At 67.1% G+C, this 56,949-nt stretch carries 56 protein-coding genes, 1 tRNA gene and 2 pseudogenes (2 of these 59 only partly in view); 26 read left to right on the plus strand and 33 right to left on the minus strand.

Annotated elements, in window-relative coordinates:
- The 4 genes from BN1186_RS08095 to BN1186_RS08110 all read right to left on the minus strand — a co-directional run.
- Positions 1-1,464, minus strand: partial view of an Ig-like domain-containing protein gene (locus BN1186_RS08095; RefSeq protein WP_040283568.1) — the beginning only. The gene continues 4,824 nt to the left of window position 1, outside the view; only the first 1,464 of its 6,288 coding nucleotides appear in the window; its start codon is at positions 1,462-1,464; the stop codon falls past the left edge of the window.
- 20 nt (positions 1,465-1,484) lie between these two features.
- Positions 1,485-3,023, minus strand: a complete 1,539-nt coding sequence (locus BN1186_RS08100) for an FHA domain-containing protein (RefSeq protein WP_052459947.1) — start codon at positions 3,021-3,023, stop codon at positions 1,485-1,487.
- Positions 3,024-3,079: 56 nt separating this feature from the next.
- Positions 3,080-4,183 (minus strand): MalY/PatB family protein, encoded by a 1,104-nt coding sequence (locus tag BN1186_RS08105; RefSeq protein WP_040283569.1) that lies wholly within the window; start codon positions 4,181-4,183, stop codon positions 3,080-3,082.
- Between the two features lie 367 nt (positions 4,184-4,550).
- A complete protein-coding gene (locus BN1186_RS08110) occupies positions 4,551-5,744 on the minus strand; it encodes a hypothetical protein (protein WP_040283570.1) in 1,194 nt (397 codons plus the stop codon).
- A 380-nt stretch (positions 5,745-6,124) separates the two neighbouring features.
- Between BN1186_RS08110 and ileS the strand changes: the two genes are divergently transcribed.
- The 4 genes from ileS (at position 6,125) to BN1186_RS08130 (ending at position 12,587) form a co-directional block, all read left to right on the plus strand.
- Complete coding sequence (gene ileS / locus BN1186_RS08115) at positions 6,125-9,277, plus strand: isoleucine--tRNA ligase (protein WP_040283571.1); 3,153 nt, start codon at positions 6,125-6,127, stop codon at positions 9,275-9,277.
- A 183-nt stretch (positions 9,278-9,460) separates the two neighbouring features.
- Entirely contained in the window at positions 9,461-10,747 is a 1,287-nt protein-coding gene (locus BN1186_RS08120) for a quaternary amine ABC transporter ATP-binding protein (protein ID WP_040283572.1), read from the plus strand.
- Complete coding sequence (locus BN1186_RS08125; RefSeq protein ID WP_040283573.1) at positions 10,744-11,661, plus strand: ABC transporter permease; 918 nt, start codon at positions 10,744-10,746, stop codon at positions 11,659-11,661. The genes BN1186_RS08120 and BN1186_RS08125 overlap by 4 nt, the downstream gene beginning before the upstream one ends.
- Positions 11,662-11,681: 20 nt before the next feature.
- The gene (locus BN1186_RS08130) at positions 11,682-12,587 is read left to right on the plus strand and encodes a glycine betaine ABC transporter substrate-binding protein (protein WP_218975435.1); all 906 of its coding nucleotides are present in this window, start codon (positions 11,682-11,684) and stop codon (positions 12,585-12,587) included.
- Between the two features lie 136 nt (positions 12,588-12,723).
- Here the strand turns inward: BN1186_RS08130 and BN1186_RS08135 are convergent, their stop codons facing one another.
- Together BN1186_RS08135 and BN1186_RS08140 are read right to left on the minus strand one after the other, a co-directional pair.
- Positions 12,724-13,719: a Gfo/Idh/MocA family protein gene (locus tag BN1186_RS08135; protein ID WP_040283574.1), complete on the minus strand. Its 996-nt coding sequence runs from the start codon at positions 13,717-13,719 to the stop codon at positions 12,724-12,726.
- Positions 13,720-13,763: 44 nt separating this feature from the next.
- Positions 13,764-14,942, minus strand: a complete 1,179-nt coding sequence (locus BN1186_RS08140) for a DUF480 domain-containing protein (protein ID WP_218975436.1) — start codon at positions 14,940-14,942, stop codon at positions 13,764-13,766.
- Between the two features lie 199 nt (positions 14,943-15,141).
- Here BN1186_RS08140 and BN1186_RS08145 point away from each other — a divergent pair, with 199 nt between their 5' ends.
- Positions 15,142-16,416, plus strand: coding sequence for an aspartate kinase (locus BN1186_RS08145; RefSeq protein ID WP_040283575.1), 1,275 nt, complete (start codon positions 15,142-15,144; stop codon positions 16,414-16,416).
- Positions 16,417-16,426: 10 nt separating this feature from the next.
- Positions 16,427-17,830 (plus strand): N-acetylglucosamine/diacetylchitobiose ABC transporter substrate-binding protein, encoded by a 1,404-nt coding sequence (gene ngcE / locus BN1186_RS08150; RefSeq protein ID WP_040283576.1) that lies wholly within the window; start codon positions 16,427-16,429, stop codon positions 17,828-17,830.
- Between the two features lie 146 nt (positions 17,831-17,976).
- On the opposite strand, the gene BN1186_RS08155 is transcribed toward ngcE, so the two are convergent.
- Positions 17,977-19,626, minus strand: a complete 1,650-nt coding sequence (locus BN1186_RS08155) for a helicase HerA-like domain-containing protein (RefSeq protein ID WP_040283577.1) — start codon at positions 19,624-19,626, stop codon at positions 17,977-17,979.
- A gap of 101 nt (positions 19,627-19,727) precedes the next feature.
- Between BN1186_RS08155 and BN1186_RS08160 the strand changes: the two genes are divergently transcribed.
- Positions 19,728-20,021: a type II toxin-antitoxin system VapB family antitoxin gene (locus BN1186_RS08160; RefSeq protein WP_040283578.1), complete on the plus strand. Its 294-nt coding sequence runs from the start codon at positions 19,728-19,730 to the stop codon at positions 20,019-20,021.
- 38 nt (positions 20,022-20,059) lie between these two features.
- Positions 20,060-20,593, plus strand: coding sequence for a LytR C-terminal domain-containing protein (locus BN1186_RS08165; protein WP_040283579.1), 534 nt, complete (start codon positions 20,060-20,062; stop codon positions 20,591-20,593).
- A gap of 47 nt (positions 20,594-20,640) precedes the next feature.
- On the opposite strand, the gene BN1186_RS08170 is transcribed toward BN1186_RS08165, so the two are convergent.
- Positions 20,641-20,728 (minus strand) — tRNA-Ser (locus tag BN1186_RS08170).
- 153 nt (positions 20,729-20,881) lie between these two features.
- On the opposite strand from BN1186_RS08170, the gene BN1186_RS08175 reads away from it, so the two are divergent.
- Positions 20,882-22,024 (plus strand): MFS transporter, encoded by a 1,143-nt coding sequence (locus tag BN1186_RS08175; protein ID WP_139650967.1) that lies wholly within the window; start codon positions 20,882-20,884, stop codon positions 22,022-22,024.
- A 108-nt stretch (positions 22,025-22,132) separates the two neighbouring features.
- Here BN1186_RS08175 and tadA read toward each other — a convergent pair whose 3' ends face one another.
- Together tadA and BN1186_RS08185 are read right to left on the minus strand one after the other, a co-directional pair.
- Positions 22,133-22,564 (minus strand): tRNA adenosine(34) deaminase TadA, encoded by a 432-nt coding sequence (gene tadA, locus BN1186_RS08180; RefSeq protein ID WP_040283581.1) that lies wholly within the window; start codon positions 22,562-22,564, stop codon positions 22,133-22,135.
- A 29-nt stretch (positions 22,565-22,593) separates the two neighbouring features.
- The gene (locus tag BN1186_RS08185) at positions 22,594-23,172 is read right to left on the minus strand and encodes a tRNA adenosine deaminase-associated protein (RefSeq protein ID WP_040283582.1); all 579 of its coding nucleotides are present in this window, start codon (positions 23,170-23,172) and stop codon (positions 22,594-22,596) included.
- A 120-nt stretch (positions 23,173-23,292) separates the two neighbouring features.
- On the opposite strand from BN1186_RS08185, the gene upp reads away from it, so the two are divergent.
- The 4 genes from upp to BN1186_RS08205 all read left to right on the plus strand — a co-directional run bounded on the left by upp (position 23,293) and on the right by BN1186_RS08205 (position 27,654).
- Complete coding sequence (gene upp, locus BN1186_RS08190; RefSeq protein WP_040283583.1) at positions 23,293-23,934, plus strand: uracil phosphoribosyltransferase; 642 nt, start codon at positions 23,293-23,295, stop codon at positions 23,932-23,934.
- Positions 23,935-23,983: 49 nt separating this feature from the next.
- Complete coding sequence (locus BN1186_RS08195; RefSeq protein ID WP_040283584.1) at positions 23,984-24,748, plus strand: YwiC-like family protein; 765 nt, start codon at positions 23,984-23,986, stop codon at positions 24,746-24,748.
- 84 nt (positions 24,749-24,832) lie between these two features.
- Positions 24,833-26,614: an alpha-amylase family glycosyl hydrolase gene (locus BN1186_RS08200; RefSeq protein WP_246043275.1), complete on the plus strand. Its 1,782-nt coding sequence runs from the start codon at positions 24,833-24,835 to the stop codon at positions 26,612-26,614.
- 50 nt (positions 26,615-26,664) lie between these two features.
- Complete coding sequence (locus tag BN1186_RS08205; protein ID WP_040283586.1) at positions 26,665-27,654, plus strand: hypothetical protein; 990 nt, start codon at positions 26,665-26,667, stop codon at positions 27,652-27,654.
- Here BN1186_RS08205 and BN1186_RS08210 read toward each other — a convergent pair.
- The 3 genes from BN1186_RS08210 to BN1186_RS08220 all read right to left on the minus strand — a co-directional run bounded on the left by BN1186_RS08210 (position 27,647) and on the right by BN1186_RS08220 (position 29,941).
- The gene (locus BN1186_RS08210) at positions 27,647-28,204 is read right to left on the minus strand and encodes a riboflavin biosynthesis intermediates N-glycosidase (RefSeq protein ID WP_040283587.1); all 558 of its coding nucleotides are present in this window, start codon (positions 28,202-28,204) and stop codon (positions 27,647-27,649) included. The two genes, BN1186_RS08205 and BN1186_RS08210, sit on opposite strands and share 8 nt — an antisense overlap.
- Positions 28,205-28,288: 84 nt before the next feature.
- Positions 28,289-29,185, minus strand: a complete 897-nt coding sequence (locus BN1186_RS08215) for a 1,4-dihydroxy-2-naphthoyl-CoA synthase (RefSeq protein ID WP_040283588.1) — start codon at positions 29,183-29,185, stop codon at positions 28,289-28,291.
- A 24-nt stretch (positions 29,186-29,209) separates the two neighbouring features.
- Positions 29,210-29,941, minus strand: a complete 732-nt coding sequence (locus BN1186_RS08220; RefSeq protein ID WP_040283589.1) for a glycerophosphodiester phosphodiesterase — start codon at positions 29,939-29,941, stop codon at positions 29,210-29,212.
- A gap of 286 nt (positions 29,942-30,227) precedes the next feature.
- On the opposite strand from BN1186_RS08220, the gene BN1186_RS08225 reads away from it, so the two are divergent.
- A complete protein-coding gene (locus BN1186_RS08225; protein WP_052459951.1) occupies positions 30,228-30,518 on the plus strand; it encodes a dihydrofolate reductase family protein in 291 nt (96 codons plus the stop codon).
- On the opposite strand, the gene BN1186_RS08230 is transcribed toward BN1186_RS08225, so the two are convergent.
- From BN1186_RS08230 to BN1186_RS08240, 3 genes are all read right to left on the minus strand, one after another.
- Entirely contained in the window at positions 30,490-30,816 is a 327-nt protein-coding gene (locus BN1186_RS08230) for a type II toxin-antitoxin system PemK/MazF family toxin (RefSeq protein ID WP_040283590.1), read from the minus strand. The two genes, BN1186_RS08225 and BN1186_RS08230, sit on opposite strands and share 29 nt — an antisense overlap.
- Positions 30,813-31,019, minus strand: a complete 207-nt coding sequence (locus BN1186_RS08235) for an antitoxin MazE family protein (protein ID WP_040283591.1) — start codon at positions 31,017-31,019, stop codon at positions 30,813-30,815. The genes BN1186_RS08230 and BN1186_RS08235 overlap by 4 nt, the downstream gene beginning before the upstream one ends.
- A gap of 217 nt (positions 31,020-31,236) precedes the next feature.
- Positions 31,237-31,461, minus strand: a complete 225-nt coding sequence (locus tag BN1186_RS08240) for a hypothetical protein (protein ID WP_040283592.1) — start codon at positions 31,459-31,461, stop codon at positions 31,237-31,239.
- Positions 31,462-31,554: 93 nt separating this feature from the next.
- On the opposite strand from BN1186_RS08240, the gene BN1186_RS08245 reads away from it, so the two are divergent.
- Positions 31,555-31,923 carry a Rossmann-fold NAD(P)-binding domain-containing protein gene (locus BN1186_RS08245; protein ID WP_246043276.1) on the plus strand — a complete coding sequence of 123 codons (369 nt, stop codon included), beginning with the start codon at positions 31,555-31,557 and terminating at the stop codon, positions 31,921-31,923.
- Between the two features lie 210 nt (positions 31,924-32,133).
- Here BN1186_RS08245 and BN1186_RS08250 read toward each other — a convergent pair whose 3' ends face one another.
- Positions 32,134-32,415 (minus strand): HigA family addiction module antitoxin, encoded by a 282-nt coding sequence (locus tag BN1186_RS08250; RefSeq protein ID WP_198928310.1) that lies wholly within the window; start codon positions 32,413-32,415, stop codon positions 32,134-32,136.
- A 22-nt stretch (positions 32,416-32,437) separates the two neighbouring features.
- A complete protein-coding gene (locus BN1186_RS08255) occupies positions 32,438-32,716 on the minus strand; it encodes a type II toxin-antitoxin system RelE/ParE family toxin (RefSeq protein WP_040283594.1) in 279 nt (92 codons plus the stop codon).
- A 150-nt stretch (positions 32,717-32,866) separates the two neighbouring features.
- Here BN1186_RS08255 and BN1186_RS08260 point away from each other — a divergent pair, with 150 nt between their 5' ends.
- The 6 genes from BN1186_RS08260 to BN1186_RS08285 all read left to right on the plus strand — a co-directional run bounded on the left by BN1186_RS08260 (position 32,867) and on the right by BN1186_RS08285 (position 37,303).
- Positions 32,867-33,301 carry a CPBP family glutamic-type intramembrane protease gene (locus BN1186_RS08260; protein ID WP_040283595.1) on the plus strand — a complete coding sequence of 145 codons (435 nt, stop codon included), beginning with the start codon at positions 32,867-32,869 and terminating at the stop codon, positions 33,299-33,301.
- Positions 33,302-33,476: 175 nt separating this feature from the next.
- Positions 33,477-33,674: a serine hydrolase gene (locus BN1186_RS08265; RefSeq protein ID WP_180349042.1), complete on the plus strand. Its 198-nt coding sequence runs from the start codon at positions 33,477-33,479 to the stop codon at positions 33,672-33,674.
- 23 nt (positions 33,675-33,697) lie between these two features.
- Positions 33,698-34,603, plus strand: a complete 906-nt coding sequence (locus tag BN1186_RS08270; RefSeq protein WP_040283948.1) for a DUF2268 domain-containing putative Zn-dependent protease — start codon at positions 33,698-33,700, stop codon at positions 34,601-34,603.
- A gap of 13 nt (positions 34,604-34,616) precedes the next feature.
- Positions 34,617-35,384 carry a MerR family transcriptional regulator gene (locus BN1186_RS08275; RefSeq protein WP_052459952.1) on the plus strand — a complete coding sequence of 256 codons (768 nt, stop codon included), beginning with the start codon at positions 34,617-34,619 and terminating at the stop codon, positions 35,382-35,384.
- A gap of 51 nt (positions 35,385-35,435) precedes the next feature.
- A complete protein-coding gene (locus tag BN1186_RS08280; RefSeq protein WP_040283597.1) occupies positions 35,436-36,422 on the plus strand; it encodes an IS481 family transposase in 987 nt (328 codons plus the stop codon).
- Complete coding sequence (locus tag BN1186_RS08285) at positions 36,392-37,303, plus strand: serine hydrolase domain-containing protein (RefSeq protein ID WP_246043295.1); 912 nt, start codon at positions 36,392-36,394, stop codon at positions 37,301-37,303. Before BN1186_RS08280 ends, BN1186_RS08285 begins: the two co-directional genes overlap by 31 nt.
- On the opposite strand, the gene BN1186_RS08290 is transcribed toward BN1186_RS08285, so the two are convergent.
- The 11 genes and pseudogenes from BN1186_RS08290 to BN1186_RS16030 form a co-directional block, all read right to left on the minus strand.
- Positions 37,287-37,688 carry a type II toxin-antitoxin system VapC family toxin gene (locus BN1186_RS08290; protein WP_040283598.1) on the minus strand — a complete coding sequence of 134 codons (402 nt, stop codon included), beginning with the start codon at positions 37,686-37,688 and terminating at the stop codon, positions 37,287-37,289. The genes BN1186_RS08285 and BN1186_RS08290 overlap by 17 nt on opposite strands.
- On the minus strand, positions 37,675-37,905 hold the full coding sequence (locus tag BN1186_RS08295) for a FitA-like ribbon-helix-helix domain-containing protein (RefSeq protein ID WP_040283599.1): 231 nt from the start codon (positions 37,903-37,905) through the stop codon (positions 37,675-37,677). Before BN1186_RS08295 ends, BN1186_RS08290 begins: the two co-directional genes overlap by 14 nt.
- A gap of 203 nt (positions 37,906-38,108) precedes the next feature.
- Positions 38,109-38,258: a DNA helicase UvrD gene (locus BN1186_RS15470; RefSeq protein ID WP_074436974.1), complete on the minus strand. Its 150-nt coding sequence runs from the start codon at positions 38,256-38,258 to the stop codon at positions 38,109-38,111.
- Positions 38,233-38,430, minus strand: coding sequence for a hypothetical protein (locus tag BN1186_RS08300; protein ID WP_052459954.1), 198 nt, complete (start codon positions 38,428-38,430; stop codon positions 38,233-38,235). The genes BN1186_RS15470 and BN1186_RS08300 overlap by 26 nt, the downstream gene beginning before the upstream one ends.
- Complete coding sequence (locus BN1186_RS08305) at positions 38,427-38,813, minus strand: hypothetical protein (RefSeq protein ID WP_052459955.1); 387 nt, start codon at positions 38,811-38,813, stop codon at positions 38,427-38,429. Before BN1186_RS08305 ends, BN1186_RS08300 begins: the two co-directional genes overlap by 4 nt.
- Positions 38,810-40,393 carry a hypothetical protein gene (locus BN1186_RS08310; protein WP_218975437.1) on the minus strand — a complete coding sequence of 528 codons (1,584 nt, stop codon included), beginning with the start codon at positions 40,391-40,393 and terminating at the stop codon, positions 38,810-38,812. The genes BN1186_RS08305 and BN1186_RS08310 overlap by 4 nt, the downstream gene beginning before the upstream one ends.
- Positions 40,390-40,512 carry a hypothetical protein gene (locus BN1186_RS16265; protein ID WP_281278453.1) on the minus strand — a complete coding sequence of 41 codons (123 nt, stop codon included), beginning with the start codon at positions 40,510-40,512 and terminating at the stop codon, positions 40,390-40,392. Before BN1186_RS16265 ends, BN1186_RS08310 begins: the two co-directional genes overlap by 4 nt.
- Positions 40,513-40,537: 25 nt before the next feature.
- Positions 40,538-41,482 (minus strand): Swt1 family HEPN domain-containing protein, encoded by a 945-nt coding sequence (locus tag BN1186_RS08315; RefSeq protein WP_218975438.1) that lies wholly within the window; start codon positions 41,480-41,482, stop codon positions 40,538-40,540.
- Complete coding sequence (locus BN1186_RS08320) at positions 41,482-44,925, minus strand: type ISP restriction/modification enzyme (protein ID WP_040283600.1); 3,444 nt, start codon at positions 44,923-44,925, stop codon at positions 41,482-41,484. The genes BN1186_RS08315 and BN1186_RS08320 overlap by 1 nt, the downstream gene beginning before the upstream one ends.
- A complete protein-coding gene (locus BN1186_RS08325) occupies positions 44,925-48,029 on the minus strand; it encodes a helicase-related protein (RefSeq protein ID WP_040283601.1) in 3,105 nt (1,034 codons plus the stop codon). The genes BN1186_RS08320 and BN1186_RS08325 overlap by 1 nt, the downstream gene beginning before the upstream one ends.
- A gap of 136 nt (positions 48,030-48,165) precedes the next feature.
- Positions 48,166-48,807 (minus strand): annotated as a pseudogene (locus BN1186_RS16030) (DEAD/DEAH box helicase family protein); the annotation flags it as partial.
- A 126-nt stretch (positions 48,808-48,933) separates the two neighbouring features.
- Here BN1186_RS16030 and brig1 point away from each other — a divergent pair.
- From brig1 to BN1186_RS08345, 3 genes are read left to right on the plus strand one after another with little or no spacing between them, the layout of a single operon-like run.
- Positions 48,934-50,079, plus strand: a complete 1,146-nt coding sequence (gene brig1 / locus BN1186_RS08335; protein ID WP_040283602.1) for an anti-phage DNA glycosylase Brig1 — start codon at positions 48,934-48,936, stop codon at positions 50,077-50,079.
- A 12-nt stretch (positions 50,080-50,091) separates the two neighbouring features.
- Positions 50,092-50,370: a hypothetical protein gene (locus tag BN1186_RS08340; RefSeq protein ID WP_040283603.1), complete on the plus strand. Its 279-nt coding sequence runs from the start codon at positions 50,092-50,094 to the stop codon at positions 50,368-50,370.
- Positions 50,371-50,404: 34 nt separating this feature from the next.
- Positions 50,405-51,817, plus strand: coding sequence for an ATP-binding protein (locus BN1186_RS08345; RefSeq protein ID WP_082031191.1), 1,413 nt, complete (start codon positions 50,405-50,407; stop codon positions 51,815-51,817).
- Positions 51,818-51,906: 89 nt separating this feature from the next.
- Here the strand turns inward: BN1186_RS08345 and BN1186_RS08350 are convergent, their stop codons facing one another.
- On the minus strand, positions 51,907-53,274 hold the full coding sequence (locus BN1186_RS08350) for a hypothetical protein (RefSeq protein WP_040283604.1): 1,368 nt from the start codon (positions 53,272-53,274) through the stop codon (positions 51,907-51,909).
- Between the two features lie 497 nt (positions 53,275-53,771).
- Between BN1186_RS08350 and BN1186_RS08355 the strand changes: the two genes are divergently transcribed.
- Together BN1186_RS08355 and BN1186_RS15475 are read left to right on the plus strand one after the other, a co-directional pair.
- Positions 53,772-54,713, plus strand: coding sequence for a hypothetical protein (locus BN1186_RS08355; RefSeq protein ID WP_139650971.1), 942 nt, complete (start codon positions 53,772-53,774; stop codon positions 54,711-54,713).
- Positions 54,714-55,027: 314 nt separating this feature from the next.
- Positions 55,028-55,189: a hypothetical protein gene (locus BN1186_RS15475; RefSeq protein WP_180349045.1), complete on the plus strand. Its 162-nt coding sequence runs from the start codon at positions 55,028-55,030 to the stop codon at positions 55,187-55,189.
- 121 nt (positions 55,190-55,310) lie between these two features.
- Here the strand turns inward: BN1186_RS15475 and BN1186_RS16485 are convergent, their stop codons facing one another.
- From BN1186_RS16485 to BN1186_RS08370, 3 genes and pseudogenes are all read right to left on the minus strand, one after another.
- Positions 55,311-55,523, minus strand: a complete 213-nt coding sequence (locus tag BN1186_RS16485) for an ankyrin repeat domain-containing protein (protein WP_074436975.1) — start codon at positions 55,521-55,523, stop codon at positions 55,311-55,313.
- A 224-nt stretch (positions 55,524-55,747) separates the two neighbouring features.
- Positions 55,748-56,005: pseudogene (locus tag BN1186_RS16490) on the minus strand (DinB family protein); the annotation flags it as partial.
- An 823-nt stretch (positions 56,006-56,828) separates the two neighbouring features.
- Positions 56,829-56,949 carry the final stretch of an exodeoxyribonuclease III gene (locus tag BN1186_RS08370; RefSeq protein ID WP_040283605.1) on the minus strand. It continues 740 nt past the right edge of the window, so 121 of the gene's 861 nt are visible here — the last part of the coding sequence; its start codon lies beyond the right edge, outside the window; its stop codon occupies positions 56,829-56,831.

Below are 56,949 nucleotides of genomic sequence, written 5' to 3' on the forward strand. Positions count from 1 at the left end.
GTGCACGGTGTAGGGCACCTCGATGACGCCGCTGGCGTCCGAGTCGACGGTGATCTGCAGCCCGGCCCCGCCGCGCACCGGCTGCACGGTGGCGCCGTTGAGCTGCATCCCGTCGGCCACGCCGATGGTGAGCACGTCGCCGTCCGGGTCAGTGTCGTTGTCGAGCACGGTCAGGATCGTGGAGAGGCCGGCTCGTGCGCCGAGTTGGTCGTCCTTGGCGACCGGGTCGCGGTTGTCCTTGGTCCGGTCAGGCTGGACGGCGGGGTCGCCCTCCGTGTAGTCGCTCTCCTCGTCGACCACCTGCGGCCGGACGTTCTCCCAGTCCTCCGGCAGGATCACGGTGCCCCGGTCGACGAGCCAGACGGTGCCGTTGGACATGTCGTTGAGGGCGACAGTGGTGCGGTTGGCCTGGAACTCCAACTGCGCGCCGTCGCTACGGAGGTTCTCGCCCAGTTCGGTGATGACGGGCTCCTCGCCCTCGCACCGCTTGACGATGCTGCCCTCGCCGGCCCCCGCGTAGAAGGCGCCGTAGATGCACTCACCCACCTGGATGGGCCGCACGGGGGTCATGTCCATGTAGCCGGACATGGACCGGAAGCCATCGGGCGTGACCGCGCCCAGACCGGCCGGGTTCGCGAACAGGGCGCGGGCGCCGTCCTCGCCGCCCAGCACGTCGGCCACGGGCGGGAGGAGCAGCGCCTGGGACTGACCGCTGATCGTGAACGCTTTCGGCATGCCCTCAACCCAGATCTGGGCGTTGGTGCGGTCCAGCACGACGGCGTTGTCACCGACGGCGGAGATCTCGAAGTTGCGGGCCTCAGCGTCGAAAGAGATCGGGACGGGGGTGGTGACGATGGCCTCACCCTCGAGACGCACCAGGGTGGCGTCGTTGGGGTTGAGGCCGATGGCCTTGCCGCTGGTGGTCAGCGTCACCACGCCGTACTCGCCCACCTCCAGATCAGGCTTGTCGCGGAGGAAGTCGATCTGCAGCATGTCCTCGAGCGAACCGAACCAGGCCCTGCCGTTCTCCTGCTCATAGACCAGCAGGTGGTCCCCCACCTGCTGGACCTCCGCGTTGGGCGGCATCTTGGTGGCGCGCTCCAGGATGTTGCGGCCCGGGGAATAGGGGTGGATGTTCGAGGACTGGGGCAGGAACGCCTGCACGTTCTCCTCGTGCTGGAAGATCCGGAACCGGGAGTCGCCGGTGGTGGTGGCGGCGGACAACTCGTCGATCTGCGCGTTGACCGTGCCCATGAGGTTGAGGTCGCGCTTGCCGACGTAGACCGTGCCCTCGTCGAGGTGCACATCCGCCTGCACGAGCCCCGGGCTGAGATAGGCAGCCACGCCCAGCACCACGGCCAGCAGCACCACCAGCAGCGCCTGCCAGGAGCGGCGGAGGAACCTCGCGAGGATGCGCAGGGGCCGGGACGCCTGCCTGGCTTCCCCTGGTACCGCGTCAGTCATATCCCCAAGCCCCCTTCAGTTCAGCCGCGAGGCGGTTCGATCCTCAGCGAGACCCCGTCACCGAGGTCCAACACCGTGCCGATCCCCACCTGCACCGACGCGCCGTCGCGCAGGGTGAACGGCGGCTCCCCGTTGGGCAGCACCGTGGTGCCGTTGGTGGAGTGCAGATCCGTGACGTGCACGTTCCAGTCCTGCGTGGTGATCAGCAGGTGGTTGCGGGAGATGTCGTTGCTGGGGCTCTCCACCCGCATGAGGTGGCTGCCCGAAGGGCCCTTGGACGCATCGGGCGCGCGGCCGATGATCACGCCGGCCACGACGTCGGCGAAGTCGCCGCGGTTGGTGTGGACGCCGGCGAGCGTGGGGCGGCGGATGAGCCGCGGGTTCGACGAATCCACCGGGTACTGGCAGATGCGGCACGTGCGGCTTCCCGGGGCGTTCGGGTGGTTGTTGGCACAGGGCACCGCGAGCACCTGAGGGTCAGGGCGCTCCTCGCTGGGCGGCGCCGGCTTGTGGGTGGCTGCCAGGCCGGTGGAGAAGATGGTGCCACCGTCGTCCTCCACCTCGCCGAACTCGCGCGGCACGACCACCGGATCCGAGCGGTCCGAACCGGGAGACGACATCGACATGGGCTGGGCCATCGGCTGCGTCACCGGCGGCACCGGGGCCTCCGCCTGGACTGGCGGGACGACGGGCGGCGCGGCAGGCGCTCCGGACAGCGCGGCGGCGAGTTCCTCGGAGCTGGGCCCCATGGCGTCGGGATCCTGCTCGAACTCCTCAGAGGCAGGTGCCTCCTGCATGGGCTCGTCGTCGAACGCCCGCGCAGCCTCGGACTGCCCGGCCGGCTCCTGCTCGGCGGGGGCCTCGTCTTCGGCGGGTCCCTCCTCCACGGGGGCGGGGTCCTCGACGGGAGCGACGTCCTCGACGGGGGCAACCTCCTCCGCCTGCACCGCCTCCTCGAGGGGGGCTTCCTCCGAAGTCGCCTCCACGGGCACATCGGTGGCGGCCGGGGGCGGCGTCACCACCGGCGCGTCCTGAGGCGCGGCCGGCTCTTCGTCTGCGGGGGCCTCCTCGCCTGCGGCCGGGAAGCGCACCAGCGCAGCGGGATCAGTGGTGAGGAACACCGCCGAGACGGTCGCCGCGCCCACCACCAGAGGAAGCTGCAGGGCCTCCTCGGGGTTGAAGTCTTCCAGGGTGACGCCGAGGTTGCGCTCGCGGCCGAGTCCCTCCTCGCGCCAGGTGACGGTGCCCTCGCCGTCGAGCGCGACGCTGCCGTCGTCGGTGTCGATGACCCGCACGCGGCCGCGGGCGATGCCGTGCAGCCCCTCGTCGTCCCAGTGGAACGCGCCGAGATCAGGCAGGGCGTCGAGCCCGACGTCTGCGATCAGCTTCAGCAACGCGTCGAGCGACCCGGCCTGCACCACGCTCAACCACAACTCATTGACCGTGGCGGCGGCGCGCGCCGGAGGTGGCGTCATGACCACCAGCGTGCTGGGACCCGCCAGGGCCAGCCACTGGCCCGGCGTGTAGGTGGCGCGCCACGCAGCCATGGGTTGCGACATCGTCTTACTCCTCAATTCGGCTCAGGCAGAAGATTATGCTGTTCCGGTTCCGGAAACTAGTTGAGAGAGGCGGCCATCCGCCTGATGCCCTCCGCGATGATCTCACGCGAGGAGGCCAGGTTGACCCGCACGAACTGCGTCGCCTCGGGAGCGAAGTCCGCGCCGAAGTTGAACCGGACGCGCCCCACCTCGTGGAAGTGCCTGCCGGGGTGCTCCAGCCCGAGGGGGCTGCAGTCCAGCCAGGCCAGGTAGGTGCCCTCGGACGGGGTGTAGCTGAGCTGCGGGAGCTGCCGTGCGAGTTCCCCGGCGAAGAACACCTTGTTCTCCGCGACCTCGGCCGACGCCTGCTGCAGCCAGTCCCGCGCCTCCAGCATCGCCGTCGAGTGGGAGAGGATGCCGAAGTAGGACGCCGAATCCGGCGCCATGGGGTTGATCTTGCCCCGCAACTCCGCGGGGCCGACGATGAGGGCGGCCTTCAGCGCCGCGAGGTTCCAGCACTTCGACGCCGAGGTGACCGTCACGGCCCGGGCCTCCGGGGTCGCCTTCAGGTAGGGGGTGTGCTTCGCGCCGGCCAGCGGGGCGTGGATCTCGTTGGAGGTCACCACCACGCTGTATTCCTCAGCCAGCCGCGCGACCTCGCGCAGCTCATCGACGGTGTGCACGGCCCCGGTGGGGTTGTGCGGCGAGCACAGCAGATACAGCGAGGGGCGGTGCTCGGCGAACGCGGCCTCCAGCGCCGGCAGGTCGAGTCGCCCGCCGTCGGTCATGGGCACGGCGACGATCTCGCGGTCATGCGAGACGCCGCGGAACGGCGGGTAGACCGGCGGGTTGATAACCACCTTGCCGCCGGGCACGGAGAACGCCTCGACTGCCTCGCGCATGCCCGTGACGACGTCGGCCACGAGCATCGCGTCGGCGGGGTCCAGCGCCCACTCCCACTGCCACTGCGCGAAGTCCGCCAGGGCCTCCTGGTAGCTGGGCAGTTGGGGGTAGCCTGTGTCGCCCTCGCGGAGGGCCCGCTCGAGCCGCTCCCTGACGGGCTCGGCGATGTGCGCGTCCATCTCGGCGACGAACATCGGCAGCACGTCGGGCTCAAAACGCCGCCACTTGATGGTCCCGCGCTGGCGCAGTTCGTCGAGCGGCACGTTGAAGATCGTCATGCTGTCCGAGTCTAGTTCCGCCTGGCGACGGTTGATTCAGGGCGCCTCGCCGCAGGAAGAGCCACTACGAAACTGAGGAGGTCGAAGTGGCACTTGGTGCGGCGTAGTCGCCGCTCGACTTGCCACTACGAGGATCCAGCAGCCGTAGTGTCACTTGCTCCGGCATCCGGCCCGCCAGCCGACGGCGGCCCTAGCCCACCTGGCGCGGATAGCTGCCCTCGCCCAGCGCAGGCACCCACAGGCCCAGCTGTCAGCGGGTGAGCACAGCGGTGATCACTGTTGGCTGGCAACCCACCGGGTTTCGACACCGCTCGTAGAACTCGCGGGCTCAACCAGCGGGGCTTCTGCTCAACCAGCGGGCTTCTGCTCAGCCGGCGGCGCCGACGCCGTGGGCGACCGCGCCGACAATGTCGTGCAGGAACCGCAGGTAGCCGTCAACGTGTTCGCGGCGCACAGGGCCGTCGATCACCACCGCGGCGACCTCCCGCTCCAACCACAACTGGCTGAACTCCAGAGTGTTGGGGGCGGTGAAGAACCGCCAGACGGCGGGCCCCAACAGCCGACGGGCGGCCTCGGCATCTGAGGATGTGACCCGCCAGCGGGCGTCGAACGTGGGGTCGCCCACCTCGATGTCATTGGAGCCGATCAACTCGCTGAGCAGCTCATTCTCGGCGGTCAGCCGCACGGGGTGCATGGTCATGCCCGGCCTGCGCACGCACATCACCTGGCGGACCTTCGTGCCGTCCGGGCCCGAGACCCACTGCCAGCCGAAGCACGGGAGGTCACCGAAGCGGCCGACGAAGCCGTGCGCGAAGCGGCCCGCGGGCACCGGTCCCTGGTTGAAGCGCTCCACGATCTCGCGGGCGTTGGCGTAGTACAGCCAGCCGCGCAGGCCGGCCCATTCCTGCCAGCTCGTGCCGAGCCGTTGCACGGGGCGGGCGGCGACGGCGCGCAGCGCGGGCGTCGCCGCGGCGGGGTACGACGGGAGCGCGCGCTGGTACGGGCGGGGGCGGATGGCGTCGAGCACGCGGGAATCGAAGGCATCCACCATGCCGCGCAGCAGGGCGAGGTAGCGGTCGACGTGCTCGGGGTCGACGCGGCCGCGGGCACTGAGCAGGATCGCGTCGTGCTCGAACCAGATCTCGGAGAAGTCCGCCGACGCGGTGGACAGCACCTGACGCATCGCCTCGGTGAGCACGTCGCGGGCGAACTGGGGGTGGGCTGAGCTGACGCGCCACGCGAGGTCGAACTCCGCCTCGATGGGCAGCCCGGGGCCGCGGGCGGTGAAGTCCGCCACCTCGATGCTGAGCCACGGGAACCGCACGCCGGGCACCCGGATGCCGACGACGTGGAGGTGCCCGGCCGGGTCTGAGCCCGCCGTCGCCCGGAAACCGAAACAGGGCAGCCCAGAGAAGGAGCCGGACCAGCCCAGGGTGATCGCCCGGTGGCCGCCCAGGTGCATGCCGCCGCCCCGGAAGGCGCCGTTCATCGCCTCCCAGGCGGGGAAGAACTGCAGGCCACGCATGGTCGCCCAATGGCGCCAGTGCTCAGCATTCGCCACGGCGGCACCTCCTCACCCGCCCTATGGTGCCACTGGTTGGGCCCACCCGCGTCCCGCCCTCACGCCCGTGAGCAATTGGATGGGGTCACGGCGCGACACGCCGGGAAAAAAGCCCTCCGAAGCCCGTGACCCCATCCAATTGCTCACGGGCGTGAGGGCGGGACGCGGGTGGGGTTGAGTCCGACGGCGGGGCGGGCGCATAATGGCACTGACCGCACGGCGAAGATGGGGCCATCACCCCGGAGCTGCCGGAAGAACGGTGGGCGACCACTCAGTAGAACCGGCTGCGGCATGAATAAAGCGGGGCGCACAGCGCCCAAGGAGGGTGGTACCGCGGGCTACGGCTCGTCCCTTCGACACCGACGACGAAGGAACCACCGATGAGCACCACCCCCGGCTACCGCTCCGTGCCCGCCCAGGTCGACTTCCCTGCGCTCGAGCACGACATCCTGAAGCTCTGGGCCGAGCGCGGCACGTTCGACGAGTCCCTGAGGCAGTCCGAGGGCGGCGAGCCATGGACGTTCTACGAGGGTCCGCCCACCGCCAACGGCATGCCGGGCACGCACCACATCGAGGCCCGCGTGTTCAAGGACATGTTCCCGCGCTTCAAGACCATGCGCGGCTTCCACGTGGAGCGTAAGGCCGGCTGGGACTGCCACGGCCTGCCCGTCGAACTGGCCGTCGAGAAGGAGTTGGGCTTCTCCGGCAAGGCCGACATCGAGGCCTACGGCGTGGAGGCGTTCAACGCCAAGTGCCGCGAATCCGTGCTGCGCCACGTCGACGCGTTCTCCGAGCTGACCGAGCGCATGGGTTACTGGGTCAACATGGACGAGGCGTACGTGACGATGACGCCCGAGTACGTCGAGTCGCTGTGGTGGGCGCTCAAGCAGATCCATTCCAAGGGCCTGCTCGAGGAGGACTACCGCGTGGCCCCCTACTGCCCTCGCTGCGGCACGGCGCTCTCCGACCACGAGCTCGCGCAGGGCTACGAGGAGGTCACGGACCCGTCGATCTACGTGCGCTTCCCCCTGACCTCCGGCCCGCTCGCCGGCGAGGTCGATCTGCTGGTGTGGACGACGACGCCGTGGACGCTCGTGTCGAACACGGCCGTGGCCGTGCATCCCGAGGTGACCTACCGGGTGGCCGTGCCGTCGGAAGAACTGCAGGAGCAGGGCCAGCGCCCGCTCGTCATCGCCGAGCCGCTCGCCGAGCAGGTGTTGGGCGGGGACTGGACGCTCACGGATTCGTTCCAGGGCACCGAGCTGGAGCGGTGGAGCTACCAGCGCCCCCTGGAGCTGGTGGAGTTCCCCACCGAGGCGCACTTCGTGGTGCTGGCCGAGTACGTCACGACGGAGGACGGCTCCGGCCTGGTCCACCAGGCGCCGGCGTTCGGCGAGGACGACATGGCCGTGTGTCGCGCCTACGGGCTGCCGTTCGTCAACCCCGTCACCAAGGAGGGCACCTTCGAGGAGGGGCTGAGCCTGGTGGGCGGCAAGTTCTTCAAGGACGCCGACGAGTTCATCGTCGACGACCTCACCGCGCGCGGTCTCATGTTCCGCAAGCTGGACTACACGCACAGCTACCCCCACTGCTGGCGCTGCCACACCGCGCTGCTCTACTACGCGATGCCGTCGTGGTACATCCGCACAACGCAGATCAAGGACCAGCTGCTCGCGGAGAACGAGGACACCAACTGGTACCCCGAGAGCATCAAGCACGGCCGCTTCGGCGACTGGCTCGACAACAACATCGACTGGGCGCTGTCGCGCACCCGCTACTGGGGCACCCCGCTACCGATCTGGCGCTGCGAGGACGACCACCAGATATGCGTCGGCTCTCGCGCGGAGCTGTCTGAGCTGACCGGCACGGACCAGTCCGAGCTGGATCCGCACCGGCCGTTCGTCGACGACATCACGTTCGCCTGCCCCACCTGCGGCAAGGAGTCGCGCCGGGTGCCCGAGGTGATCGACGCGTGGTTCGACTCCGGCTCCATGCCGTTCGCGCAGTGGGGCTACCCGCATGCCGAGGGCTCCGAAGAGGTGTTCAAGGAGCGCTACCCGGCGGACTTCATCTGCGAGGCGATCGACCAGACCCGCGGCTGGTTCTACTCGCTGATGGCGGTGGGCACGCTCGTGTTCGGCGAGTCCTCGTACAAGAACGTGGTGTGCCTGGGCCACATCCTGGCCGACGACGGCCGCAAGATGAGCAAGCACCTGGGCAACGTGCTCGAACCCATCCCGCTGATGGACCGCCACGGCGCCGACGCCGTGCGCTGGTTCATGGCCTGCTCGGGCTCCCCGTGGTCGGCCCGCCGCGTCGGCGACGTCACCATCGGCGAGACCGTCCGCAAAGTGCTGCTCACCTACTGGAACACCGTGGCCTTCCACACGCTCTACGCCCGCGCCGCAGGGTGGACGCCGACGGGGGACGCGCCCGCCGTCGGGGAGCGTCACGTGCTGGACCGGTGGCTCACCTCCACCACGCAGCAGCTGATCCTGGACACCACAGAGGCGCTGGAGAACTTCGACACCCAGCGCTACGGGCAGGCCCTGGCCGCGTTCATCGACGCGTTGTCCAACTGGCACGTGCGTCGCTCCCGCCGTCGGTTCTGGCACGGCGACCCCAGCGCGCTGTGGACGCTGCACGAGACGCTCGACACGCTCACGCGCCTGCTGGCGCCGATCATGCCGTTCGTCACCGAGCGCGTCTGGCAGGACCTGTTTTACGCCGCCAACCCGGAGGGTCCCAGCTCGGTGCACCTCGCCTCCTGGCCGGTGGCCGATAAGTCCCTACTCGACGAAGAGCTGACCGAGGCGATGCAACTGGCCCAGCGCACCGTCGAGCTCGGGCGCTCCGCGCGTGCCGAGTCCAAGATGAAGGTACGCCAGGTGCTGGGCCGGATGCTGGTGCCGTCGCGGATCTTCGCCAAACTCTCGCCGGAGCTGCAGGATGAGGTCAAGGCCGAACTGAACGTCGAGTCCATCGAGTCGTTCGATTCGGCCGGCGACCTCGTGGACTTCTCCGCCAAGGGCAACTTCCGCAGCCTCGGCAAGCGGTTCGCTAAGCGCACACCGCTGGTGGCCAAGGCCATCGCCGAGCTCGACCCGGCCTGGCTCGCCGGGCGACTGCGCGACGCCGGGCGAGCCGTGATGGAGTTCGAGGGCGAGGACGTGGAGCTGACCGCCGACGACATGATCATCACCGAGCGCCCGCGTGAGGGCTGGTCCGTGGTCAACGAGCAGGGCGAGACCGTCGCGCTCGACTTGGAACTCACCCCGGAACTGGTGCTCGCCGGCCTGGCCCGCGAGGTTATCCGGTTCGTCCAGGACGCCCGCAAGAAGGCCAGCCTGGAGATCACCGACCGGATCACGGTCACCGTGGAGGCCGATGGCCAGCTCGGCGACGCCGTCGACGCGCACGCCGAGCTGATCGCAGGCGAGGTCCTCGCCGTCGAGTTCACCCATGGCGCGGTGGTCGAGCCCACCGATGTCGACGAGGAGCTGGGCCTGAAGATCGCACTGAGCAAGGCGTAGCCCCGGGGGGGAACACCAGATTCTTACGGCTTTCTTAGGTCAGCTCCCTCAGATCGTGCTGACTAGGCCGGGAGCCACCTGAGAGATTCTCAGAAACTACGTCGGCAAGGCTGTGCGCTTTGACTCGCTCAACGAACTCCGAGACGGTAGATGGGCCCAAATACCCCCTGCCCGAGGAGCGACTTGAGCGCAATCAGAGCCTCTAGTGTCTACAAGATCTTCGGCCGCCGACCCGAAACAGGCATCCGTCTGTTGCAGCACGGCGCCGACCGGACCGAGCTTCAGGAGCGCGGTCTCACCGCCGCCGTCATCGACGCGAGCTTCGAGGTGGAGCCGGGCGAGATCTTCGTCGTGATGGGCCTTTCGGGCTCCGGCAAGTCCACCCTCATCCGCATGGTCAACGGCCTGCTGCCGCTGACCCACGGTGAGATGTACATCCACGACAAGCCCCTGTCCGGCCTCGGCAAGGCCGGCCTGCGCCAGGTGCGCCGGGAGAACGTCTCCATGGTCTTCCAGCACTTCGCGCTCCTCCCCCACCGCACCGTCGGCGAGAACGCCGCCTACGGCCTCAAGATCAAGGGCCTCAACCGCACCGACCGCGAGGCCAAGGCCAACGAGGCGCTCGAGATGGTGGGCCTCGGCGGCTGGGGTGGCTACCGCCCCGATGAGCTTTCCGGCGGCATGCAGCAGCGCGTCGGCCTGGCCCGTGCGCTGGCCGCCGGCACCGACATCATGCTGATGGACGAGGCGTTCTCCGCGCTCGACCCGCTGATCCGCCGCGACATGCAAGACCAGCTCATCGAGCTGCAGCAGAAACTCGACAAGACCATCCTCTTCATCACCCACGACCTCAACGAGGCCATGCGTCTGGGAGACCGGATCGCCATGATGCGCGACGGCCGCATCGAGCAGATCGGCACCGCTGAGGAGATCCTCAACGACCCGGCGAGCAACTACGTGGCCCGCTTCGTGGCCGACGTGGACCGCACCCGCGTGCTCACCGCTGGCAACATCGCGGAGAAGCCATACGCTGTGCTGGGCGCGGATCAGGGCCCCCGCATGGCGCACAAGATTCTGCGCGAGCACCAGCCCAACTGGCTCCTCGTCGTCGGCCGAGACCGCCGCCCCGCCGGCATGGTGTGGGCCGACGACGTGGCGGCCGCCGTGCGCGACGGCGCCACCGAGCTCCCCTTCTCCAAGGTGCACGAACTGCCGGTGGTGGAGGCTGGCACCCCCATCAACGAGTTGTTCGAACTGTCCGCCCAGCACCTGTCGCCGCTGGTGGTGGTCGACGAGTCCGGGCGCGTCGCCGGCGTGGTGCCGCGCGTGACGCTGCTTGCCGCAGCCACCCCCGTCCCCGGGGACGACCTCGTCCCCGGCGAGGAACTCCGCGCGGAAGCGGCCGCAGTTGAGGAACAGGTCGCCATCGAAGAGCAGGCCGTCGAACAGCAGGCAGGAGCACGCGCATGAACGACTGGATTCCCCGCATCCCGGTAGGCAGCTGGGTCTCCGACGCGGTTGACTGGATCAGCGTCAACCTGCGCTTCCTGCTGGACTTCTTCAAGGCTGCAGGCACCTGGCTCAACGACGTGGTCACCACCGCGCTGCTGGCCCCGCCTCCGCTGGTGATGATCCTCATCTTCGCGGTGCTCGCCTGGCTGGTGCGCTCGTGGCGGCTCGCGATCGGCGTGGTCGCCGCATTCCTGCTGATCCTGAGCATGAACCAATGGACGCAGTCCATGCAGACGCTGTCCCTGGTGCTGATCGCCACCCTCACCGCGATCATCATCGCGGTGCCGCTGGGCATCTGGGCCGCCCGCAACGACACGGTCAGCGCCATCGTCAAGCCGGTGCTCGACCTCATGCAGTCGCTGCCCGCGATGGTGTACCTGGTGCCCGCCATCATCTTCTTCAGCATCGGCGTGGTGCCGGGCCTGTTCTCCACCGTGATCTTCTCGCTGCCGCCCGCGGTGCGGCTCACCGAGCTGGGCATCCGTAGCGTGGACAAGGAGACCGTCGAGGCGGCCCACTCCTTCGGCGCCACGGACTGGGAGATACTGCGCGGGGTGCAGCTCCCCCTGGCGATCCCGTCGATCATGGCCGGCATCAACCAGGTCATCATGCTGGCGCTGTCCATGGCCGTCATCGCGGGCATCGTGGGCTCCGACGGCCTCGGCAAGGAGGTTGTGACCGCGCTGGGTACCGTCAGCATCGCCCGCGGCGCGGAGGCCGGCCTGTCGCTGGTGTTCATCGCGATCTTCCTCGACCGGCTCACCGCCGCTCTGGGCACCCCCGAAAAATTCTCCTCCTCCCTGCTCGCGAAGTGGAAGGCCGCTCGCGAGAAGAAGGCCAAGACACGGGAATCCGCAGAACTCGCTGCGTGATCCCACATCGAAAGGAAACTGTGAAGTCATCAATCCGTAAGTTTGGAATCGCTGCGCTCAGCACCGCCCTCCTGGGACTGGCCGCCTGTGGCGCTGATACCGGAGAGGGCACCGACGGTAACGGCGGTGACAGCGGTCAGGACAAGCACATCACCCTCGGCTTCATCCCGTCGTGGACCGACGGCCGCTCCATGGGCAACCTCCTCAAGGGTCAGCTCGAGGACATGGGCTACACCGTCTCGACGGAGGAGCTCTCCGATCCGGGCCCGCTCTACGTCGCGCTGGCACAGGGTGACGTCGACATCTACCCCTCCGCATGGCCCGAGGTCACGCACTCCGCCTACATGGACGAGTACGAGGACCAGATCGATTCGCTGGGCGCCTACTACGACGGCACGGTGCTCACGTGGGCCGTGCCCGAGTACTCGAAGATGAAGTCGATCGAGGACATCAAGGACCACGCCGACGAACTGGGCAACCGCATCGTCGGCATCGAGCCCGGCGCCGGCCTGACCCGCGTGTCGCAGGACGACGTGATCCCCGGCTACGGCCTGGAGAACTTCGAGCTGGTGACCAGCTCGACCGCCGCCATGCTGGCCGAGCTGCAGACCAAGATCGCCGCCGAGGAGGAGATCGTCGTCACGCTGTGGCGTCCGTTCTGGGCCAACGCCGAGTACCCCGTCCGCGACCTCGAGGACCCGCAGGGTGCCCTGGGCGAGACGGAGTCGCTGCACTTCCTGGCGCGCAAGGGCTTCGCTGAGGAGTACCCGGACATCGCCGAGTGGATCGCCGACGTCAAGCTCGACGACCAGCAGTACGGTTCGCTCGAGGACACCGTCGTGAACAAGTATGAGGAGGGCCAGGAGGCCGAGGCGATCCAGGAGTGGATCGACGCCAACCCCGACGTCCTCCCCAAGGCTGGCTGAGCCTCACGCGGAACGCTGGTTGAGCCGCTGCCCGCGAGGTACGAGCGGCGCAGCGTGTCAAAACCCGGTGAGTTTACAGGCAACCCGCCTGCAAACTCACCGGGTTTCGACACGTTCGCGGCTCAACCAACCAGCGTCAGGTGAGGCCGAGTTCGGCCTCCTGGTGGTAGATCCCGGCCTGCAGCAGGCACGATTCCAGCACACGCATCACCTCGAGGGTGTCGGCCAAAGGCATGGTGGGCGACTCCGTCTGCCCCTCCCGCACCCGCTGCGTCACCTCGGCGAACTGGTGGCTGTAGCCCCGTCCGGTGGGCGCCGCCTCGATGATGCGCGGCAGCACCCCGTTGCGGTGAATGGTGATCATCGACGGGTGGTGGAAGCGGGGATCCACCTCGATCCAGCCCTTGGTGCCCATGATCGACATGCGGCCCGGGCCGTGCCCGTCGAACCCGCACGCCAGCGACGACAGCCCTCCGGCGGCGTGGGCAAGGCTGATGGTGGCGGCGCAGTCGACCCCTGTAGGGTACAGCCGCGTCATGCAATCGGCTGACTTCACGTTGCCGAGGAACGCCTGGGCGAAGTTGACGACGTAGACGCCGAGGTCGAGGATTGCGCCGCCGCCCAGTTCCTTGGCGAAGAGCCGGTGCTCGGGCTGGAACTCGCGGTACGCGTAGAGGTCTCCCTGCACGGCCACGACGTCGCCGATCCGGCCCCAGGCCACCACCTCACGGGCCGCCGCGACAACGGGAAGGAACCGCGTCCACATGGCCTCCATGAGAAACACGTTCTTCTCCCGCGCGGTCTCGACGAGTTGCTTGGCCCCCGCGAAGGTGGCGGTGAACGCCTTCTCCACCAGCACGGCCTTGCCGTGCTCGATCGCCTTGAGCGCCACGTCGCGGTGGTGCGGGTGCGGGGTGGCGATGTAGACCACGTCGACATCGTCGGACTCGAGCATCTCCGCATAGGAGCCGAAGGCCTTGGCCACCCCATGCTGCTGGGCGAACTCCTGCGCCTTGGCGTGCGTTCGCGACGCCACCGCCGCCAACTCGGCGCCGGGCACGAACTGGAAGTCCCCCGCCACCCCGTGCGCGATGGCCCCCGTGCCGACAATTCCCCAGCGAACCGTGTTCATGCCCTCAGGGTAGTCCCCCGCAACAGCCCGGGCGCGGGTTTGGCCTAGCGTTCCCGGCGCCCGATGACGTAGAGCCGATCTGCAACGCTGTCATCGCTGACGAGGAAGCTCTCAGGTACCAGGCCGGCCGCGACGACCGCCCGCCGGACGTCGGCCGCATCGTGCAGCACCAACGGCACCTCCACCTGCTCACCCTGCCACCACGTGACCGGTTCGACGGCGTTGCCGACGTGCACCGACAGCGCCAGCACGCCGTCGGGCAGCAGCGTCTGCGCCAGGTGCCGCAGCACGGTGGGCAGCTCACTGGGCGCGAGGTGGATCAGCGAGAACCAGGCGAGGATCGCGCCCCAGCCTGCGTCGGTGGCGGGGCGCAGGAGGCGACGGAAGTCCGCCACCTGGAAGTCGACGTCGCGGTTGCGCTCCTTCGCCTGCTCGATCATGCGCGGGGACAGGTCGAAGCCCGTCGGCAGCGCGGCCGCTTCGGCCAGGGCCAGAGTGGTGTCGCCGAGGCCGCAGCCCACGTCGGCGGTCTGGTGCGGGCCGGCGAGCTCGGCCACGTGCGCGATGAACCACTCCTCGAACGGCGTGGTGCTGCGCGGCTCCGGGTCGAGGTCGGCGAGTGCGTCGTAGGCGGCCACGAGCGCCTGGTCGCGGGCGTCGACCCCTTCGGCGAGGATCTGCTCGCGGTCGGCGGCGGCCTCGGGCCCGGCGTCGGCCGGGATGTCGCCCAGGAGATGCAGCCAACGGTGGTCCTGCTGGCCGGGGCGGCGGGCGAGTTGCCGCGCGAGGGGCTCGTCGCGTTCGGCCATGCGCTGCAGTGTCGCCTCCACCGCATCGCGGTCGGCGAACCTGTGCAGCCTGTCGGTGCGGGTCTTCAACTCGCCCGGGGCCTGGGGCCCGCGGAGCAGTAGCACGGTGAGCAGGGCGCGCTCGTCGTCGGCGAGGTCCAGCACCTCCACCACGCTCTGCGCGTACTTGAGCGTGCGCTTGCCGTAGTCCATCCACGTGACGCGCGCCAGGCCCCGGTCCTTCAGCGAGCGCACGGCGTCCTGCACCTGGCGCTCGTCGTAGTCGACGACGGGCTCGCGGCTGCTGGTCTGGTTGCAGGCGGTGCGCAGCGCGTTGAGCGTGAGCGGATAGCTCGCCGGGACGGTGATCTCCTTCTCCAGGAGGCAGCCCAGGACGCGTTGTTCTTCGGCGGTGAGGACCAGATGCGCAGTCACCCTTCGAGGTTACCAACCGCCCGACCCCTGAGCGTCGCCCCCTCGAGGCTTCGAATCCAGCTTCGGAGTGGTCTGCACCTCCGGATCTGGATGTGGGGCGGATGGGGAGTTCGATGTCGGCCCGCCGCCCGCGGACGCGTCCCACGGGAACGGGCGCGGCGAACTATCCTGTGAGACGGTCCCCAGGAGGTAGACATACATGGGTCGCATCGTTCAGAAGTTCGGCGGTAGCTCGGTACAGGACGCGGAGTCCATCAAGCGGGTCGCCCGTCGCATCGCACGCACCCGCGGTGAGGGGCACGACGTCATCATCGTGATCTCCGCCATGGGCGACACCACCGACGAGTTGATGGACCTCGCGCTGCAGGTCTCCCCCAGCCCGAAGTCGCGTGAGCTCGACATGCTGCTGACCACCGGCGAGCGGCAGTCCGCCGCGCTGCTGGCGATGGCCCTGTCGGATCTCGGCATCGAGGCGGTCTCCTACACGGGCTCGCAGGCCGGCATCCTCACCACCCCCACGCACGGCAACGCGCGGATCATCGACATCACCCCCGGGCGCGTCGCCAAGTCCCTCGAGGACGGCAGTGTGGTCATCGTCGCGGGCTTCCAGGGCGTGGCGCAGACCACCAAGGACGTCACGACGCTGGGCCGCGGCGCCTCCGACACCACCGCCGTCGCGCTGGCCTCCGCACTGGGTGCGGACTATTGCGAAATCTACTCCGACGTCGACGGCGTCTACACAGCCGATCCGCGGATCGTGAAATCCGCGCGGCACATCGAGCAGATCGGCTACGAGGACATGATGGAGATGGCCGCCTGCGGCGCCAAGATCCTCCACCTGCGCTGCGTCGAGTACGCGCGCCGCGAGGGCGTGCCGGTGCACGTGCGTTCCTCGTTCACCGACAAGCCCGGCACCTGGGTCAAGAGCCAGGACGAGATCACGAAAGACGGAGCCATGGAAGAAGCCATCATCACCGGTGTCGCCCACGACCGCACCGAAGCCAAGATCACTGTCGTCAACGTGCCAGACCGCGTCGGCGAGGCCGCCCGCATCTTCAAGGCCATCGCCGAGGCCGAGATCAACATCGACATGATCGTGCAGAACATCTCACGCCTGTCCGATGCGGCCACGGACATCTCGTTCACCCTCCCCATGAGCGACGGCGCCAAGGCCATCGCCGCCCTCGAAGCCATCAAGGGTGAGGTGGGCTACGAGGAGGTGCTCTACGACGACCAGATCGGCAAGGTCTCCGTCGTGGGCGTGGGCATGCGCTCCCACCCGGGCGTCTCTGCCACCTTCTTCGACGCGCTGGCCCAGGCCGGTGTGAACCTGCAGATGATCTCCACCTCGGAGATCCGCATCTCGGTGATCGTGGGCGCCGACGACGTGGACAACGCCGTGCGCGCCGCCCACAGCGCCTTCGAACTGGACGCCACCGACGAGGCCACCGTCTACGCCGGCACCGGCCGCTGATCGTACCCACGTGACCAACATCGCTAGGCGGCACTTCCTCGCTGCTGCCGCCGTCGCGCCGTTGTCAGCCTGCACCCCCGAGCCGGAGCCTGCGCCGCCACCGCCGACGGGGATCGTCACACCCACGTCGACGCCCACCACGCCGGCACCCGCCCCCACCGCGACGCATCCGCTGGGGCTCGTGGTGCCCAGCAGCGTGCAGGCTGTGGTCTTCGACGGCGCGTTCGGCATCGGCTATGTGCGGGAGGCCGCCAGGGTCGCGCGCAACAACCACGACGGGTTGCGCATCCAGGTGCTGCCCAGCAGCAACATCACCGCCGATGTCGGCCCCCGCTTCGAGCCGGGAGAGACCCCGCCTGACCTCATCGACAACTCGGGCGTCCACCAACTCGCCATCGCCGACCTGACCGACGACCTGCTCACCCTCGACGAGCTCATGGCCACCCCCAACCTCGAGGGCGTCCCCATCGCGGAGACGCTCTACGGCGGGGTGGTGCAGGCGGGCACGTTCAACGGCCGGCACGTGGCGCTGAACTACGCGTTGAGCACCTACGGTCTGTGGCATTCGGCCAGCCATTTCGCGGCCAACGGCTGGGCCATCCCCGTGGCCTGGGACGAGCTCCTCCTGCTGGGCGAGGAGGCGCAGGACCTGGGACTGGCCCTGTTCGTCTGGGGCGACGAGGCGGCGAGCTACTACGCCGAGCTCGCGATCGCGTCGGCCATCAAGGAGGGCGGCCACGATGTGCGCCGGGCCCTCGACAACCTGGAGCCCGACGGCTGGCAGCACCCCGCCGTCGCCGGCGTGCTGGCCGCGATGGCCACCTGCGTCGACGAGGGTTTCGTGCGCTACGGGGGCCCGTACCTCGAGGCGCAGGCGGAGTGGTCGCGGGATCAGAAGGCACTGTTCTACCCGTCCGGCTCGTGGATCGCCACGGAGATGGATGCCCGGACGGCGGAGGGCTTCGAGATGACGGTCTCGCCCGTCCCCGCGCTGACCGCGGCCCCCACGCTGCCGGTGACCGCCATCCACGCCCAGCCCATCGAGCAGTTCATCGTGCCGGAGAACGCGGCCAACCCCGCCGGTGGCCTGGAACTGCTGCGGGTGATGTTGTCGCGCGACGTGGCGGAGGAGTTCGCGGCGAGCAACATGATGCCCACCGTGGTGCGTACGACGACGCCGTCGGATCTGCAGTCAACGCCGCTGGCGGCCCAGACGCGCCTCCTGGCCGACGCCGGGGAGGACGTGTACAGCTGGCGCTTCGTGTCGCACTACGGGCTCGGCGACAACTACAACAGGCTGTGGGGCCAGTTCCTGGGCGGCGACCTGGGCGCCGCTGCGCTGGCCGAACAGCTGCAGGCGCTGTCCGACGAGGTCAGGGATGACCCGACGGTGCGCACCTACAAGGTCGACTGAGCTGCTAGCGTCCGCCCCCCTGCTCCCTGAGCGTCCGCCGGCGAGCTTGCGAGCCAGCGGACGACGAAGGGGCCTCGCGCGTGCCTCCGGGCTTGGCCACGGGGATTGACGGCGTCAGCGCGCTGGGCGCGACGCTCAGGGTCCGGTCACCTGCGGCGACCGGTGCCGAAGATGGAGCGCACGATCTCGCGGCTGGCGGTGCGCATCACGTCCTTGAACACCTTCGACTTCGTCACCTGCTGGATCAGCGTCGGATTCTCCTTCTCGTAGCGACGACGCTCCGCCTCGGCGAGCCGGCGCTCCTTCTCCAGCCTGCGCATCTCGGCGAGGCGCTCGCGCTCCGCCTTCGCCTGCTCCTTCTCCAGCTGAGCCAGTTCCTTCTCGATGCGCTTGGCCTCCTCAGCACGCTCGGCCTCAAGCCTCTCCTCCTCGGCCTTCCGCGCGCCCTCCTCGAGGTGCTTGGCGAGCAACTCGTAGGCCGATTCCCGGTCGATCGCCTCGCCGTACTTCGCCTGCAGCGGCGACGCTGCGACGGTGGCCTTCAGCTGCTCCTCCGGCGTGGGCCCCATCGTCGAGGTGGGGGCCCAGATCTGCGTCCAGGCCACGGGGGTGGGCGCGCCCTTGTCGCTCATCACGGTGACCACGGCCTGCCCGGTGGCGAGCTGCTGGAGTACCTCCTCGAGGTCGTACTCCGAGGTGGGATAGGTCGAGACGGTGGCCTTCAGCGCCTTCGCATCGTTGGGGGTGTGCGCCCGCAACTGGTGCTGGACGCGCGAACCGAGCTGGGCGAGCACGTCGTCGGGCACGTCCTTCGGGGTCTGCGTGACGAAGAACACGCCCACGCCCTTCGAGCGGATGAGCCGCACCGTCTGGGTGATCGCGTCGAGGAACGCCTTGGAGGCGCCGTTGAACAGCAGGTGCGCCTCGTCGAAGAAGAAGACGAGCTTGGGCTTGTCGAGGTCGCCCACCTCAGGCAGGTCGGTGAACAGATCGGCCAGCAGCCACATCAGGAACGTGGAGAAGAGCGCAGGGCGGTTGGCCAACTGGGGCAGTTCGAGGAGGGAGACGACGCCACGGCCGTCGGGCGCGACGCGCATCAGGTCCGCGGGGTCGAACTCCGGCTCGCCGAAGAACACGTCCGCGCCCTGCCCCGAGAGGGTCACGAGGTTGCGGAGGATGACGCCGGCGGTCGCCGTCGAGATGCCGCCGATGCCCTTGAGTTCGGCCTTGCCCTCGTCGGAGATGAGGTACTTGATGAGCTCAGTGAGGTCCTTCAGGTCGAGGAGCAGGAGGCCCTTGGTGTCGGCGTAGTGGAAGATCAGGCCGAGCGAGGATTCCTGCACCTGGTTGAGGCCCAGCACCTTGCTGAGCAGGATGGGGCCGAACGACGACACGGTGGCGCGCACCGGGATACCGACGCCCACGCCGCCCAGGGCGTAGAACTCGCACGGGTAGGAGCGTGCCTCCCAGGGCTGCCCTTGGCGCTCGGTGCGGGCGAGCAGCTTCTCCCCGCCGGGGCCGGGGGTGGCCATGCCGCTGAGGTCGCCCTTGATGTCGGCCGCGAACACCGGCACCCCCGCCGAGCTCAACGCCTCCGCCATCACCTGCAGCGTCACCGTCTTACCCGTGCCGGTGGCACCTGCCACGAGTCCGTGCCGGTTGAACATCGACAACGGGATGCGGATGGGCACCTCCGGGTTGGGTTCGCCGTCGACGAGGACGCCGAGCGTCGCTGCGGGGACGTCGAAGGTGTAACCGGCCTTGATCTGTTCACTGTGGCTGCTCACGCGCGTCATTTTCCCATAGACGCGCTGTTGAGGGGCCCATTCCCCCAGCGAGCTGCGACACGACGCGGGGCGATGACCCCGGGACCGCCGCCGTTGGGTAGGCTGGGTGGGTGATCTTCAAGCGAGTCGGCGATTCCCGCCCCTACCCGGACCACGGCTTCACGCAGAAGCAGTGGATCGGCATCGCGCCTCACCAGGTGCGTCTAGACGAGCTGGTGACCACTAAGCGCACCTTGGATCTGGAGGCCCTGCTCGAAGAGGATTCCACGTTCTACGGTGACCTTTTCGCCCACGTCGTGTCCTACCGCGGCGAGCTCTACCTCGAGGACGGCCTGCACCGCGCCCTGCGCGCGGCGCTGCAACAGCGGCAGACAATGCACGCACGAGTCCTTGAGTTGAAGTAGTCTCCCCTCAGGTCCCCCGACGAAAGAGCTAGAAACTCGTGCGTATCTTCCGCCTGATCGCAACCCCGGTGATTCTGCTGGGGCTGCTCGGCTTTCTCGGTTGGGGCTTCATGTGGGGCTGGCGTGAGTTGACCGCCCCCATCCCCACCACGCCGCCCACCCCGTGCGTGACCGAGGAGACCGATGTGGTCATCCCGTCGCTGGTCACGGTCAACGTGTACAACGGCGGCTTCACCACGGGCCTGGCCCGCCGGATCGGCACCTACCTGACCGACGCAGGCTTCGCCGTGGCCCGGGTGGATGATTCCGAGGAGCAGATCAAGGACACCATCGTCCGCGGCAACCGTGACCAGAACCAGTCGATGCGCATGGTGGGCTCGCACTTCATCGGCGTGGAGTTCGAGTACGACGAGCGGATTGACGGCACCGTCGACGTGCTGGTCGGCACCGGATTCCAAGGTTACGCCCCCGAAGGCGAGATCTTCTGGCAATTGGCATCCGGCGGCAGCGTCTGCCGCCCGCCGCAGGCCACCGACGAGTCGCCAACCCCGACGCCCAGCCCTGAGCCCTGAGCCCTGAGCCCCCAATGAGAAGAACCCCCGGTTTCCCGGGGGTTCTCTGGCGGTGATGGAGGGATTTGAACCCCCGGTAGGTTTCCCTACTCTCGCTTTCGAGGCGAGCACTTTCGGCCACTCAGTCACATCACCGCGGACTATTCTAGTCAGTTCGCTCGATGATGACCAATTGGCGAACGGCGCTTGACCTGCTCCCTGCCTGCGTCGACGGTTTGGTGGGGCGCCGGAACTGAGGCGTAGAGTGTGCCGGTGCGTGAAATTTCGGCTCTGCTTCGTGTCCCAGGGTTGGCGCTCATCTTGGTGGCCCAGCTCGCGGCCCGGTTCCCGGCTGGCATGTACACGCTGGGCATCCTCATGCACGTGGAGCGCCAGCAGGGCACCTACACCGCCGCCGGCCTGGTGCTCGCGGCCTTCTCTGCCGGCATGGCCATCGCCGGGCCACCGATCTCACGGCTGCTGAGCAGGTTCGGCACCCTGCCGGTGCTGTCGATCACCCTCGTGATCTCCGTGACGGCCTTCATCCTGCTGGCCGTCTTCCCCACGCTACCGTTGCCCTGGCTGATCGTCCTCGGCGTGCTGGGCGGGGCGGCGATGCCGCCGGTCATCCCCGCCGTGCGCACCCTCTACCCCCGCATCACGCCGCAGCACATGCTGACCTCGCTGTTCAGCTTCGACGCCGCCCTGCAGGAGATCATCTGGGTCATCGGGCCCGTGGCCATCACCATGCTGGTGGCGGCCTTCGGCACCACGACGGCGCTGCTGGTGGTCGTCGGCATCCAGGTGCTGGGCGGCCTCATGTTCATCCTCGCGCCCGCCGTCCGGTCCCTGAAGATCCCGCCGGCCACCCGCAAACTCGGCCGCGTGCTGCAGAACCCGTCGGTCGTCCTGATGATGGTCACCTCGGCGCTGTTCCTCGGCGCCTTCGCCGCCGTCGAGGCAGGCGTGGTGGCGTCCTTCGACGAGGGCTCGATCCGGGCCGGCGTCGTGCTGGGGATCGCCTCGGTGGGCTCACTGATCGGCGGCCTGGCCACCGGCAACCGTCCCATCTCCCGCTGGTCGCTGGCCATCCGCACCCTCATCATGGTGGTGGGCCTGACGCTGGCCGGGCTGCTGAGCGGCTTCTGGGGGCTGTCGGTTGCGCTGTTCATCGCCGGCATCGGCATCGCCCCCGCCCTGGCCGCCGTCTCCGCGGTGATCGCCGGCAGCGTGTCCTTCTCGGACACGGCCGAGGCCTACGGCTGGATCGGCACCGGGCAACTGCTCGGCACGTCGATCTGCGCGGCGGCGGGCGGCATCGCCATCGACGCCGTGGGCGCCTCGGGGGCCATGTACGTCGCCGCGGGCACTGCGACGCTCGCGCTCATCGTCGCGGTGTTGTTCCGCAAGGCGCAGCCGGACCTGCGCGGCGGGATCTCGATCCTGGACTGAGGGGCATACCCGTCGGCGCATCATTATCTCTACCGATTCAGGGGGTCGGTGTGGATAATCCACACCGCCGGCCCGCTGAGGCAGAGATGTACTCCACGCCGCGTGCCGTCAGCGCCTGACGGCGAAGAACCGCTCCAGTACGGCGCCGCATTCGTCCTCGAGCACACCGGAGGTCACGCTGGGGCGGTGGTTGAGCCGGGGGTCGCGCACCACGTCCCACAGCGAGGCCACGGCGCCCGCCTTCTCGTCGAACGCTCCGAACACCAGGCGATCGATGCGGGCCCCCACGATGGCGCCGGCGCACATGGTGCAGGGTTCAAGGGTGACCACCAGGGTGCAGCCGCTCAGCCGCCACTCCCCCAGCGCCTCAGCCGCGCGCCGGATCGCGACCACCTCGGCGTGCGCCGTCGGGTCACCGGTCAGTTCGCGCTCGTTGCCCGCCGCGGCGAGGAGTTCGCCGGAGGGGCCGAGCAGCACGGCGCCGATCGGCACGTCACCGTGCGCCTCCGCCGCCGATGCCTCGGTCAACGCGCGGCGCATCGGCTCATGCCAGCGGGTGCCCACCCCGGTCAGTCGTCGAAGGACTCGGCGGCGCGGTCGAACTCTGGCCCCACCTTGAGCTTCTTCGCAATGGTGCTGAGCAGCACGTCGGAGTCCTCGTCGTAATCAGTGGCGATGGCCTCCATCTCGAAGCCGTGCAGGCCCATCGCCGCGTACATCTCCAAGTCTCCGATGGGGAACGAGTCCTCGTCCTCATCAGGGATGTCCTCGCCCAGGTAGAACACCACGTCGCGGGCGAGGGGCCAGTCGTTGGCGGAGGTCGCGTCGGACAGCAGCACCTCCACGGTGCGGCCGCGCACGCGGCACAGCACGAAGAACTCGCCGGCCACGGAGACCCAGCCGTCGGCGCCGGAGTCGCCGGGGAGGCGGCTCAACTGGCGGATCAACTCATCGAGGTCGTTGGCGAGGTCGAAATCCATGGGCACCGCAGTGGCGACGCCGTCCTCGCGGTACAGCGCGACCACCAGGTCCACGTCGTCCTCCGAAGCGTCCTCCAGGTCGTCGTCGTAGTCGTCGAGGTCATCGTCGGATTCGTTGACCTCGTCCTTCAAGTCGAACGGCTCCGCATCCTCATCGAACACGTCCACAGCTCACTCCTCTCCGACGCAGCCCAGTGCCGCATCCATCCTTGCACGCTTCGAGGCATTCAGACAGGGGCACCTGCGCAACCGCTACGCGAAGCTGCTCGGATGTGGGAAAGTTGGCTCGTGGAACTTCACGTCGTCGATCACCCGCTCGTCCATCACAAGCTCACCGTCCTGCGCGACAAGAACACCCCGCAGCCGGTCTTCCGCCTGCTGGTGGAGGAACTCATGACGCTGCTGGCCTACGAGGCCACCCGTGGCGTGCGGGTGCGTGACATCGAGATCGAAACCCCTGTCGCCCCGACGACAGGGGTGAAGCTCGCCAACCCCGCGCCGCTCGTCGTGCCGATCATCCGCGCCGGGCTCGGGATGCTCGACGGCATGCTGCGGCTCGTGCCCACCGCCGAGGTCGGCTTCCTGGGCATGATCCGCGACGAGGAGACGCTGCAGCCCACCACCTACGCCGAGCGCCTCCCGAAGGATCTCTCCGGCCGCCAGTGCTACGTGCTCGACCCGATGCTCGCCACCGGCGGCTCGCTCGGCGGCGCCATCCAGTACCTGGTGGACCGCGGTGCCGACGACATCAACGCCATCTGCCTCACCGCCGCCCCCGAGGGCGTCAAGAAACTCCAGGAACTGCTGGCCGACCTGCACGTGCCGTGCCGCGTCGTCGTCGCCGCGCTCGACGAGAGGCTCAACGACGCCGGCTACATCGTCCCCGGCCTCGGCGACGCCGGTGACCGCCTCTACGGCCTCGCCGAGTAGGCCGCCACCCCGCGGAATTAGCCCAACGGCCTTGGGATAAGTTGGGCCCATGGCGAAGAAGGGCGCGACGAAGGGCTGGTTGCCGAATCAGCATGGCGCCTGGGCGATGATCATTGTCCCCTTCCTCGTGGGGCTGCTCCTCGTGCTGCCGTACCGCCCGCTCGACTGGGGCGACCTCGCCCTCGGCGTGACCTGGCTCATCGGTTACTTCGCGTTCGACGCGCTGGTGTTCATCCTCAAATCTCCACCCAAGCGCCGGCCGGCCTACTATCCGGCGTTCGGCACCTACGCCGCCATCGCGGGGGTCGCAGGGCTGACGACGCTGTTTTTCCGCAGCTGGGAGATCCTCTGGTGGGCGCCGGTCTACGCCGTCCTGCTGGGCACCGCGCTCTACCTGGCGGGCACCAAGCGGGAAAGATCCGTGCTCTCCGGCGTGCTGACCATCTTTGCGTCCTGCGGGCTGATGCCCGTGCTGCGCAGCACGGCCGGCGCGGGGTTCATCCGGGCCAATGAGACCGCGGTCATGGTGGCCATCACCGCCTACTTCATCGGCACCGTGTTCCACGTCAAGGCCCTCATCCGGGAGCGGAACAACCCCAGATCGGCGCCACGGTCGCTGATCTACCACGCCGCGCTCGCCGTCGCGGTCATCGCCGCCGTCGTCGCCGGATGGCTCACCTGGGGATGGATCGTATGGGCCGCGGCGTTGGTCGTGCGCGCGTGGTGGCTGCCCCGCGAGCGTCGCAAACCCCTGCAGATCGGGATCGTCGAGATCGTCATGTCGACGTGGGTGCTGCTGGTCGTCCTCCTCTGAGGCCGCCAGCGCCGGTTACTTGAATGTGCACATACCCCGTCCGGGCCCTACTCTGGTGCAGTTGACTAGCGAAAGGTGGGCATTGTGAGCGAACAGGTTCTGGATGGCATGGGCGCGATCGTCGCCGAGGGCGGCGTCGGTTTCCGGGTGTGGGCGCCCAACGCCGACAAGGTCAGCGTCTACGGGGAATTCAACGACTGGGACCAGCAGGCCCACCCCATGACGCGCGAGAACGACGAAGGCTACTGGTACGGGTTCGTCGATGGCGCCAAGCCCGGCCAGCAGTACAAGTTCCACCTCACCAACGGGGAACTGGAACTCGACCGCAACGACCCCTACGCCCGCGAGGTCACCAACTCTGTCGGCAACTCCGTCATCGTCGACCCCTGGGCGTTCGACTGGGAGGACGACGAGTTCCACCTCCCCGCGCAGAACGAGATCGTGATCTACGAGGCCCACGTCGGCTCCTTCTTCGCCGAGGACGGCGCGGGCGACTTCGCCATGATGGCCGAGAGGCTCAAGCACGTCGTCGACCTGGGCTGCAACGTCATCCAGCTCATGCCGGTGGCCGAGTTCGCCGGCGACCTGTCCTGGGGCTACAACCCCGCCCACATCTTCGCCGTCGAATCTGCCTACGGCGGCCCCACCGCGTACCGCGAGTTCGTCAAGCAGGCCCACCGCATGGGCCTAGGCGTCATCCAGGACGTGGTCTACAACCACTTCGGGCCCTCGGATCTCGATCTGTGGCAGTTCGACGGCTGGTCCGACAACGGCAAGGGTGGCATCTACTTCTACAACGACCACCGCTCCTCCACCCCGTGGGGCGACACCCGCCCGGACTACGGACGCGGCGAGGTGCGTCGCTTCATCCACGACAACGCCCTCATGTGGCTGCGCGAGTTCCGCGTAGACGGCCTGCGCTACGACATGACGCCCTACATGCGTTCGGTCGACGCCACCGGCTTCGACATCATCGACGGCTGGACGCTGCAGTCCTGGATCAACCGCGACATCCGCGCGGAGTTCCCCGGCGCCCTCCTGATCGCCGAGGACATGCACTCCAACCCGCTGGTGACCGGCTTCGACGACAACGGGGCCGGCTACCACTCGCAGTGGGACCCCAACTTCGTCCACCCCGTGCGCAAGGCGCTGCAGGAGTACGACGACGCGCACCGCAACATCGACGCCATCGCGGACGCCATCACCTACAACTACGACGGCGATGGCTTCCGCCGCGTCGTCTACACCGAATCGCACGATGAGGTGGCCAATGGCAAGGCCCGCGTGGTCGCCGAGGTGGAGCCGGGCGACCAGCAGGGCTGGTTCGCGCAGAAGCGCTCCACGCTGGGCGCGGCGCTGGTGATGACCGCCCCCGGCATCCCGATGCTCTTCCAGGGCCAGGAGTTCCTGCAGGGCGACTGGTTCCGCGACGACGTGCCGCTGGACTGGCGCCTCAACAAGGAACACCACGGCATCGTGCAGCTCTACGCGGACCTGATCACGCTGCGCCGCAACATGTTCGGCGAATCGCAGGGCCTACAGGGCCAGGGCGTCAACGTGTTCCACCGCAACAACGACGCCAAGGTGGTGGCCTTCCAGCGCTGGTACAACCACGGCGTGGGCGACGACGTCGTGGTGGTGGCCAACTTCTCCGGCCAGGCACGTGACAACTACCGCATCGGCCTGCCGTCGGGCGGCCGGTGGGAGCTGAAGCTCAACTCGGACGCCACGCTGTACTCCGATGACTTCGGCGACCATCCCTCGGCAGATCTCCACGCCGACGGCGAGGGCATCGACGGCTTCGGCGCCAGCGGCACCCTGACGATCGCCCCGTACTCGGTGCTGATCTACAGCTACGCAGGCTGAGCTGGTCAGCATCCACGCCACCTGTCCGTGCCTGGACGTAGAGTCTGGGCATGGATGAGGCGCAGCGGATCTCGGAGTTCTGGCAGTGGTGGCGGCAGCACGCCCCGCGGCTGGCGCAACTGCTCGACGACGGCGAGGACCAGGCGGCCATGCAGGCCTACGCGCCACTCCTGGCGGAGCAGGTGCAGCAGATCGACGAGCGCCTCGGGTACCGCATCGACAGCGCCGACGGCCGCAGCCGGAGCACCCTCACGATCTCCGCGCACGGGCAGCAGTGGCTGATGCCGCTGGCCCGCCGGGTCCGCGATGCGGCGCCGCCGCCGGATGAGCACTGGAACTACTCCAACTTCGTGCTCCGCGCGCCGGATCTGGCCGCGGCGCAGTTCGACGTCGACGGCGCGGTGCTGAACCTCGCGGACGCGCGGGTGGGGCTGAGGGACCTCGCGCGCAAGGTGGATGTCGGCCTCTGGCATCCGGGGTTCGAGGGCTTCGAGACGGAGGCGCAACGCTCCCTGGCCGCTGCCATGCTCGACGCGGCGCTGGGCGAAGAGGTCACCGAGTGCTGGGTGGGCGAGGTGGAGGTCATCGACGAGCCCCCGGTGGAGGCCGCCGGTCTCGAGTGGCTGCAGAGCTACGTCGACGATGTGCGCGCCCGCTTCGTCGAACTGCCGGATGTCACGCCCTGGGCCACGGTGGAGGGCACCCGCTACGACGGCATGGACGTGCACGCCCGCGTCCGGGTGCCGGTGAGCATCGCGCGGGAGCCGCTGCTGGAGAAGGTGGTCACCATCAGACTGCCCCTGGAGGACCCGTCGCTGTCGCCGTATGCGGAGGCCCTGGAGGAGCGCATCCAGGCGGCCATCGGAGCCGACGGGGAGCTCACCGCCATCGAGACACTGGGAGACGTGCGCACGTGGTACTGCTACGTCAACCCGGCTTCTGACGCGGCGCAGCGCCTGCTGGATCTGGCCAGAGACGAGGGGATGCCCGCGGAGGCGGCCAACGATCCCACCTGGGAGGTGGTCTCACACCTCAGCTAGCCAACCGGGCACGGGCCTCCATCAACGCGAATCCCATGATGTTGAGGCCCGGCCAGCGTTCCGGGGCCTTGGCATGCGCGTGGTCCGCGGCCAGGCCGATGCCCCAGACCCGGTCGATGGGCGATGCCTCGGCCAACACCCTGGTGCCGGTCTGCAGCAGGTACTCGGCCAGGGCGGGGTGCGCGGCGAACTTGGCGACGTTGCCCGCCACCGCGATCTCGAGGCGCCTGGGCTGCCACTGGTCGTCGTGGAAGGGCTTGACGGAGCGGCCGATCGCCTTGGCCTTGTTCGGCGCCTCGGCCTGGAGGATCCGTTCGGCCGCGTGACCATCGCCGAAGAGGGTGGCCTTGCGCCAGGCGATGTAGTGCTCCACCGTGGGGAAGCGCTCGCCGTCGGCCTCGAAGGGAGCGACGTAGTTCTCGCTGAGGCAACAGCGGTCCACCTGCCCCTGCATGTCCGGCCGGTGGCCCCAGAAGAACAGGACATCAGGCCGGTGGCCCGCCGCGACCGCGGCTCTGAGTTGCTCGACTGACCGGGCTTCGACGACCATCACCGCCGCCCCTTCCCTTGGAGGCTGACCTGTATGGCGTCACTCTACTGGCGGTGGGAGACCTCCGAAGGCGGTTCCACAAGGTCAGTAGTAGTACGGGAACTTCGACCAGTCCGGCTTGCGCTTCTCCAGGAACGAGTCTCGGCCCTCGACGGCTTCGTCAGTCATGTAGGCCAGGCGGGTGGTCTCGCCCGCGAAGATCTGCTGGCCCACGAGGCCGTCGTCGATGGCGTTGAAGGCGTACTTCAACATGCGCTGCGCCGTCGGGGACTTCCCGCAGATCTTCGCGGCCCATTCCAGGCCGACGTCCTCGAGCTCGGCGTGCGGGACCACGCGGTTGACCATGCCCATGCGGTGGGCGTCCTCGGCGTCGTGCACGTCGCCGAGGAAGAAGATCTCGCGGGCGAACTTCTGCCCCACCTGGCGGGCGAGGTAGGCGGAGCCGTAACCGGCGTCGAACGAGCCGACGTCGGCGTCAGTCTGCTTGAACTTGGCATGTTCGCGCGACGCGAGCGTGAGGTCTGAGACCACGTGCAGCGAGTGCCCGCCGCCGGCGGCCCAGCCGTTGACCAGCGCGATGACTACCTTCGGCATGAAACGGATGAGTCGCTGGCATTCGAGGATGTGGAGGCGGCCCAGCTTCGCGGCGTCGACGGATTCCGCCGTCTCCCCCTCGGCGTACTGGTAGCCGGCGCGGCCTCGGATCCGCTGGTCACCGCCGGAGCAGAACGCCCAACCTCCGTCCTTCTCCGACGGGCCGTTGCCGGTCAGCAGGACGCAGCCCACGTCCGAGGACGTGCGGGCGTGTTCGAGCGCCTGGTACAGCTCGTCGACGGTGTGGGGGCGGAAGGCGTTGCGCACCTCCGGCCGGTCGAACGCGATCCGCACGGCGGGCACGTCCTTGGCGCGGTGGTAGGTGATGTCGGTGAATTCGAAGCCCTCGACGGCGGTCCACAGCTCCGGGCGGAAGGGGTTGCTCATGCTCCCCAGCCTATCGGGGAAGGCTCAGAGGTAGCCGCGGCGGACGGTCTCGCCCACCCTGTCCGGGAAGTTCGTGATGATCGCGTCGACGCCCATGTCTTTGAGCCAGAGCGCCTGCTCATCGTCGTTGACCGTCCAGGCGTTGACCTTGATGCCACGCTCGTGGCACAGCCAGACGTAATCCGGCTGCCGCAGCGCCAGGTAGTGGGGGTGGATGGCGCCAGCGCCGAACCAGTGCGCGTACTGCCACGGCTCATAGATGCCGTCGGAGATCAGCAGCGCGATGCGCTCAGGGGCCACCTTGCCGCGCAGGTTCGCCAGGCAGATGTGGTTGAAGGAGGAGAAGACCGTCTGGTCGAGCACGCCGGCATCCTTGACCAACGCCAACGCTTCGTCCTCGATCCCGGGGTACAGCTCGACGGAGTTCTTGAGCTCCACGTTGACCGTGGCGTTGGTGCCCTTCACCAAGTCGAGCACATCGCGCAGCAGCGGAATCTTCGTGTTGCGACGGCCGGGGAAGCCGTGTGAGAAGTCCGCGCCCCGCAACTCCTCCAGCGTCTGGTCAGCCACCTTGCCGAAGCCGTTGGAGGTGCGGTTGATGGTTTCGTCGTGGATCACGACCAGCTGCCCGTCTGCGGTGCGCTGGACGTCGAGTTCCAGGCCGTCGGCACCCATGGTGAGGGCGAGCTCGAACGCAGGCAGCGTGTTCTCCGGAGCGTATGCCGACGCGCCGCGATGGGCCCAGATTGCAGTCACTCCCCTATCCTTCCACCTCTTCGCAAGCTGGGCACCTTCTGAACGGCTCAGCGTTCGGGCGGGTAGCCTCGAAAGGGTCTCGGTTGAATCGCGCCCGACCGTTGAGCGGTGTCCGGCGCCGGGGAGAGGAGTGGCCATGGCCACGCTCGTCTTCAGCATGAACCAGAGCCTTGATGGGTACGTCGATCACGACAAGGTCGCGCCCGGCCCCACGCTGTTCCGGCGCTTCATCGAGTAGGCGCGGACGCAGACGGGCTCGCTCTACGGGCGGCGCGTCTACGAGTTGATGCGCTACTGGGACGAGGACCGGGCCGAGTGGGACGACGCCGAGCGGGAGTTCGCCGTCGCCCACCGCCGGCAGCCGAAGTGGGTCGTCTCGCGCAGCCTGAAGGAGGTTGGGCCCCACGCCTCATTGGTGACCGGCGATCTGGCGGAGGCGGTGCGCCGGTTGAAGGCCGAGCACGACGGCGAGATCGCCGTGGCGGGGCCGCGCTTGGCCCAGAGCCTGACGGAGCTCGGCCTGATCGAGAGCCCGCTGACGCCATCTGTCAGCGGGCCATCCCGAGGAAGGTCATGAGGAGTCGCTCCAAGTCGACCATCTGCTGGCTGGAGAGCCTGCCGACGCGCACCTGCACATTACTCCGCCTCACCGTTGTCAGCCTGTCGACCATCACGTCGCTGACCTGGGACAACCCACCCGCGCCACCTGCGGGGATTCGCAATCGCAACAGTGGAGCGTCGATGAGCCTCGTCGTCAGGGGCACGACGGTCACCGAGTCCGTTTGATCGAAGACATCATCCTGAACGATGATCGCCGGCCGCGGTTTCGAGGCGTAGACACCGCCCGCCACCGTCCATAGTTCGCCGCGTTTCACTCCTCGTCCCAGTCGACAGAAACGGCCTCGATGAAGTCCTGCTCGTCGTATCTGCGGTCAGAGTCCGCCACTAGGGCGGCCTGGCGACGGGCTTCACGAGCGAATTGCTCCGACCGCACGTCCGGCACCCACACCTGCACCGCACGATACCCGCGAGCCCGCATTCGCTCGCGGTACTGACCCACCCTGTCGCTGACGCTCATGGATCCATGTTACATGTAACGCTTTCCCGCGACAAGAGGCTCATGTGGCGGCGTCAGGTTCGCGCTCAAGGTCCTCGAGCAGTTCGCCGAGGACCTCTTCCTCGTAGCGGTGGAAGCCGTCGGGCATGCGCCAGGATCGCGCTCCAGGCAGCCACACCCGTGAAGAGGAACGCTCCAAGGGCTAGGAGAGGCAGGAGGAGTAGCGAGCACCGACGGTTCATTTCGTGAGCACCGCCCCGGGGATCGGGTCTTGCGTTGCATCAGCGGGAACCGCCCATCCTTCTCCAGCGAGAGTCACCAGGTGGGCGTACCCCTGGTTGCTGACTGTGGTCATGCACGAATCCGCTTCGTCAGAAGGACCCCAGTCTTCTGCGCGCCAGTCGTCGCCGTCCCAGACCATGATGTAGACGATCTTGCGGAACATCAGAACAACTTCGGTCATGTCGGTGTCGGTGCCAGGTCCCCGATAGACGGGCTGTAGGACGGCGACTTCGACAGCCGCCTGCGGCCGCGCCTGGCCGAGGCGGCCAGAAGCGTGGCGAGGGGTCCGGCCCGGGCGTACGTGGTCAACGTGTCAGCGATGGAGGGGGTCTTCGGGCGCGGCTACAAGGGTCCCGGCCATCCGCACACCAACATGGCGAAGGCGGCTGTCAACATGCTGACCCGGACGAGCGCGCGGGAAATGTTCGAGTCCGACGGCATCCTGATGACCAGCGTCGACACCGGCTGGATCACCGACGAGCGACCGCACCCCACGAAAGTTCGGCTCGCCGAAGAGGGGTTCCATGCGCCCTTGGATCTGGTCGACGGAGCCGCCCGGGTCTACGACCCGATCGTCCGCGGGCAGGCCGGCGACGACCTGTTCGGCGTCTTCCTGAAGGACTACGCACCTTCACGTTGGTAGGCCCGCACGACAAGAACTCGCCTCGCCGACCGCCTCATGAACCGCCCCCACCCCGGCCCAGGCCCTGGGTTGGCGGTGGCCGGGCCGCGGTCACCTAGCAGGAAACGGCCAGACGAAGCTCTGCGCCTTTGTCGGCCCAGCGGGGATGTCGCGCCCCAGCGCTACGCAAGCAGTCCCCTGAAGCACCAGGTGCGGCAGATCCGGATGTTGTCAGGCGACGGGGTCGAGCTTGCGGACGGAGGGCAGCCCGGCGGCACGCTCCGCCGCGAGGTCATGAGCCGACTGCAGTGCCAGCCAAGCACGGGCGGTACCAACGCCCGCCCCCTCCAGTCGAACAGCAAGGTTGGGGCTCACCCGGGCATGGCCGTGCAGGACTCGGCTCAACGTCACCCGGGAGATCCCGAGCCGGGACGCAGCCTCCCCGACACTCAGCCCCAGGTTGCCCAGCACGTCTTCACGCAGGATCTCGCCGGGATGTACCGGAGTCTTCATCACCATGTTGTCCACCTCCTGGTCAGTGGTAATCCTGATAGTCGACGAGTTCGACGCCGCTCTCAGTGAAGCGGAACGTGATCCGCCAATTGCCGTTCACCCAGACCGACCAGTGCCCGGCCAGGTCCCCTTTGAGGGGGTGGGTCCGAAACGACGGGATCGCGAGGTCGTCCGGGGTCTGTGCCACGTCAAGCAGCGACAAGATGCGCAGCAGTTTGGGGACGTGAGCCGCTTGAACACCCTTCTTCGAACCATCCCGATACAGCCGCTCCAGACCCTTGTGCCTGAAACTGACGATCACAAGACAACAGTATCGCGTAACGCTACGCGATACAAGCCATTCCCACATCGCCCACCCTGAAGGCCACACCCTTTTCCTACGCGGCGTAGTACCAGTGGCAGGGCAGGTGATTCCACCTTGGTCGTCTCCTCCCCTAAGGAAGTGGCTGCCATGAACAGGCTGCAAGAGAAACGTCCCATTTGGCACGCGGTCGCGTGGGTAGCGATCTACGTGATTACGGTCAACATCGGCGACTGGCTTTCAACGTTTGTCGGCGTTCCCAACTCTGGAACCAGCGCGGTGCTGGTCCTGCTCGCGGTGTGGCTCGTGGTCCGCCTCCGCAAACACGGTTGGCTGACGTACTACGGCGTCCGCCCCCTGCGCAGGCGCGATTTCAACGCGACGCTGCTATACATCCCGCTCCTGCTGATCGCGCTGATGCAGTTCACGAAGGGTTTCAGGGACGACCTCGACTTCACCACGGTGGCGCTGATCATCGTTGTCATGGTCGCTGTCAGTTTCCTTGAGGAACTGATCTTCCGCGGCATGCTGTTCCGCGGAATCCAACGCACCAGCACGTTGACGCGAGCTTCGGCTCTCACCTGAGCGGGGCGGCGAAACGGGTGCGCACTTCCAAGGTCTCGAGGAGGGGTCTCTTGGCCGCCGGCGCCGGCGCCGGTGCGATGACGCTGCTGGCGCTCGTTAGACCACGCCTCGTGGGAGCACCGGTGATCCTGCGCTGCTCCGGCGCGTGGACCCCCACCTCCGGGGGCTCAATCGCGTGGCACTGGCCTATGTCGACGGGGATGCCACGCAGTTCGCGGGCATCGGCGCCGACGAGACCACCCCCTTCGGGATCGGCTCGGTGTCGAAGACCTTCTGTGGCGCCGTGCTGATGGACATGGTTGCCAAGGCCGAAGTGGGCCTAGGTGTACTGACCGGAGACGTTGATCGAAGCGGGAGATTGACCTTGCCGTAACGTCAATGTGTACGGTCGTGGGCATGACAGTCTCGATGATCGACAGCCTCGCTGGCATGCGGCGCTTGGCTCAGGCACAGCCGGGCGAGTGGGATGAGGCGGCCCGTGCCCTGTGGGCGCCGATGGCCGGCATGTACTTCTTCATCCCGGGTGGCCCGGACCTGGCCCAGGTACATGCCCAGAACTTCGGTTTCGGACCTGAAGCCCCACGCGACCTGGTCCTCGAAGGCCTGGAGGCCTTGGAAGCAGCCGATGCGTGGGGTCGGGTCGAGCGCGCCGTGCAGGACGGCTTGGAGCGGTTGGCAGCAGCCAACCCGAGCATGTCCATGCCTGACCTTCGCGTGCTACTCGTCCTGGGCGACCCCGACAACAAGCACTTCATGGACGAGATCCGTGGACTGTCGGCCTTCGGCGGGATCAGCGGCTTCATCGCAATCACCGTCTGGCCCACCTCGCAGGTACTGGACCGTTTGGAGGCCATCGCACTGCATGAGCTCCACCACAACGTGCGCTACTCGCCCGGCGGCGTGGTGTGGGACCCCAGGACCGTCACCGTCGGTGAGCACGTCGTGGCTGAGGGCCTGGCGGACCTGTTCGCTGCCGAGACCTACGGTGCGCGGGGATTCACCCACTTCGTCAGCGATCAGACCCGAACCAGTGACCCGGTGCTGGCGCGGGTCGTCGAGGGGCTGGGGGTGACCGGGATGCGGGACTTCAGTGCCTGGGTTCTGGGCGATGCCAGCGCGCGCCTGTTCGGCGGGACCCCGGTGGGCCTGCCCACCGGGGCGGGTTATGCAGCGGGTGCCCGAATCGTCAACGCCTACCTGTCCGCGACCGGTCGCAGTGCAGCCGACTGCGTGACGGTCCCCGCAGCCGACATCCTGGCCGTGGCCCTGCCACAGTTGGGTCTGGCAACGACTGGACAGTGAAGGAGGGTGGGTCGTGGTGGAGTGGACCGTCCAGCAACTGGCGCAACGTGCCGGGATCAGTGGCCGAGCCCTGCGGCACTACCACCAGATCGGCCTGCTGACCCCTGACCGGATCGGCGCCAACGGCTATCGCTACTACGGCCCAACCTCCGTGGCCCGCCTCCAACGCATCCTGCTGCTGCGCGACGCCGGGGTGTCGCTCGACGAGATCGCCACAGTCCTCGACTCCGAACACGATCAGGCCGACGAGGTAGCTGCCCTGGAGAAGCACCTCGTCAGACTCCGTCGTGACCGTGAAGCTCTGGACCGGCGCATAGCCTCTGTCGAGCACACCATCGCCATGCGCCGCCAGGGGCGTCTGCCCCGCATGGACATGATGCTCGAGGGCTTCAACGACCGCTACAAGACCGAGGTGGTCTCCCGCTGGGGGCAAGGAGCTTTCGACGCCTCCAACCAGTGGTGGCACGCCAAGACGTTGGCACAACAGCAGCAGTTCCAGGCCGATGCCGAGCAGCTACTTGCCCGCTGGGGCGAGCTGCACGCCGCCGGCCATGGGCCATCGAGCCCCGAGGCACAGGCCCATGCAGCTGCGCATGTCGCTTGGTTCGCCCAGATCCCCGGCACCCCCACCCATGCCAACGACCCGGCCAACGCGACCGCCATGGTGCTCGGCATGGCCAACCTCTACGTCACCAATCCCGACTTCCATCCCGCCTTCGGAAGCTCCGAAGCCGCCGACTTCGCGGCCCAAGCACTACGGATCCACGTCAGCCCAACCTGACACTCATCCAGGTCCCACTGCGCGCCGCCCGGCGTAGCACGAAAGGTCCTCATGTCACATCCGAACGCTGCCCTCACGCCGCGCCACCGCTTGATCGTCGCCCAGCTCGTGGTCGACCAAGGCTGGCCGATTAGCGAGGTCGCCGCCAGGTTTCAGGTCTCCTGGCCCACCGTGAAGCGCTGGGCCGACCGCTACCGCACAGGCCAGTCCATGCAGGACCGGACCTCGCGGCCGCACCGGTCGCCGAACAAGACCAACCACGCCACCGCGAAGCGCTGCATCCAGCTCCGCCTCCGACTGCGCGAAGGCCCAGTCCAACTCGCCTGCCGGCTGGGGATCGCACCGTCCACGGTCCACCGGATCCTGGTCGACGCGCACCTGAACCGGCTGTCGCACGTCGATCGCGCCACCGGGGAGCCAGTGCGCCGCTACGAGCACGACCACCCCGGGGCAATGCTGCACGTCGACGTGAAGAAGCTCGGCAACATCCCCGACGGCGGCGGCTGGCGCTACGTCGGCCGACAACAAGGCGACCGCAACCGAGCCGCCACACCCGACAAGCCCCGCAACAAGTGGCGGGATCCGCTCATGGGCAAGGCCTACGTCCACACCGTCATCGACGACCACTCCCGCGTCGCCTATGCCGAGATCCACGACGACGAGACCTCCCTCACCGCCGCCGCCGTGCTCGTTCGGGCTGTCGAGTGGTTCAACGCCCGCGGTGTCACGGTCGAGCGGATCCTGTCCGACAACGGCGGCGCCTACCGTTCACACCTGTGGCGAGACACCTGCGCCGAGCTGGGCATCCGGCACAAGCGCACGAGGCCGTATCGGCCGCAGACCAACGGGAAGGTCGAGCGTTTCCACCGCACCCTGGCCGATGGCTGGGCCTACGCTCGCTGCTACACCTCCGAGGCTGAGCGGCGCGGTGAGCTCGAGGGCTGGCTGCACTACTACAACCACCATCGGCCCCACACGGCCTGTGGGAACCAACCGCCGTTCTCACGATTGATCAACGTTCCCGGTCAGTACACCTAGACACCACCGTCGACGAGATCACCGACGCAAGCGGATCCGAGGTGGCCGACGTCACGCTGCGGGAGCTCGCCTCCCACACCTCGGGCCTCCCGGACTTCACGGCGAAAGCGGCCGGGAGCCAGAACACGTGGTTCGGGTTGCTCCACGCAGACGGCTTGCGGCAGGACGCGGCCGAGACCGTCGCCGACACCCTCCAGCAGGGCACGGAAGGACGGGGCAGCTACTCCTACTCCACTGCCGGCATCGCCCTGCTCGCCCACCTCCTGGCGGCGAAGGCCGCGACCACTTACGGCGAGCTGCTCACGGAACGCATTCTGGAGCCGTTCGCACTGACCGACACGCTGCTCCCCGCGACTGTGGCGGACCTGCCGGAGGGATGGACCAAGGGCCGGCTTGGCGGGCGACCCGCAGAGCCGTGGGTCCTGGGGGGTCTGGGGCCGGGCGGCGGCATGTGGTCCACCTGCCAGGATCTTGCGTCCTGGTTGCGGCTGACGCGGGACGGCCGCCAACCGGGCTCCGCCGGGCTCGACCCGGTGGCACCGGCGCCGATCCTGCCCTGGATGCCGGAGGCCCAGATGAGCATCACGTGGGTCCGGGCCTCCGCTGCCGGCGGCGAGGAACTCATCCGGGGTCGCGGTCACCTAGCAGCAAACGGCCGTGCGAAGCCCGCCGCCTGCGTCGGCCCAGCGGAGAGGTCGCGCGCCAGCGCTACCCGAGCAAGATCGCCTGAAGCCCCAGCGGCGCGTGAGAGTACCGAAAGTCTGTGGGGCAGACTGGTTGAGGTGACGAACATATTGCCCGCAAGCGACGCGAAGTCGGGGGAGTGGCTGCGGCAGATCCTCGACCTCTGCGGCAACCGTGACGTCAACCGTGGGCCTTGACGACCTCGATGGTGCAGCGTGGGCCGGTGGATCGTGCGAGGCGCCTGTCACCGGTGAGCAGGGGCGCCTGGAGTGCTTCGGCGAGGGCAACGTACGCGGCGTCGTAGATAGTGAGGTTGTCCCGCAGTTTCCAATAGCGAACCAGCAGCGAAGTGTGCTCGACGCGCTGGAGTGGCAGCTCCTGCAGGTCGTCAAGAGCAAGCCGGACCCGGCGCGGGTCCAGGTGGCCGCCGAGGGCCAGGCCGCGCCACACCGAGGCCACTTCGAGGTCGACCAGCGCGGGTGCGGCGAGTCGTTCACCGCGCAGCCTGTCCCGCACTGTGTCACCGTCCTGGCCGTCGTCAAGCAGTGCGACGGCCAGGACGCTGGCGTCAATGACCAGCACGGTCGGACCGCAACGCGCTCACCGCGTCGGCCAGCGGCAGCGATCCACCGGCGCGCCCGCCGGCCCTGGCCAACACCTCGTCCAACGTCGGCTGGGCGGCCTCGGCGATCAGCTTCGAGCGCAGGTACTCCTGAAGTGACTGGTGCGCCGCGCTAGCCCGCTGGCGCAGCACAGCATGCGTCTGGTCCGGCACGTCTTTGATCTGAATATTCGGCATGGAGCCATTATGGCGCCATGCACGCCTTAATGGAAGCGAGCCACTCTAGGCAGATCAGCTCTTTTCGCCACTGAGGTATCGACTGCGGCGGAGCGTGTTGCGCAGTGGCTATTGGTAGTGGGTCCGCATCCTCAGACGTGGACCCCGTGGCGACCAGGTATCGTCAGCGGCCCGGAATCCTTCTTCACCTGATCCGCTCAGGATCAGCTTGGCAGCAGCGACGACGGTGTGCCGCTGTACGTCACGACCAACTCGTCGCGGGCGCGCGACGCCGCCACGTACAGCAGCGAGCGTTCCCGCAGCTGCGCCTCGCTGAGCTCCTCGTCGTCATAGTCGTAGGCCTTCAACCCCATCGGCATCGAGTCCTCGCTCAGCCCCGAACAGCAGCACCCACGCGAACTCCGTGCCCTTCGCCCGGTGCATGGTCAGCGCCACCGGGTAGCCCGGCCTCACCGTCCCTGCCTCCAGGGCCCGCACCTCGACGCCCCGCTCCCCCAGCCCGGCGACGACGCGGTCGCGGGTCACCGGTCGCGCACCAGCACCGCGACAGTCTCAGCCGCCACGTCTCCGCTACCCACCCAGGCACCGACCAGGTCCGCCGCGAAGTCCAGCTCCGCCGTCAGTGTTGGGAACGACCGCACCTCCGGTTTGGGCCCCGTACGCGCCGACAGGTAGCCGACCATGGTCTCGGCCTCGCCGTCGGAATCGACGACCTCCTGCCCGGTCAACACCCCGACCGCCCACGCCAGGTTCTGCGCCGTGGTGCGGTAGTTGAGCTTCAGCCCCCGCGACCGCCCCTGCGTCCGGATCCCGTATGCCGAGAGCATCAGCTTCCGCCCGTAGATCCGCTGGTGGGCGTCCTCGGCGATGAAGATGTCGTTGGGCGCCTCGGCCGCCAGCGCCCTCAATTGGCTGACTTGTTCGGGACGAGGTAGTGCGGGCCGACAAGACCCAAATGAACCTTGCCGGTGACGCCCCGGGTGTCGTCGTGGAAATAGACGCGTGGGGCGAGGCTGCCACCGCCCTCAGAGATCTTAAGATGAGCGAGCATCGTGATCTCACCCGAGGGATCAACATCGCTGTCGACCTTGAAGATCCTGGTGCGGCTGAGCTTGTCGCTGTTCTGCACGGTCTCGCTCTCGCTCATGGAGAGCTTTTTTGTGGTCGCCGGCCATCCGAGCAGCTGTCCCTCGGCGCACCACTCCCAGAAGCCCCCCTTGTTCCAGCCGTTAGCACAGTCTTCCGCGTACGCCGCGAGTGCGCGAAGACCACGCCAGGTCGTGTTGCCCCAAGCGAAGGCGTTCGGCGCCGTATCGATATCGTCGAGCTCCCGGGGCGCTGTCTCGGGCAGAGTCAGCCACTTCGACAGATATATCTGGGCCGCGAGCACGGCGTCCGACACATCTTGGACCTCATCGGGGATCGAGGCCGCCACCTCGTGCTGGGTGCCCCAAAGCATGTCGCCCAGGCCGCGTGCGATTAGCTCATCCCTGAGGCGCGCCAAATGGCCGGTGGCCTTGGCGAGTTCCTTCTCTAGTTCGCTGTGCTCGGCGAGTGCGAAGTCCCGTTCGAATTCCCACTGCTCGCGGGCTGCCGCCAAGTCTGAAGCGGGGATCATCCCATCGAGGGCATCAGCCGGTAGGCCGCTCTCGCCGAAGACCTTAAAGACGTCGGGGATACGTCGGCGTGTTGAAAGTTGCGCGACGGAGTAGACGATGCGGTCGATCGTGGACTGGTTGGCTTCCTCCAATCGGGTGCGCCGGTAATACCTGTGCCGCCATCCGTCGGAATCAGGTGAGACGGACACGGGGGCGTAGACGCGAATGCCGCCGCCCCAGACGGCGAGCTCTCCCATCTCCTTCCTGAACGCCGTGACCGCATCGTTGTCGAGCGTGATTACGACAGCGACGCCTTCGGTGCGCGTGGCGATTTTGTCGGCCCACCTCAGCCAGGAACCGTCGTGGTTCCCACCCGGCTCCGAGCAGACGATGACAGGGAGGGTCCGCCCGGGGGCCGCGAGGATCTCGGCCAAGATCGCTATTCCCGCTGCTGGGATCGCCTGCGGTTCATTGATGAGCGCGCTGCTGCCCAAGGTGGGTTTGTTGGATGTCTCCAGCAGCTCGCGAACGACCTTCGGGCGGCCGACTGACACTCGGAGGGTGAGGTCGTCGGATTCCATGCGGTTCTCAACGAGTGTGTGAACTCCAGACTCGTCGGCGACGACCCGGATGATGGTCGTCCAGACGGTTGCGTCTCCTGGCTTCTGGTCGCTCACCGTGACCTCGAACGCATCGGCGCTCACTGGCCGGTAGTCGACCTCACGGTGTCGGCCTTGCGAGACGTCCAGCTCGGTCTGCCCTTCGACCAGCGGTGACGGCTCCGAGGTCTCCTGGGCCCAGGCGGCGACGCAACGGCGCAGCTCGTCGATGACATCGGTCTGCCCCGATGTCGTGTCGTCGGTCCAGGTGGCGCGGTAGAGAACGCTCACAACAGATCCTTTGCTTTGGAGAGGTGGACTGCGATCTGCTTGGTGCGTCGCTTGCGGCCGAAGGTTTGGAGGATGGCGACGTCGAGGTCGTCCTCAGCGATGCCGGGGTGCTTGGCCACGATGAAGCGGGCGGCGTTGGCGATTTCAATTGGGCTGATATGGACGAACGGGCGGTCGGCAGCGCTGTCGTTGGGACGGAACTCGGCCCACGTCGCCGGGTCGATTTCGCGGGGCCAGACGAACTTGTCCTCGTCGATGAACAGGCCGGCCTGCTGGATCTGGTACGAGATCTTCTTCTCGCGGTTGGAGCGCACGCGCTTGAGTCCGAACGATTGGGCCGTCTTGTCGGTGAGACGGCCGAGGGTGGATCGGGCCCTCGTAAGTGGCGATCTCGACAGCCACGGCGCGGAGCTTCTCCTTGGCCACCTTCTTGGGGAGATCGTCGAGCACATCCACGCCGCCAACCTGTACGACGGACCACGCCTCGAACTCAAGGCGCTTGTCACCGATGACACTGGGCTCTCGGATGAACACTTCGGGGTCTGGCGTGACGGACTCGGGTTTCTTCGCGGGGGCCGCTGCCGGTGCTTCCTCGACGGCAAGTGTCAAGGCGGTCTCGGCGGCAACCTGCTCTGTCACGCCCTCCTGTGTGGCCAGCGCGGCGAGTGCTTCGTGTCGGATGCGCTTCGCCTCCTCCAAGCCGTCGGCGTCGTCGAAGTGCTCCAACAACCGCACAGCGAAGTCGTTGGCGCGGAAAGCCTCGTCGACAGTGAACTCGTGCATGTGTGCCATCTGCTTGCGCACGATCCGCAGCTCGTTGCCCAGCGTGCTGACGGTCCGCTGCTTGTCGTCGAAGGGGTAGCCGAAGTCGCCCAGCTTCTCGGTGAGCATTCGTAGCTGCGCTTGGAGGTCGTAGGTCCAGTACTTATAGCCGTTGGTGAAGCCCTTCTTCTGGTCGAGGATCTCCAGCACGACTGTCCACGGGTGTCCACCCAAGTTGTCCGCCAATTTGGCCGCGATGATCGGGTCGAGGCGCTTGGCGAGGTGGTCGAGGCCCTCCTTGACCGAGAGGTTCGGCTTGAAGGTCATCAGAAGAGTCCACCTTCGTTGGTGCCTGGCAGCATGCCGTCGTCGAAGGTGAACTCGTCCTGGCCGTCAGCGGCTTTGCCTGTCGGCGGCTTGCGGAGCGCAGCGGGGACGGGCGGAAGGTCGTCGGCGGCAATGAGGGGGCCGGCGATGATCGCTTCCAGCAAAGTGACGCCTTCGGGAATGAGCGCGAGTGTCTGCTTGATCGCGGCAACGATCTCGGTGAGCTCGGCGCTCCACTCCGGGACCCAGGTAGACGGTCGGATGTGGTCGAGCGGGGAGTCGCTGGACGCGGCTCGCCCCGCGGGCTTGGACATGCGATAGCCGAGCCACTTCGGGATGACGTCCATCCCGCTGACCTCGAAGTTCCAGACGTTTGCGGGGACACCTGTCAGGACCCCGTCGGCCACCTGCAAGGTCTCGGTTGCAGGGTCGTACTTGATGTCCGCCCTCGCCTCGGGGAGGCGAGAGGGCTCGGACTTCCACCCGATCCCAGCGGTCGGGAGCTTGTCCGAGCCGAAGCGCTCACCGAAGGTCTGAAGCCAGATGAGCTTCTCGCCGTGGACAACCATGCGGACGAAGAGACCGGGGTCCAAGGTGACAGGAACCCGCGGTCCGGGTGTCTCCAGGGCTTCGTGGAAGCGGTCGGTGTAGTCGGTGCCAGCGAGCATGCCGAAGATGTAGGCGAAGAGCTCCTCGACGGTGACCTTGATGCCGAGCTTCTCGCTCAGGACACCAAGTGCCGCCGGGTCTGCGTTAGGCGTCCCTGTGGCATCGCGGTACAGCGGGATCACATCCTTGCCGCCGAAGGAGCCGCGGAAGTGATCAAGATCCGGCACTCCGACTGACACAACTGCCGCCGGACCGCGCCCGAGCCGAAACGTCGGCTTCGTGAGCAAGAACAGCTGCTTGCCGGAGAGCGAAGCCCAGAGCGCAGGACGCTCGAGTGCGGCTAGGCGGGGATCCTGGAACGCCCACTGGCGGTCGAAGGAGCGGTACCCGTACCGGACAATGGGCGCGCTCTTCGCATGGATGGGCTCGTCGGCCAACTTCTTCAGGCCCGCAACCTTGGTGTGGATGTTCCGGCCGGACCCCGTGACGAAGCAGCGCTCGCGGTCCGACACGTCGTCGGTGGAGATGAAGCGCTCCCAACGCTGCTTGAGCAACTCTTCCGTTGGCGCGATCGGCCACGTTCGATTGAACTTGCATCCCGGCATCTGGAACGGGAGGAGATCGATTGTCGCGGGGTACGTCGCCCATTCGTCGCCGCCGGCGGCGGGGACAAAGGTTGCATGCCAAGCCGAGCTGGCGTCCGTGCTGCTCAGCGTGGCCTTGCCGTTGGCCAGATCGTTAAGTGCAGAGAGCTTGTAAGTGCGCGTGCCCCGGAAGCTGGAGTAGCGCACGGGCGCGGGCGTGCTCCGGTCGCCGTTCCCGTGGCGCACGAGTGTCACGATCGCGACCGGCGATTCGATGTCGAAGACGTTCTCGTCCTTGTGAGCACCCTTGTTGTCGCCGTGGAGGTCGACGACGGTGATCTCGTCGGCTACTTCGCGGGCAAGGCGGCGCAGTCCGAGGAAGCCAGGGCCGTCGAGCCAGGAGGACGCGGTGATCATGGAGACAACTGCAGGGCCGGTGTTCTCCTCGAAGACCTTCCAGATGGCCCAGCGCCAGAAGTAGACGTAGAGGTTGTAGACACTGGCGTGGTGACTGAAGATCGTGTGCTTCCTGGCGTCGTCGAAGATGTCGTCGAAAAGGGAACGCTCACCGATCGTCTTGTTGCCCTTGGTGACCGCAGTGATGAAGCCCCCAGTGCCCTGGCTCTCGACACGGTCATACGGCGGGTTGCCGATCAGCACGTTGTGATGCCAGTCGTACTTCACCCGGTCTGCCTGGACTCCTTCGGCACCGATGGGGTCGTCGAGGCCGCTGATGCGGGCAACACGCTTCTCGGAGAGGGTGTCGCCGAGGAAGACGGGGATGCGCTCCTGCTCGCGCAGGTCCTCAGGGAGGTCGAGCGAGACCTTCAAGTGACTCACGGCGTAGGACGCGAGTGAGATCTCCAGGGCCGAGGCATGGCTCAGTGCGGTCTTGAGCCCGACCTCGCCAGCGTTCCTCTTGGCCTGTTCGAGCCACTCGACGAGGAAGGTCCCGGTGCCGTTGGCGGGGTCGAACATCGAGACGACCGAGTCCTCGGGCAGCGCGCCCTTGGGGATCGCGATCTCAGGGTGGGCCTTGACGTACTCGCCCCAGGTCGTCGGGTCGGCGACGCCGAGCGGCAGCCCGAAGGACTTGAGCGCGTCGTCGACGGTCTTAACGATGTAGCGCACGACCGGCTTGGGCGTGTAGAAGGCGCCGAGGTCTTTGCGTTGCTCGGGATCGTATTGGGCAAGAAACTCTTCGTAGAAGTAGACGACCGGGTCGTCGCGCTGGTTGTCAGCGCCGAAGTCGGCGAGGAGCTCGTCGACGTTCGTGCTAGCAAGTTGCTCGGCCAAGTCGGCCAGACCGAGCTCGTCGACGTCGACGATGCCGTCAGATCCCTCGCGGAACCGGGCGTAGATCGCATCAAGGAACTCGTTGTCGAACTTCATCACCGCGAGCGACTGCTCGGACTCGAACTGCTCCGGGTGCGCGATGCGTGCCGTCAGCAGGCCGTAGACCATCGTTTGGGCGTAGACGTCAGCGAAGCGCTCCGGGCTGATGTCACCGAGAAGCTGCTCCCGAACGTCGCGATATAGGCCGCGAATCGGTCCGGTCTTGGTCTCGACCGCGAGCAGATCGGCGACCTCGTCGCGGACGTCCTGGGCCACCTCTGCCATCCGGCGGGAGAGCTGCTTCGCGCTTCTGAGGCCTTCCCGGTAACTGGCGAGAGCGCGGCTGCCCGCGCGGTCCGTGACGAGCTGGGGTGCGTCGCTGGCGGTCCAGGAGAGCTCCGGGACAGCCTTGCGAATGAGGAGGTCGAGACGCGTCTCGGTGGGCTTGTCCGACCACGACAGCACCCGCAGGACCCGCTTGCCCTCCTTCTCACGGAAGTTCACGACGTGGATGAACTGCTGGTCGCCGTTGGCGACGCAGAAGAAGATCAGGTCGTCAAGTGCCCACGTCGGGTGGGTGCCGCCACCCTTCCCGCGCTTGTTGCTGACGAGTCGGTGGACGAGTCGACGAACTGCGGTGATCGGCAGGTTGCGGCCGTCGAAGTTCAGGAAGAACACGCCGAAGTTCTGCTTGGCCGTCAGCGGCGGGAGCTGGCTGATGTCGATGAGCCTGGCAACCTTGGCGGGGTCGAGGTGCAGCTCCTCTGGCTTCCAGTCGATGAGGATGTCGTCGGACTGAAGAGTGGTCACGTCAGGCAACGGCCAGGAGAGGCCTTCGCGGAGGAAGTCGATGAGCGCCCAGGTGCCCTTTGGGGCATTGCGGATGAGCTCGCGGAGCTTGGCGTCGGCGACCATCACTGCACCTCGATCCAGCACAGCGTCTTGGGTGAAGGCGCGTCGAGTGGCATCTGGTTCTCCTTGCGGAGCTGTTTGGTCTCGTCGCGCTCAAACTGGCGCAGCGCAGCGTGCAGTTTCGGGCGGTTGCTGAAAGCAGAGCCAGGTGTGGTCGGCACGGCGGCGATGGCGCCATCGATCGTGTGAAGACTGCGCTCGACATGCCCGGTCGTGCGCAGCGACCACTGGATTTCGCCCGGCTCGATGCTCCACTCGACTTCGGCGTCGTCGGCAGCCTTGGTGAGCACTGGAATGCGGCGACAGACGAAGACTCCTGCGGGCTTGCCGTCCTTGGCAGAAGATATGCCGTCGGGGAGCCGCTCGACCAGCTCTTCAAGTCCGGGATTGTCCTTGGCCAGGGTGAGCCACTGCAGACGGAGCTCCTCAATGGGCGCGATGTCGCCGTTGTACTCGTCCTTGAAGGCTTGGAAGACCTTCACGTCGTCGTACAGGTCGAATTCGTCTATCAGTTTGCCGCCAGGGATGCCGAGGGTACTGGAGATCATCAGCGTCTTCCCGTGGACGCGGCTGTAGAGCTTGATCAGATCCTCGATCTCGGCCGGTGGAAGGAAGTTGCGGATTTGGATCTTTCCGCGTGACTTCTTCGCCGAGGGCCTCTCATTGACCAGTTCCTTCTCGATGGCCGGATTCATCCGTCGGTCTACGCGACCGATGCGCTGCATCAGACGCACGGGGTTCCAATGAAGGTCGTAGTTGACCAACAGGGTGCCGTCCTGAAGGTTGACACCCTCGCTGAGCACATCGGTGGAGACGAGTACGCGCAAAGGGGTGAGCTTCTTGCGATCGGCTGCCGACACCTTGTTGTAGAAGGGGGCGAACCGTTTGATCATCTCGTAGCGCGACGAGCCAGCGGTGCGTGAGCCGTCGATCCGGTCGACATCGGTGAGGCCGTCCTCTCTGAGCCTCTCTTCGAGGTAACGGGCGGTGTCGGCGAACTCAGTGAAAACGATCACCTGCTGGGTGCGGAACTCCGGAGTGAAGATCTGCGGGTCGAGCACCTCCTCGCCCCTATTCGCCGAGGTTCTACGCCGTCCGATCAGCAGGTCTCGGAGGCGGAGGTACTTGTCGTCCACGCCGGCGCCGTCCAAGATCAGGTCCATGAAGCGCTTGAGCTGATCGAGATCGTCAAACGCGGCGTCGATCATCTCTTGGAGTTCGTAGTCGCCGCCCACGAGGTTGTAGTCCAGCTCGCTAAGTGCCTCCTCCGTAAGGTCTTCTTCGTGCCAGACCTCCTCCAAAGTGGCGCGATAACGAGCGTGGATCGCTTCCAGAGTCGTCTCGTTTACGGTGCGCCAATCGGCCAAGCGGCTCTCCTGATCCGGGTCAATCTTGGTGTTCACGTCGAGCCAGTGCAGCACCTTGGCCGACAGATCGAGACAGGAGCCCGCGAAGGCGGCCAAGCTCGACTCGAACCGCTTGAGGAAGATCGTCCGAATCAGGGCGACGACCTGCTTCTGGCGGTTCTCAGCCTTCGTGTCGACGTCCTTCTTCGTCGAAAACGCCAACGGGTAGTACATCGGCAGGACGAACAGCGGCGTGGAGCGGCTGAACGCGTTCTGCAGCTCGGTGAAAAGAGGGGAATAGAGCATCCCGAACTCGTATGGGACGACGCGCGGGACCTGGGTGTCGGGGAATAAAACCTCTGAGCCGCCCACCACCTTCGAGCTTTCGACGGCATACTTTCGGCTGTTCTGGTGAATGATTGACTGGAACAGCTTGTCTTTGGCCATCAAGTCTGCAATCGCCGCGGCATCCGGGACGGCGGCCTTGAAGGGCTTCTCCAGCGCGACGAAGTACTTGCGCAGGCTGTTGATGCCGATGCTGGCGAAGTGGTCGTCCTCATCGACTCCGGTGAACAGCTCTGTCTGGTGGACAAGATCAAAGAGTGAGTTGTTGATCGGCGTTGCGGTGAGGTTGAAGACGATCTTGCCCTGACAGATCTTCTCCATGCGCCACCATCGTGAGCCCCACGGATTCTCCTCGGTCGGCACAGTGCCGTGGTTCCGGAGGTTGTGGGCCTCGTCGATGATCACGACGTCGGCCCGCTTGGCGAAGTGCTCGATCGCCTCAGCACCGGCCTTGGTGGTGAGATCCGTGTGGGCCTTCACGATCACGTTGGAGAACTGCCCTCCGTACAGCTCGGGGAGCTTCTCCTTGATCTCCGGGTTCCACACCGCGTCCTGACCGGTCTTGGTCGCCATGATCAGCACGTTCTTGCGGTGCCGCACCGCGTAGTACTCGGTCAACATCAGCCCGACGAACGTCTTGCCGAGACCCACGCCGTCGGTCAAGAAGCCGCCGCCCCAGCGGCGCGACATCTCGACGAGCGAGTGAAACGCTTCCTGCTGGTAGGGGGCGAGCATCGGGTAGATGACCGACTCCGACTCCTCCCAAGACCTGTCGGTGGGGTCGACGTTGGCCGTGAGCGCGTGAAGCGCCTTGGCGTAAACCTCGAACGGCGTGAACTCGCGCACGTTGTGCTCCATCACAGCGAGTAACTCCGGGTTGACCGGCGTCGCGTCGTACCAATGCTGTTCGTACCACTCCTGGAGGTCGGCAACCTCTGGCCCCTGGAACTTCACGTTGAGCTCGACGTTCTGCGTGAGCCCCGGGCGAGTGAAATTCGACGAGCCGACCAGGGCAGCTGAACCGACGACCTTCAGCTTGCTGTGGGTGATGTAGGCCTTGGCGTGGAACTTCTTCGGCTTGTAGACGCGGATCTCGATCTTGCTGGTGCGGATGCCGTCGACCACGGCTTCGACTCCAGTCAGGAACGCGTCGCCGGTTTGGCGTTCAACGACGATCGAGGTGTCCAAGGCGGCGGCGATGGCGTCGGCCGTGGTGCGGCTCGTTTCGCCACCGATCAGGAGACGAATCTTGTCAACCTTCTGCCACGCGCCGTCCAAGGCGAGGAACGCGCCAATCTCAAAGTGGCCCGTCGCGATGTCGATCGCGGAGCTGATGTCGCACCACTCGCGGACGTACTGGAGCGCCTTCCAGTCCTCAGCGGTGTTGTCGACAATGAACTGCTCTGGTGTTGCCACGTACTCGTCCCCTTGATCCCTTGCTCATTTGAAACCCTATTGGTCACCTACGACGAAACCGGGCAGGCAGCCAGATGCCGCCGGGGAAGGCCGGGCTGAGGAGAACCTGACCTTCGCCTTCGTGGCATCGTCGGCGGCTCGTGATGACGCGGCGGAAGTAGGAGAACGGGTTGCGGTTGGCGGGCAGCTTCTGCTTGACGCGGGCCACGCCCTGGGAGTCGAGGCGCACGAACGGGATGGCGAAGCGGCTCCACATCTCGTGCTGCATCTGCTCCAGCACGTGTCGCGGGGTGACCACCAGGATCCGTTCCCCGCGGCCGCGGCGGATGAGTTCGGAGAGGATCATGCCGATCTCGAGGGTCTTGCCAAGGCCGACGGCGTCGGCGAGGAGAATGCGGGGCCGCAGTGTCGCGGGGTCGAGGGCCTTGGCTACGGCCTTGTGCTGGTAGCCGAGCTGGCGGGCGAGCATGCGGGGCGAGACCGTCAGCGAGTCGTCGCTGAGAGGGACGGCGGTCTTGCGGAGGGTGGACTCCACCCAGAGGCGGGAGCGGCGGTACTTGGGTGAGTCGTCGGCGCGGACTTGAGTGTCGCGGGGATCGTTGAGCTTGATCCGGTCCAGCGAGGGGTAGAAGACGGCGTCCTGGCCGCGGACCAGATCGGACAGGCCCTGGGCGTTGAGGACGGGCCCGTCGGAGGATTCGTCGACTGACGTCACCAGCCAGTCCTCGTCGAGCAGCACCACGACGTTGCCGGGTGCGAAGGTGTCAGTCCTACTCATCGTGAGGTCCAGCCTATCGAGGATGCCTCAGGTGCGGGCGGTGGCCCAGCAACTTCTGCCTCGGTGTGGAGCTGAGATTCGGTTGCGGCGGGAGATCCGTGGTCCAAGCCGTGCGAGGATCGGGGCATGTCGAGTCGGCGCACCATCACGGACTTCTGGGATGAGGAGGTCGGACGCTGGGCTCGTGGCGACCGCGCGTTCCACCCCGACCTACAACGATGGTTGGCCGGCTACTCGGGCAAGGGGGCGGGGGCGGTCAATCTCGAGGTGATACCGGAGCCCTACATCGGGTCCCTGGATGGGCCGACGCCAGCGCTGGTCATGCTGGGCCTCAACCCGGGCGCTCCCGCTCCGCACTTCCAAGGGCCGGACGGCGTCTACACCCGGCGGATCCGTGAGACGAGCTACGGCGAGTGGGCGGCCTCGGGGCCGTACTCGGATGAAGCGTGGGAGTCGGTGTACGGCCGCAACCGATACCAGCACGCCCGCCTCACCTTCGCCCGACGTCTGCACGATGACCCGAGCATCCAGGCGACGGATCTCCTGTTCGTCGAGCTCTACCCGTTCCACTCGAAGCGCGTCACAGCCGCGATGCTGCCACCCCACGACCTGTTGCAGCGGTTCATCCTCGACCCGCTCAGCGAGCTGGACGTGCCCCATGTGTTCGCCTTCGGCAAGCCGTGGATCGCAGCGGCGGAGAGACTTGGCCTGGGTGCCGGGACGTTGCTGCCGGTCGATTGGGTCACCCCGAGCCGGCAGGCTCGCGTCTTTCCGTTGTCGGGGCATCAACAGTTGGTAGTGGTGACCCAGCGAGGCTACGCGGGCCCGCCGGGCGCTGCTGACACTCAGGCCCTGGCGGGGGCACTCCGCGCGGAGGACGTAACGACTTCCGCCCAAGAATCCACCGACAACTCAAGGGAGATCCTCGCCACCTTCGACGCTCTCGCGAGATGCGGCGACAGGACGAGCGGCAACTCGTGGGGCATCTCCTATTTCGAGGAACGCGACCGCTACCGGCGCCAGCCGCGATTCGACGAGCAGAGATTGCTGCGCTCAGATAGGGCCCTGCTCGAGTCATTCGGCCGAGATCCTGCCGTCCTGTGGATGTTCGGCTGTAGCCGCCATGGCTACTACTACGCGCGAGCCACGCTGTTCGACGAGGGATACGGAGGGCTGAGCGAAGAACTCATTGGCCGTTACGGACCGGATGCGCCCACGACGTTCATCAACCTGTTCCGCGAGGAGTATCGGAAACCCGCCCAACGGGCCTGAGGAGGAGTGGTCATGGATCGTTCAGGTGTCAGACGCCTGCTGGGCATCGAGCCTGCCCGGATTCACATCGTCGATGCCGAGGTCTCGGCCACGGGACCATGGGAAGGCATCTCGCTGTCACGGGTGCTGCTGCGCGCCTCCGACGGGCACACGATCCCGTGCCTCCTGCAGGAACCGGAGCATCTCTCGACGCCCCTGCCCGTCGTGGCCATTCACCAGCACAACGACGAGTTCCACCTCGAAGGGCTCGCAACGATCTCCGCGGACTGGCCCTTAGCCACGGCTTCGTGATCTGAAACGTACTGTATAAATGTTACAGTAGATCATGACCTCAGCCGCCGTTGACACCGCCCTGGCGCTCGCTCCCGACATGATCGAACGCGCGCTCGCTCAGGTATCAGAGGACCAGTGGTTCGAACGCAAGTCCGCCAGAGTCGCCCCGCGCGACCTGGCCGCCCCCTTGGTGGCTATGGCAAATGCTGATGGCGGTGTCATCGTCGTCGGAATGCACGACGGCGTCCTCGAAGATGTTCCGCCTCAGCGCCGCAACGCCATCAGGCAAGCGGCGATGGACTACACGCTGCCCCCGGTGCGCATGCACGTGGACGAGCTGACCGTCGACGGGGATTCCCCTCGCACAGTCATGGTGCTCCGCGTCGAACCTGGCGAAACCGTGCACCACACCCACAAGGGAGACTGTTACCTCCGCGTCGGGGACGAATCTCGCAAGCTCACCGGCGCGCAGGAGCGCGAACTGGTCTACGACCGGGGGTCCGCGCAGTACGAGGCATCACCAACCACTCTGGCCGTCGACGACCTCGACCCTGCTCAGCTCGACGGCTACGCGTCACTCGCCGGCGTGGACTCCGCCCAGCGCGCGCTAGCGGCCCGTGATCTCATCGACAGACGGGGGCGTGTCACAGTGGCGGCGGCGTTGCTCTTTGATGAGCGACCGCAGCGCGAATTCCCCAACGCGCATGTTCGCGTGCTCAAGTACGGCGCCGATGCGAGGGGGGTCGGTGACGCGATGACGCTCGAGGCAGGAGGCGACAGGCGAATCGAAGGGTCCATCCCGCATCAGATAAGGGCAGCAGCCCAGACCATCGAACCACTGATGCCCAAGTGGGAACAGCTCAGCCCCGCAGGGCTATTCGAGGCCACGTCCCGCATCCCCCGGGGTGCGTGGCTAGAGGGGCTGGTCAACGCGGTTGTACATAGGTCGTACAGCATGATGGGTGATCACATCCGGTTCGAGATCTTCCCGAACCGTGTCGAGATCACCTCGCCCGGCCGCTTCCCAGGTCTGGCCAACCCGTCACGCCCCCTTGAGGTGACGCGGTACGCACGCAATCCTCGGATCGCGAGGGTGTGCGCCGATCTGGGGATCACCCGCGAACTCGGCGAGGGGATCCGACGCCTCTTCAGCGAGATGCGGAAGCGCGGTCTGGCCGACCCCATCTACGAGCAGACGTCCTCGTCCGTGAAGCTCACCCTGCTCGCCGTCGATGCGCTCCCTGCGGAGGTCACCGCCCGCCTTACGTCCAGCGCCAGGGCGATACTGACCGTGCTCCGCCTCCACCAACGCCCTATGGGCACCGGTGAGCTGGCCGACTTGGCTGGCGTCACCCGCATGACGGCCACGCGGGCGCTGGCCGCGTTGGAGGAAGAAGGCATCGTCACCTGGCGCGGCAACTCCAAGCGCGACCCACGAGCCACCTGGGTACTGGGGCAGCTGTAACAATTACTGCAACATCGATGTTGCAGTAGGTTGTTGCAGCTGGTCGTCTCCGGTGGTTGATCGCGAAGCCGACCAGAGTTCACCTCGGGTCACGCGTTTGCGTCCGAGTCCTCCCCCGAATCATCGACGGCGTCGGAGCCCTTCCGCTTGAACAATCCGCTCAGTGCTCCCCCGGCGGAACCCGCGGCCCCCTTGACCGCAGACCCGGCCCGCTGAATCCCCGCAGCAGCGCGCGGCTGGTCGGGAACGCCGTCGCCGTCGATGTCCAACGGACGGAACATCCCGGTGGCGCGGTCGATGCCCTCGACGCCCAGCCGCTTCACCGTCGCGGCTCCCTCGGCACCCGACGTCCGGACCCTCTCCAGGACCTCACCGGCCGCACTCCGCCACGGCTTCGCGTCGACGTCGTCGTGCACGGACTCTATGCCGAGCGCGTCCCGGAACGTGACGACGCCGCTGGCCACCTCACGGCTCGCTCGGACCGCCGCCGGCGAGTCGAAGGGGTTGAACAGCACCTTCGAGTTGGCCTTGCCGATGGTCGTACTCATCTGGGCAAGGATCCGCGCGGTGCTGCGGGCGATGAGGTCGCGGCGGTTCTGCCTCGCGATGGCCAGACCCAGCCGATGGCTGTCGAGATCCTCCGGCGATGAGTCCAGCACCCGGTCCAGCTCCAGCACCGACACTCCATCCAGGAGTTGGAACGTCCGCGCCAGCACCGTCAACCACTCGCGAACCCGCGGCTCGGCCTCTCTGGTGCGTTTGGCGAGGTCACCGAGGTCGTCGGCCTTCTCGAGCTTCTCGGCGATGGCGTCGATCTGGCGGAGGGCGTAGCCCTGGGTCCGGGCGATCGTCATGGATGTGGCCTGCACCTTCGACCATGTCACCTCCGACACCCGCCCCACCTGCTCGCGGACTGTCAACGCCTCCTCGACGACGAGATCCACCCCGATCATCCCCGACAGCACCGCGTCCTTCTGGGCGCGGAGGATATCGTCGACCTTCTCGTCGATCTCCTGAAGGTAGTCGACGATCCGATCCATTTGCTGCTGCATCGCCTGCTGCTGCATGATCGTGGACAGCGCGGACAGAGCAAAGGGGCCGCTGAGAAGCGCGCCGGGGGCCTTTGAGATCTGGAGCCATTGCTGGATGTCACCGCGCTTGCCGATCATGGCATGGCTGACGCCGGGGGTGTCTGTGTCCATGAGTCCGTAGTGCTTGACCGCCTCGGCCGATTCGGCCGTGAGCTTCACCCAGCGGCCGGAGTTGGCCGCGAAATCCGAACCCATCCGGGCCGCCGCGCCTCCTGCCCCGATGATCGGACCCAGACGGCGGACGTCGAGCGCAGTCGACTGCGCCGGATTGAGACCCTGGTCGAGGAGGAAGCGCTCGACGTCGTCGGCGCTCCCAATCACCGCCAGACCCTCACCGTCGCTGATCAGCTCGACCCCGTTGCCCATGTCCGCACTCCTCATCGGCCCTGCGATGCTGTTGTCACCGCCCCTTGTCGGGCTCTGCCCGGAACACTACCGGCAACTGTTGGGCACTGCGCCAGAGCGTGCGACGTGATTTCCATACTGGTGAAGTCGCGCCGATCACTCTCCCGCAAAGCGACTGTGGGCCATCGGCTCCGGGATAACTGCGCACACAGCGCCCCGAGGTCAACCAGCCCCTGGTCCGCGCGTCCTCAATGACCCCGTCCGGTAATGTCACTTCCGGGTCATCTCATCGACGAGCGGGGAACAGATCAGCTCTCGCCGACCCTTGTAGCCCGGGAGGACGGACCAGCTTGCCTATCTATCGAGATGTCGCAATGCCGCAGTTGGAAGCCTTGATGGCCGCCCGGACGGCCTTCCACCGGTCGCACCCGGTGTATAGGTGTGCTCAGGTAGTCAGCCACCTCTCCTACCGAGGACCCGACCAACGGGTCTCATGGCATGCGTCCACCGCTGTGTCAGTGCTGGAATGGGCAAACTTCCTTGGGATCAGCAATGGTCTGCCGCTACCGGAAGCGATGAGCCTGGCCCTGGAGGCTATCCATCTCGAGCTCCGGAGAGCTCGGGGCGACATCGAAGACCCGGCGATTGACGGCGTTGAAGCAATCCTCTCCGATCTACATTCACTGTGGGGGTTCAAGGATGGCGTCCAGCAAATCGAAGTCCAGTTGGAATGGCCGTCCATCGAGTGGGTGAAGACACCGATCGACTTGGGCACCGGCCTGCCGAATGACTCGGCGATCACGTTGCGCCACTTCGCTGACTGCGACCACTTCAAGAGGAACGACGACGGCACCTGGATCGGACTTCCACCCTCCCTCGCCACGGACGAGCAAATGGAGGAACTCCGGCCATGCAAGGACTGTGTCGCCCGAGCAGAACGGTCGGGCAACGACGCGATAGGCCCGCGTCTCGGTTCCGGCGATCCTCGCCAACTGGCAACGCATTGGGTGAGCAATGTTCCCACCCCACTCATGCTCGACCTCGACGACACCGACATAACAGCAACAGTTCGCGCTCGTCGAGAGCAAACACACCTCCGCAAGGGCCTCCTGGCCGGAGCGCCCGAAGCGCCATGTGCGATCTGTGGGAGAGTTCTCACTGCATCGGTGCTTGTTGCTGCTCACATATTCCCGAGACGGCACCTCAACGACGCCGAGCGCCTTAACTTCGCATCGGCAGCCATGCTCGTCTGCGCGCTGGGCTGCGACGCACTTTTCGAACTCGGTTACCTCATCGTTCGGGAAGACGGGACTCTCGTCGCTGGCCGGTCGACAACTGGCGCCTTGGCTGAAGCAGTCGACGTCCTTGCTGGACGTCAGTGTTCCGCATTCAACGAAGCCACGGCCTCCAACTTCCGACGCCACGCCGAGATTCACAACAAGCTTTATCCGACCCGTTGATCCGCAGGATCCCGCAGCATCGAGGACAGACGAGCGCTTCGTTGGTACCGATAGTCGGCTTGCAGCCTAAGAACATCGCATGCGATCTAGTCGCACGATGCGTCGAGCCATATTGGGCGCTGTAGCCCGACTTCCCATCAGCGGCGGGGATCAATCGTCCACCTTCCGCGGCGCAGTACGTTCAAACAGTCGACCTGAGAGCACGTGCCCCGTCCAGCCGGCGATCTCCGCTGGGTGATTCTGTCCAGGTAGGCCGCTATCAGCCCTGGGTCCAGGTCCTCCACGCTCGCCTCTGCTACAACGCCTTCACCGACGTGGCCCTCCAGACCACCGGCACCGCGGTGACACGGATCCTCCCTCCGGTCTCCCGCTTCGCCCCCGCCGGCGGGCACGGCGAGAAGAAGCAACGGGTCCTCACCCGTCTCGGCGCCTTCCTCGAACGGTTCCTCGGCCTCGGGCACGGCAGTCAGGACTGACCGACGCGCGACAGATCCAAGTTTGAGAAGCCCAAACTTGGAAGTTCGCCATGATCCTCCAAGTTCAGTTGGGGGTTACTTGGGCCTCTGAGCGGTTGGCGGTACCGGTGGCTACTCGCCGTCACCCCGCAACAACTGGGCCGTCTCGGGGTGGCCGAAAGTACTCCGCCCATGCAGACGGCGGCATGCCGATATTGGCATCTAGCAGTTCCCCGTCCGCCCCGTGGTCCAGCAGCAGCCGGACGATTGACGGCTCCCCCGCTGCGGCTGCGTAGTGCAGCGCGCTCGGGTTGCCGCCGTCGACGGCGCCGTGCTCGACCAGCGCCCGCACCACGTCCCAATGGCGTCGGCCCGACTCCTCCCCAGCAGCAACGGCGGCACCTCGACACCCTCGTCCATCAGCCTCGCCACCTCGGCCGCGTCATCACGGCGCGCGGCTCCAACCACCGGATCCTCCTGGTCACGCTGGGCGCGATACAGGCCGCGGAGCGGCGACACCTCCGCGCCGTGGGCCATCACCTCGCGGTTGATGTGCAGCACCAACGCGCCCCAGGACTGGTCAGCATGGTGATCGCCCCGCGGGCCGAGCGGGCGGAGCAACGCTTCGTCGTCGAGTGTTCGGATGCCGTCGCACCACATCGTGTAGGTCTTGTCGAGGAACGCCAGGGCTTCATCGGCCGTCGCGGGCAGGGGTTCGGGCCACCAGCGTGCGTCGTACATGGCGAAGTCCTCGGTGGGCAGCGCGCCCTCGGGCAGCGACGGGTCGCCGAAGAACGCTCTTGCCCGGGTGCCGAGGACGTCGCGCCCGATGTGCACGATGCGCCACGCGATCGTCGTGACCGGGGGTACGGGAGGGTCAACCGCAAAGATCTCGTGCCTCAGCTCGCCCCGGTCGTCACGGCGAAGCGACCAGCAGCCCGGGACCGGCTCCCACTAGTACTCGTCGTCGGTCACTCCCTCGAGCCGGGGCCCACAGGTGCACGTTCCAGAAGAACTCCAACTGATCCAGCATCATCTCGCGCCACGTCATGTACCGACGCTAGACCTTGCGCCGTGCCCGCGCGGCCGATCCGCAGGACCGGAGGGCCAAGGGGAGCAACCCGCGAACCCTCTAGCAGGGCGCTCGATGGGACCTCTGAGCGGAGAACCACGCTGCACGGGGCGTCGGCTCACGGACGCAGGCGGTCTTCGTCGCTCCAAGACGGCATTCTGTGACTGCACTCTGGCATCGACCGCACTCCCGGGGATCTGGCCGCCAAGCTCGATCGCCTGTTGCGAGTGCGGCGTGGGCGGCCGCGCCGGTCCTCACGACGGCGGTTCCCCGGCCGACCCCCCAGCTCCGTCTCGTCCCCGACGACGGAACTGCCACCGGGCTCGACGCCACCGCGAGTCCCGACCGACGCCCTGCTGAGTAGAGCGCCCGAAGCGAGCGAGCGTCGACCCGCACCCTGTGCTGCCCGGAGGGTAAGACGAGCCCCACCAGGCCAAGCAGGGCTAGGGCAGCGGCGGCGATGGCCGCGATGATGTCGTGCTCACGACGGCAAGCGTACGGCCCATCCCCCGTTGGCGTGTGGCAGACGCCGGTGGCGTGCCGCCACAGCCGTTGGCGTTCCGATTGCGCGGCTGCGGGCGGTGAAGATCACCCGCGCGACTGCGGCAGACGCGTCCGACCTCCCCGCTTGGGGTTCGATGGCGGGGGCACGACGGGCCCGATGTCGCCGTCGGGAGCCTGGTCGAGGTCGACGAAGACCGGCGCGTGA

Origin of the sequence: Tessaracoccus massiliensis (genome assembly GCF_000826065.2) — a bacterium.
GTDB lineage: Bacteria > Actinomycetota > Actinomycetes > Propionibacteriales > Propionibacteriaceae > Arachnia > Arachnia massiliensis_A.

Coding starts and splice junctions, on each gene's coding strand:
- BN1186_RS08125 (WP_040283573.1), top strand. CDS start 10,744: ATGAACGACTGGATTCCCCGCATCCCGGTAGGCAGCTGGGTCTCCGAC.
- BN1186_RS08340 (WP_040283603.1), top strand. CDS start 50,092: ATGGATCGTTCAGGTGTCAGACGCCTGCTGGGCATCGAGCCTGCCCGG.
- BN1186_RS08320 (WP_040283600.1), bottom strand. CDS start 44,925: ATGGTCGCCGACGCCAAGCTCCGCGAGCTCATCCGCAATGCCCCAAAG.
- BN1186_RS08295 (WP_040283599.1), bottom strand. CDS start 37,905: ATGCCGAATATTCAGATCAAAGACGTGCCGGACCAGACGCATGCTGTG.
- BN1186_RS08135 (WP_040283574.1), bottom strand. CDS start 13,719: ATGAACACGGTTCGCTGGGGAATTGTCGGCACGGGGGCCATCGCGCAC.
- BN1186_RS08350 (WP_040283604.1), bottom strand. CDS start 53,274: ATGGGCAACGGGGTCGAGCTGATCAGCGACGGTGAGGGTCTGGCGGTG.
- BN1186_RS08100 (WP_052459947.1), bottom strand. CDS start 3,023: ATGTCGCAACCCATGGCTGCGTGGCGCGCCACCTACACGCCGGGCCAG.
- BN1186_RS08270 (WP_040283948.1), top strand. CDS start 33,698: ATGACAGTCTCGATGATCGACAGCCTCGCTGGCATGCGGCGCTTGGCT.
- BN1186_RS08205 (WP_040283586.1), top strand. CDS start 26,665: ATGGATGAGGCGCAGCGGATCTCGGAGTTCTGGCAGTGGTGGCGGCAG.
- BN1186_RS08195 (WP_040283584.1), top strand. CDS start 23,984: ATGGCGAAGAAGGGCGCGACGAAGGGCTGGTTGCCGAATCAGCATGGC.
- BN1186_RS08315 (WP_218975438.1), bottom strand. CDS start 41,482: ATGACCTTCAAGCCGAACCTCTCGGTCAAGGAGGGCCTCGACCACCTC.
- BN1186_RS15470 (WP_074436974.1), bottom strand. CDS start 38,258: ATGGGGTTGAAGGCCTACGACTATGACGACGAGGAGCTCAGCGAGGCG.
- BN1186_RS08280 (WP_040283597.1), top strand. CDS start 35,436: ATGTCACATCCGAACGCTGCCCTCACGCCGCGCCACCGCTTGATCGTC.
- BN1186_RS08240 (WP_040283592.1), bottom strand. CDS start 31,461: ATGACCGAAGTTGTTCTGATGTTCCGCAAGATCGTCTACATCATGGTC.
- BN1186_RS08225 (WP_052459951.1), top strand. CDS start 30,228: ATGCGCTACTGGGACGAGGACCGGGCCGAGTGGGACGACGCCGAGCGG.
- tadA (WP_040283581.1), bottom strand. CDS start 22,564: ATGCGCCGCGCGTTGACCGAGGCATCGGCGGCGGAGGCGCACGGTGAC.
- ileS (WP_040283571.1), top strand. CDS start 6,125: ATGAGCACCACCCCCGGCTACCGCTCCGTGCCCGCCCAGGTCGACTTC.
- BN1186_RS08250 (WP_198928310.1), bottom strand. CDS start 32,415: ATGAAGACTCCGGTACATCCCGGCGAGATCCTGCGTGAAGACGTGCTG.
- BN1186_RS08345 (WP_082031191.1), top strand. CDS start 50,405: ATGACCTCAGCCGCCGTTGACACCGCCCTGGCGCTCGCTCCCGACATG.
- BN1186_RS08215 (WP_040283588.1), bottom strand. CDS start 29,185: ATGAGCAACCCCTTCCGCCCGGAGCTGTGGACCGCCGTCGAGGGCTTC.
- BN1186_RS08210 (WP_040283587.1), bottom strand. CDS start 28,204: ATGGTCGTCGAAGCCCGGTCAGTCGAGCAACTCAGAGCCGCGGTCGCG.
- brig1 (WP_040283602.1), top strand. CDS start 48,934: ATGTCGAGTCGGCGCACCATCACGGACTTCTGGGATGAGGAGGTCGGA.
- BN1186_RS08155 (WP_040283577.1), bottom strand. CDS start 19,626: ATGACGCGCGTGAGCAGCCACAGTGAACAGATCAAGGCCGGTTACACC.
- BN1186_RS08105 (WP_040283569.1), bottom strand. CDS start 4,183: ATGACGATCTTCAACGTGCCGCTCGACGAACTGCGCCAGCGCGGGACC.
- BN1186_RS08145 (WP_040283575.1), top strand. CDS start 15,142: ATGGGTCGCATCGTTCAGAAGTTCGGCGGTAGCTCGGTACAGGACGCG.
- BN1186_RS08260 (WP_040283595.1), top strand. CDS start 32,867: ATGAACAGGCTGCAAGAGAAACGTCCCATTTGGCACGCGGTCGCGTGG.
- BN1186_RS08235 (WP_040283591.1), bottom strand. CDS start 31,019: ATGAGCGTCAGCGACAGGGTGGGTCAGTACCGCGAGCGAATGCGGGCT.